A 52,859-nucleotide genomic window follows, 5' to 3' on the forward strand; every position below is an offset into this window, starting at 1 on the left:
CCGGGCAGCTCCAGCACCTGGCCGGATGGGAGGAGCGGCACGCCGCCGTGGCGGCGGCGACCGGCCGGCTGCGCGCCGCCATCGCCGCGCTGGCCGAGGCCGGTCTGCCCCCCGCCATCGTCAGCGGCGGCGGGACGGGCAGCCACGCCCTCGACCTGGACGAGGGCGTGTTCACCGAGCTCCAGGTCGGCTCCTACGCGGTGATGGACAACGACTATGGCGCGGTCGACCTGGACGGCGCCGGGACCGCGCCGTTCGCCACCGCGCTGTTCGTGCACACGACGGTGCTGTCCCACACCGCCGACGGGGCGGCCACCACCGACGCCGGGACCAAGGCCTTCGGCATCGACGGGCCGGCGCCGACCCCGGTGCGCGGCGCCCCGGCGGGGTCGGCCTACGGCTTCTCCGGCGACGAGTTCGGCCGGCTGACGGTGCCGCCGGGCACCGCCCGGCCGGCCATCGGCACGGCGGTCGTCTGCACCGTCCCCCATTGCGACCCGACGGTGAACCTCTACGATCTCTTCCACACCGTGCGCGGCGACCGGCTGGTCGGCTTCTGGCCCATCGAGGCGCGCGGGCGCGCCGATTGAACTCTCACGGCGCGCGGGCGCGCCGATTGAACTCTCACGGCGCGCGGGCGCGCCGATTGAACTCTCACGGCGCGCGGGACGACAGGGGGGCGGGATCATGACGGAGTTGGAGGGCAAGGTGGCCCTGGTCACCGGGGCGTCGCGCGGCATCGGCCTGTCCGCCGCGGCGGAGCTGGCGGCGGCCGGCGCGACGGTGGTGGCGCTGGCCCGCGGGGTCGACGGGGCGGACGCGCTGCGCGAGCGACTGGCGGCGGCCGGCCGGCCGCACCGTCTGGTGCCCTGCGACGTGGCCGACTGGGCGGCGGTCGAGGCGGCGGTGGCGGACGTGGTGGCGGCGTTCGGCGGGGTCGACGTGCTGGTCAACAACGCCGGGGTGATCGCCCCCATCGGCCGGCTCGGCGACGGTGCGCCCGGGGAGTGGACGCGCAACGTCGCCATCAATCTCGGCGGCGCCTACCACGCGGTGCGGGCCGCCCTGCCCAGCCTGCTGGCGCGCCGCGGCACGGTGATCGCCATCAGTTCCGGCGCGGCGCACCGGGCCATCGAGGGATGGTCGGCCTACTGCAGCGCCAAGGCCGGGCTGGCCATGCTCACCCAGGCGCTGGCGCTGGAGTACGGCGCCGCCGGGCTGCGGGTGTTCGGCCTGCAGCCGGGGGTCGTGGACACGGCGATGCAAGGGGCGATCCGCGCCTCGGGGATCAACGAGATCAGCCGGCTGCGCCGCGAGGACCTGGCGAGCCCGGACGACCCGGCGCGCGCCATCCGCTATCTCTGCACCGCGGCGGCGGACGATCTCGCCGGGCGCGAACTGACGATCCGCGATCCCGACCTGCGCCGCCGCGTCGGCCTCGCCTGACGGCCGCAGACGGGGAAACCGCTGGGAAAGCAAAGGCGCCCGGGTATACTGCGGCCATGGTACGCATGCTCTTTCTCCGCGACATCGACGGCGACGTCCGCATCGGCTGCCGTGCCTGCGGCCATGAGGGGCGACTGGCGCGCGGCGATCTTCTCCGGCGCTTCGGGCCGAGCTATCCGGTGCTCTCCCTGGCGCCGCACTTCCGCTGCTCGCGCTGCAACTCCAGGGACACGGAGAGCCGGGCCATCGTCGAGGCCGAGGCCGGCGCGCCGGTGGCGCCCGCCGACGGCATGAGCGCCGCGTTGGCCGCCCTGCGCGGTTTCGCCAGCGCCGCGCGGGACGCTGCCGCTGGCGGCGGGGGGGAGGCCGGCGGCGGGGCGGGCGGGGGCGGCATGGCGCGACCGGCCGCGGCGCCGGCGCCGGAGGCCGAGCCGTGGACCGCCGACGCGATGCTCAAGAGCATGATGGCCAGCCTGGACGAACCCGAACCGGCGCGCACCGCGGAATCCGCCAGCGACGAGGACGCCGATACCGACGCCGATGCCGCCGAGTCCACGGCGCAGGCGCTGGCCGCCCTGCGCGGCCTGATGGGCGACGCCGCGGCCCCCGGCGACGCCGGGGACCCGGGGACGGCAACGGACGGGACGGCAACGGACGGGACGGCGACCGACGGGGCGGCGACCGGCTGGACAACGACCGGCTGGACAACGGCGGACGACGACGCGGACGACGACGCCCCGGCCCGGGACGCCGACACGCCGGAAGCGTTCTTCCGTGGCCTCGGCCGCGGGGCCGGCGAGTCCGGCGCCCCGGGCCCCGGGTGGGACGGGACCGACGATGCCGGCGGCGGCGCCGAGGAAACGATGGCCGCCCCGGACGACGGCGAGGAGACGGAGGCCGCCGGACGGAACGGCGACGATCGGCCGGATGACGGGACGCCCGATGACGGGGTGTCCGATGCCGACGACTTCGACGACTCCGACGGCGACGGGGGCCCGGCCTTTGCGATCCGCGACCGCGAGGCGCTCCCTCCCGTCGACGAGGACGAGGACGAGGACGAGGAGGTGCCCCTCGACCTCGTCGACCGCGTCCCCGACGCGACACCCGAACCGACAACCGCCGGCCCGATCACCGCGGGCGGGGGGGATGACGGGGGGGATGACGGAGCGGACGAGGACGACTTCTCCGACGAGGAGATCCTCGACTTCGCCCTGGGCGACGGTGCGGCGGCGCGCGGCGGCGCGTCCGACCTGTTCGAGGAGACCCTGGCGAACCTGCGCAACCTGGTGGCCGAAGATCGCGCCCCGCCGCCGGCCCCCCCGGAGGCGGTGACGGAGCAGGCCCCGGAGAGGGCCCCGGAGAGGGCCCCGGAGCAGGCCCCGGAGAGGGCCCCGGAGAGGGATTGGCCCGGCGGCCCGGCGACCAGTCCGGCAGACGACCCGGCGGACGACCCGGATGAGGCCCCCTGGGAGGACACCGCCGCGGACGCGGGCGACGACCCGGAGCAGCCGGACCGCGCCGAGCCGGCCCCCGCCCGCGATCCCGCCCGCACCGCCGCCCCGGCGCCGCGCGTGGCCGCGGGGTCGATGCAGGCCAGCCTCGCCGCCCTGCGCGAGGCGGTGGAGAAGGCGGCGGCGGAGGACGAGGCGGCGCCCCGCCCGCGCCGCGCCGCCGCCAAGCCGCGGGCGCCGGAGCGGCCGTTCAGCGAGACGCTGGCGGCGCTGCGCGGCATGCTCGATCTCGACCGGGAGGCGGGCGACAAGGACGAGGGCAAGGAGCGCGGCAAGGACGGCGGCGGGCCGAAGCGGTAAGGGGCCCGATCAAAGACCGCGGGCCCACGGGGCCCGATCAAAGACCGCGGGGAGCCCCAATGTCGACGGCCCCGCCGTCGCCGGCGGGGCCGTTCGCCCGGCGCGCGGCCGGGATCAGGGGCGGCGGGTCACGCCACCGCTCACGTCACGCCACCGCTCACAAGGAGCCCTGAACCCACTCCTGAAGCTGCTTCTTGCCCAGCGCACCGATCTTGGTGGCGGCGACGTTGCCGTCCTTGAACAGCATCAGCGTCGGGATGCCACGCACGCCGTACTTGTTCGGGGTGTTGGGGTTGTCGTCGATGTTGAGCTTCGCGACCGTCACCTTGCCATCGAACTCCGCCGCGATGTCGTCCAGCGCCGGCGCGATCATCCGGCACGGGCCGCACCATTCGGCCCAGAAGTCGACCAGGACCGGGCCGGGCGCGTTCAGCACGTCCTGGTCGAAGCTGTCGTCGGTGACCTTGATGGGGTTGCTCATGGGACCTCTTCATGGTTCAGGGGCGTGGTGCCGGCGGCCGTCGGCCGGCACGTCCCGTCCCTGACGTGATACAGAACGCAAAACTTATGGCGTCTTTTGCGCGCCGGTCAAGCCACCCGCGCGCAAGGCACCGTCCAGCAGGGCGGCCGGCAGTTCCATGGGAAAGGGCCCGTCGGTCCACACCAGCACGCAGCGCACCGTCCGGCCCGAGTAGATCGCCGCCAGGGCCGCCCGGTAGGCGGCCATCTGGCGAAGGTAGACCGCCGGCACCCCGTCGATGCTGCGCGGCGGCGGGCGGTTGGTCTTGAAGTCGGCGATCCACACGGTGTCGCCGGTCACGGCCAGCCGGTCGATCTGTCCCGACAGGGCGCGCCCGCCGACCACGCCGACCACCGGCACCTCCGCCCGGCTTCCCGGCCCGAACAGGTGGGCGAACACGGGGTCGGCCAGCACCGCCAGGGTCTCCGCGGCGATCGCCTCCTGCTGCGCCGTGTCCAGCCCGTGGCCGGCCCCGGCGAGGTAGCGGCGGCAGGCCGGCCCGCGGGCCTCGGCCGGAAGATCGGGGAGCGTCTGCAGCAGGCGGTGCACCAGCGTGCCACGGCGGAAGCGCAGCCCGTCGTCGTCCCCGGCCAGGGGGGAGCGGACGGCGGGCTCCGCCGCGTCGGGACGCGACGGGGTGAGCGGGCGCGACGGCTCCGGTTCCTGGGGGGCGGGGGCGGCCGCCCAGGGGGGGAACGGATGGCCGCCCGCGCCGCCGCCGGCGGTGGCGCCGTCGTCGTGCGGCGCCACAGTCTGCTGGTCGGCCAGGCGCCAGCCCTCGCCGGCCCAGCCGTCGGGACAGGCGGTGGAGAAATCGAACGGCTGCGGCGCGCCGATCTCGCGCAGCGCCGCCTCGACCAGGCGGTACCAGCTTCCCGGCGCCGGGTCCTTGCGGCCCTGCCAGCCGCAGACGTAGAGCCGGTCCTCGGCCCGGGTCAGCGCGACGTAGAGGAGGCGGCGGTACTCCTGGTCGCGGCGGCGGTTGGCCCGGGCGCGGGCCGCGGCGCACAGCGCGTTCTCCTGGCTGCGGCGCGGCGTGAACAGCGGCACCGACTCCCCTCCGTCGCCGTCGGGCCAGAGGATCGGCGGGCTCTGGACCGGCGTGCCGCAGGTGTCCGGCAGGAAGACGACGGGCGCCTGCAGGCCTTTCGAGCCGTGCACGGTCATGATGCGGACGTGGCCGCCGCCCTGGTCCAGCTCGCGCTTGATCTCGGCCTCGCTGGCCGCCAGCCAGGCCAGGAAGCGCTGCAGCGACGGCGCCTCGGTGCGTTCGTAGGCCAGGCACACGGCGAGGAACTCGTCCAGCGGGTCCAGGGCGTCGGGGCCGAGCCGGCGCAGCACCGCCCGCCGCCCCGATCCGGCGTCCGCCGGGCACGGCGCGCTCAACACGCCCGCGAACAGTTCGTAGGGCGGAACGAAGTCGGTCCGGGCCAGCAGGTCGCCCAGGAAGCGCCGTGCCGGCCGGAACGCGGGGGTGTGCTCGGCGTGGGCCAGCAGGGCCGCCCACACGGTGCCGCGGCGGCCATGGGCCAGGGTGAACAGCTCGTCCTCGGTCAGGCCGATGAGCGGCCCCTTGAGCACCGTGGCCAGCGTCAGGTCGTCCTCGGGCAGCAGCAGGAAGTCGGCCAGCGCCATCAGGTCCATGACGGCGAGCTGCGCGGTCAGCGCCATGCGGTCGACGCCGGCCACCGGCACGCCGCGCTCCTTCAGCGCCCGCACCAGCTCGCCCACGAAGGCGGTGCGCCGGCGCACCAGCACCATGATGTCGCCCGGCTGCACCGGCCGGCCGCGGGCCGCAAGGGTCTCGCCGCGCGCCAGCCAGCCGTGCACCGTCCCGGCGATCACCGCCGCCAGGCGGGCGGAGGGCGAATCGGCCGATTCCCGCGCCACCGGGGGCGCCCAGGGCGGCGGGTCCGGCCGGTCCTGCGGCGTCACCGGCGGCCACAGCTCCACCAGCCCGGCGTGGCCGCGGCGGAAGGCGCGGTGGCGGATGGACGGATGGGCGTCGGACACCACCCCGTCACCGGCCTCCGGGCGGGCGAAGACGGCGTCCACCGCGCGCAGCACCGCGGCGGTCGACCGGAAGGAAATGTCGAGGTCGACCTGGGCCCACGGGCGTTCCGCATCGCGCACGCGGGTCTCGAAATGCCGGCGCATGCGCGCGAACTCGGCGGGGTCGGCGCGCTGGAAGCTGAAGATCGACTGCTTCTCGTCGCCCACCGCGAAGACCGTGCGCCGCACGCCGCGGGCGTCGGCGGCGCCGGCACCGGCGAAGAAGTCCTCGGCGAGGGCGGCCACCGCCTGCCACTGCTCGGGGTTGGTGTCCTGGGCCTCGTCGATGAGGATGTGGTCGAGGCCGCCGTCCAGCTTGTAGAGCACCCACGCCACCGCCGGCCGGCCGTCCCGGCCGCGCAGCAGGCGGTTGGCGTGCAGGATGAGGTCGTCGTAGTCGAGCAGGGCGCGCGCCCGCTTGCGCGCGGCATAGGCCGCCACCAGCGCGTCGGCCAGGGTGAGGAGGGCCGCGGTGGACGCCGCGACACCGGCCGCCTTCACCCGCTCCTGGACGGCGACGAGCCGTTCGGCCTCGGCCTCCAGGGCCTGCAGGGCGGCGGGGAAGGCGGTGGCCGGCTTCTTGGTCAGCAGGGTCTTGCGCGGCTCGCCCTTGTCGGTGAGGAACCACGCGGTGTAGGCGGCGAAGCCGGCGGCGCGGCGCGCCGCGGCGTCGAGCCAGCCCTGCACCCCGATGCCGCGCTCCTGGTCCTTGGCCGAGCCGCCGGCCAGCGCGGCGCAGGCCGCGCGCAACCCCGGCGCGTCGAAGGCGTCGTCCCGGCAGGCCGCGGCGAGCAGCTCGGCCACGGCGATCCCGGGTCGCACGCCCAGCGCCCGGTGCACCGCGGCGACGGTGCCGTCCAGCCCGCCATGGGCCGCGAACAGGCGCTCCAGCCGGCCGCGCTCGCCCGCCAGCTCGGTCATGATGGCGGCGAAATCGTCGGCGGCGAGGTCCGCGGTGAGGCGGGCGAAGGCGGCGCCCAGCGGCGTGCCCGGGGCACGGCGCGCGTCCAGCAGCATGGCGTCGCGGGCGTCGTTCAGCAGGCCCGCGGCGGCGCGCTCGTCCATCACCTCGAAATGCGGCGCCAACCCCGACTCCAGCGGAAAGCGGCGCAGCAGCGACTGGCAGAAGGCGTGGATGGTCTGGATCTTCATGCCGCCCGGGCAGTCGACGACGCGGGCGAACAGACGGCGCGCCGCGGTCATCGTCCCGGCCGAAGGACGGACGCCGCACAGCGCCGCCAGGCGGTCCTCCAGTGCTGCGTCCGGCACCGTCGCCCAGTCGCCGAGCGTGCGGTTGATGCGGTTCGCCATCTCCGCCGCCGCCGCCTTGGTGAAGGTCAGGCACAGGATGCGCGCCGGCGCCGTGCCGGCCAGCATCAGGCGCAGCACGCGGTCGGTCAGGACCTTGGTCTTGCCCGACCCGGCCGAGGCGCCGACCCACACCGAGGCGTCCGGGTCCGACGCGCGGCGCTGCGCCACGTTGGGATCGAGCGGCCGCTCGCGCGCCGGCGTCGTGGGGTCGCTCATTCGCCCCCCCCGGCAGCGCCGGCCGACCATTCCTGGACGCGGGCGAGGTGCGCGTAGTCGGTGTAGCGCGGCGCCATGTCGGGCCGCGGGCAGGAGCGGTAGGGGGTCGCGGGGTCGTCGAAGGCGCGGATCAGCGCCTCCAGCCCGGCCCGGGCATCGGCCGCCAGCGCCGCCAGGTCGCCGTCGACCGGGCGCACCTCGCCCGGCGGGTCGCCACCGGCGAGGCGCCAGAAGGCGATCTCGGCGACCGCGCCGGCCGGCACGCCGGCGAATCCGCCGGCGGCGGCGATGGCCGCCTCCAGGGGAAGCTGGGGCGCGAAGCCCAGCGCGATGTCCCGCGCCGGCGGCGGCTGCCCGGTCTTGTAGTCGATGATCACCAGCCCTCCGGCACCGTCCCGGTCGATGCGGTCGGCCTTGGCGGTCAGGGTGAAGGGGCCGCCGGGCCCGGCCAGGGCCAGGGTGCCCGAGCACTCGGTCGCCAGCGTCGCCACGGTGCGGCGGCGTTCGGTCTCCAGCGCGACGAACCAGGCGGCGACCCGCTCGAAGCGGGGCCACCAGAACGCCCAGACGTCGGGATGGGTGTGCAGCAGGTCGCCGAACGACGCCCGCCCGCAAGCCAGCAGGCGCTCCATCGCGTCGGGCGGCAGGGCGTCGGGGTGGGCCCGGACGAACGCGTCCAGCGCGGCGTGGATGACCTGGCCACGCTCCGCGGCGCCGGGGTCGGCGGCGATCGGGTCGAGCCGGCGCAGCCCGAGGATGCGCTCGGCGTAGATGGCGTAGGGATCGCGCATCCAGGTCTCGACCCGGGTGACCGACAGCTTGCGCGGGCGCGCGGCCACCGGCGGGCGCGGTTCGGGCGGCGCGACCGAGCGCACCCGGTCGGGCTCGTCCAGGGCACGGGCGTAGGCCAGCCAGGGCCGGCCCGCCGCCTCGATCCGGTCCTCCAGCCCCAGGGCCTTCAGCACCGTCTCCAGCCGCAGCAGCCAGCGCGACGGCACGGTGGGCGTGCCCTCGACCCGCCCGGCCCGGGTCAGCACCACCTCCGGCGCACCGCAGGCCTGGGCGAAGTCGTGGGCCGACAGGCCGATCATGCGCTCGGGGCTGGGCAGGCCGAAGGCGCGGCGCATGGGCCGCGACATCCAGGGGTCGGCGGCCGGCTCGGGCGGCCAGGTCCCTTCGTTGAGGCCACCGAGGATGGTCAGATCGTGGTGCTGGAGGCGCGCCTCCAGCGGCCCCAGGATGTCGAGGCGGGGGTGGCGGCCGTAGCGCGGGCGCACCGGGCGGCCGGCCATCAACGCCTCCAGCAGCGCCGGGTAGTCGGCCCCCGGGATGGCGGGGAAGCCCGCCGCGGCGCGGCGCAGCTCGTCGACGAACGCGGCCGCGGCCTCGCCGTCGTCGTGGCGCCACAGCCGGTCGGCCCCGGCCTCCCCGGCGCTGCGGGCGAGCTGCTCGGCGAAGCCGACATGGGCGTCGAGCAGCGCGCCGAGGTCGCCCGGCGGCCCCTCCAGCCGGCTGGCGAAGGGCGCCGCCAGGCGCCCCAGCCCCTCCACCCATTCCAGCAGGATGGCGCGCTGCTGCGGATGCTCGAAGCGGTCGTCGTCGGCCGCCGCGAGGGCGGCGGCGAGGCCGGCGAAGCCGTCGCCCGGCCGCGGCCCGCGCAGCATCGTGCGCTCGAGCGCCCGGGCGGCGTGGCGGAAATCGGCGGGATCGCGGCCCCCGGCGGCCAGCGGGTGCTTGGCCAGCGCCAGGACCGCCAGGGGATGGGTGCGGCTCGCCGCGACCTCCGCGGTGAGCCGCAGGTAGGTGCCGACCGCCGTGTCGGCCAGCGGCCGGCCCGCCGAATCGTCGATCTCCACGCCCCAGCGGCGCAGCGCCATGGCGACCCGGCGCGCCAGGTTGCGGTCGGGGGTGATCAGGGCGGCGGTCCGCTCCGGCGTCTCCAGGGCGTGACGCATCAGCAGCGCGATGACCTGCGCCTCCTCCTCCGGGCCGGCCGCGTCGACGCGGGTGAGCCCGGCCAGCGCGCCGCCGTCCACGCCCTCCAGCGCCCGCCAGCCCTCGGTGGTGGCCGCCGGACGCATCGCCTCGGCCACCAGCCGGGCGCGGCCGGACCGGCCGTCGTGCGCGTCGGTCCACGGCCGCACCGACGCCCGCTCGACGCCCAGGCGGTCGAGCAGACGGGACAGCCCGTGCTGGGGGTGGGCCTCGTCGCCCCGGATCGCCTGCCAGGCCGCGTCGTCGCAGCCCTGGTCGAGGCCGGGCAGGATCACGGCGCCCCCGGGCAGCCCGGCGATCGTCGCCAAGAGGTCGGCGGTGGCGGGAATCGACCCGGTGGAGCCGGCGGCGATGACCGGCCCCGCCGGCGGCCGCTCCGTCCACAGCCGGCCCTGGGCCTCCAGCACGCGGTTGCGCCGGGCGGCCGGGTCGACGGTGCCGCTGCCGGCCAGGATCGCCGGCCAGTGGGCGGTGACGATCTCCAGGAAGCGCAGGGTGACCTGCCAATGCTCGGCGTAGTCGTCCGGCACCAGCCGGGCCAGCGCGGCGAAGTCCAGGCGTTCCGTCCAGACCTGGTCGATCAGCCGCCCGAGGTCGCCGCCCAGCCGCACCGCCTGCGCCGTGGTCGCCGCCACCCCCGGCGCGGCAAGCACGGCGCGGGCCAGCAGCAACTGACGGTGCGATCCCGAGACGGACTCCGGCAGGTCCAGGGCTTCGGCAAGGCCGGGCAGCTCCTCGGCGCCCAGCGTCAGGGCCTCGGCGTCGAGGTCGCCGAGCGGGCTGAGGCGGGGCAGCAGGGTCGGCCGGCCGCCGGAGCGGCGCAGGAAGGCCTCGCGCAGGGCGCGGCAGGCGCGCCGGGTCGGCAGCAGCACCGTCGCCTCGGCCAGCGCCAGCGGATCGTCGCCGACGCGCGCCACGATGCCGGCGGCCAGCGCGTCGACGAACGGAACCCCCGCCGGGATGGTGAAGACGCGGGGCGCCGCTTCCGGGGTCACGGCCAGAGCCAGCGGACGCCGGCGGTGTCGAGCAGGGCCTCGGCCTCGCGCAGGCCATCGGGCGTGCCGACGTGGAACCACGCGCCGTCGTGGGCGAGGCCCCACAGCCGTCCGGCCTCGTGCGCCCGGTCCCACACCAGGTTGGTGGAGAACGGGCCGTCGGGGCCGGCGGCGAACAGCTCCGGCTTGACGATCTGCACGCCGGCGAAGACGAACGGGGCGATCTCCGATTCGCCCCGCCGCGCCAGGCGCCCCAGCGGGTCCATGTGGAAGTCGCCGCGGCCCTCGTAGCCCACGGCGCGGGTGGTCGCCATCAGCAGCAGCAGGGCGTCCATGCGCTCGGGGTCCCACACGGTGGCGAGCCGGCCCAGCGCCGGCGTCGGCCCGTCCAGCCACAGGATGTCGGCGTTGACGGCGAACACCGGCGCGGCCCCGAGATGGGGCAGCGCCTTCCTGATGCCGCCCCCGGTCTCCAGCGGCCGCTCCTCCACCGACAGCACGATGGCGGGGGCGGTCCGCCCGGCGAGGTGGGCGGCAATCATCTCGCTTTTGTAATGAGCGTTGACCACGGCGGTTTCGACCCCGGCCGCCGCGAGACGGTCCAGGGCGTGGTCGAGCAGGGGCCGGCCGCCGACCGGGATCAGCGGCTTGGGCCGGTGCAGCGTCAGGGGGCGCATCCGCAGGCCGAGGCCCGCGGCCAGCACCATCGCCGCCCGCGGCGTGTGGGGCGTGTGCGGCGCGTCGTTCATTGTTACGGCTCCGGAACTACGAGGTCCGCGCGCAGATGCGGCGGCAGGTGACGATCGAACCAGCCGGCGACCGGGGCGAGCGCCGGGTCGCCCAGGCGGCGCTCCAGAAGGCGCCAGACCCGCGGCAGGTGGGCAAGGTAGGCGCGTTTGCCGGCCAGCGCCAGACGCACGAAGATCGCAACGATGCGGGCGTGGCGGACCGCCGCCAGCACCGCGTAGGCGCGCTGGAAGGCAGCCGCGTCGACCGCCGGCCGGGCGGCAAGGTAGCGCGCGACCATGCGCGCCGCGCGGTCGTCGGCGACGTCGCGCCGCGCGTCCTCCAGCAGGGACATCAGGTCGTAGGCGATGGGGCCGACCCCGGCCCCCTGGAAGTCGAGCAGGCCGGCGGCGCGCAGCCCCGGCCGCGGCAGCCGCATGAGGTTGTCGACGTGGTAGTCGCGCAGCAGCATCGAGGACGCCCCGCCGCACACCGGTTCGAGCACCGCCTGCCAGGCGGCCTCGAGATCGTTTCGGTGCCGTTCAGCCAAGGGGCGGCCCAGGGCGGCGGCCGGGTACACGTCGGCGAACAGCATGACCTGGTCGAGGAACAGGGCCGAATCGTAGCGCGGCAGCCCCAGCCGCGCCGCCTGCTCCAGCGCGAAACCGTCGTGGAGGGCCACCAGAACGTCGGTGGCGAGCGCGTAGAGCGCCTCCCCGTCGGCCCCCCCGTCGAGCAGGCGGGAAAATGTTTCGTCTCCGAAATCTTCCAGTATGGCCAACCCGGCGACCGCATCGGCGGCGTGGACCTGGGGGGCGGACAGGCCAAGCCCGTCGAGCGCCGCGCCGATGGCCAGGAAGGGCACGAGGTCCTCGTCCGGGTGGGGGGTGGCCACCAGGATCAGCGGCGCCCCCCCGGGCCGCTCCAGCCGCTCGTAGCGGCGTGCCGAGGCGTCGCCGGCCAAGGGTCGGCGCGCGGCGCCGGACAGGCCGTTGCGCTCCAGGAATGTTTCCACCGTGATCGTCGCGCTCACGGCGCGCCCCCGAGCGCCACGAGACGGCCGGCGGCGGCGCCGAACCCGGCGAGGGTGGCGCGCCGGGCGCCGGCGGTCGCGCCGGGGCCGAGGGTGAGCGCGAGGCGGTCAGCCGGCAGCCGTGGCCCCAGGCGGTCCGGCCATTCCACGACGGCGATGCCCGCCGCCGCCTCGTCCCAGCCGAGCTCCTCCACCTCGTCCGGCCCGGACAGCCGGTAGAGGTCGAAATGCCACAGCGGTCCGGCCGCGGTGTCGTAGGTCTGGACCAGGGTGAAGGTGGGGGACGGCACCTCGGCCTCCTCGTCGCCGGCCAGGGCGCGGATCAGGGCGCGCGCGAAGGCCGTCTTGCCGGCCCCGAGGTCGCCGTGCAGCGTCAGCACGTCGCCGCAGCGCAGCAGCGGCGCCAGGCGGCGCGCCAGCGCCACGGTGGCGGCCTCGTCGGCCAGATCGAAGGTGCGGGTGGGGGAAACGGCGGATGACGGCATGATCGCCGATTTTGGAGGAACGGGCCCCGGCGCCGCAAGGACGCGTTGCGCCGCGCCGGCGTGCGATGCGACCGGAGGTCCCCGGAGGTTGGGCGCGGTGTCCGTCAGGCCACCGCCGGCACCAGCCGCGGCGGCTTGCGGAAGTTCATGGTGATCATCAGGGCGAGCGCGCCGCCGATGACGTGCAGGTTCTTGTCCGACTCCGCCGGCAGCGGGATGCGCCGGCCCATGCACCACGACACCAGGGCCGCCGCCACCTCCGTCTCGGGGACCGTGACCGGGGTCACCCCGCCATGGTCGTCGACCACGTCGAACTGCGTGCGGACGCCGTCCTCCTGGATGAACGACACGCCCTGGACCGTGCCGACCGGCAGCGCCTCGCGCCGGGTGCGGCGCCGGTCGAAGACGGCGCGGACCACCTCCTGGTCGGTGAAGACGAGGCAGCGGCATTCCTTCATGGCGGCGGTCCCGGCCGGGGGTGCCGGGCGCCCGTCGGCCCGTCCCATACCCATAACAATTGCCGCGAATTCGATTCAAATCAACAGCGCGGCGCGCATGGCGGTCGCACCCTGGCCGCGGGGACGCTCCCCGCTCCGCGCAGGCTTGATCGGAGGCGCGAAACCGGACATGTAGGACACCATCGCAACCCGTCGTCCCGTTCCGGAGTTCCCCATGTCGACCACCCTCCGCACCGATGTCGCCATCGTCGGCGCCGGCCCGACCGGCCTGTTCGCCGTCTTCGAGTGCGGGATGCTGAAGATGACGTGCCACGTCATCGACGCGCTGGACATGGTGGGCGGCCAATGCGCGGCCCTCTACCCGGAGAAGCCGATCTACGACATTCCCGGCCACCCCGCCATCGACGCCGCCGACCTCGTGGACAGCCTGGCCCGCCAGGCCGCCCCCTTCGCGCCGACCTACCATCTGGGCCAGCAGGTGCGGACGCTGACCCGCACGGCGGAGGACCGCTGGCTGCTGGAGACCAGCGTCGGCACGCGCATCGACGCCAAGGCGGTGGTCGTCGCCGCCGGGGCCGGCGCGTTCGGCCCGAACCGGCCGCCGCTGGACGGGCTGGAGGCGTTCGAAGGGACGTCGGTGTTCTACATGGTGCGCAAGCGCCAGGACTTTGCCGGCAAGCGCGTGGTCATCGCCGGCGGTGGCGATTCCGCGGTGGACTGGACGCTGTCGCTGGCCGACGTGGCGGAGAAGGTCTACGTGGTGCACCGCCGCGCCAAGTTCCGCGCCGCCCCGGAGAGCGTGGCGCGCATGGAGGCCCTGGCCCGCGACGGCCGGGTGGAGATGGTGGTGCCCTACCAGCTCGCCGGGCTCGACGGCGCCGACGGCCAGCTCAGCGCGGTGCGCGTCGCCACCCTCGACGGCGTGGAGAAGGCGCTGCCGGCCGACGCCATGCTGGCCTTCTTCGGACTGTCCATGAACCTGGGGCCGATCGCCGAGTGGGGCCTGGGCCTGGAGCGCAGCCACATCGTGGTGGACCACGCCACCAGCGCCACCGACGCGCCGGGCATCTTCGCCATCGGCGACATCGCCACCTACCCCGGCAAGCTCAAGCTGATCCTGTGCGGCTTCGCCGAGGCGGCGCAGGCCGCCCACGCCATCCACGCCCTGGTCCACCCCGGCGAGGCGCTGCACTTCGAGTATTCCACCAGCAAGGGCGTTCCCGGCGCGTAAGGGGCGCGCGTCAAAGAAAAGGGCCGCTCGATGGAGCGGCCCGAGGTGCGCGGTGACGGGAGGGACGGCGAAGCGCTGGGTCAGCCGTCCTCGTCGTCCGGGGCGCCGGCCGGGCCGCCCGGCGCGCCCGGGCCGCGCTTCGGTCCGTCGCCACGCCCGCCGAAGGGGCCGCGCTGCATCATGCTGTCGACCATCTTCTGCTGGTCGGCAGAGAGCTGGCCGTACATCTCCTTGGCGGCCGGGACCACCGTCTCCATCTGCGTGGCACGGGCCGACATCATGGTCTGCATGCGGTCCAGGCGCTCGGGCAGGGTGGCCGGACGCGGCTGGTCCTTGATCTGGTCGCAGGCCGTGGCCAGCGGCTCCTGGCTCGCCCGCACGGTGTCGGCGAACTTGGTCCAGGCGGCCTCCTGCTGGCTCGTGATGTCCAGCTTTTCCTTGGCGAAGGCGAGCATGCCGGCGACGCGCGCCTCCTGGTCGTCGCACATCCGCATGACGCCGCCGGGGCCGCCGTGACCGAAGCCGCCGGGGCCGAAGCCGCCGTGGTGCATGCCGCCGGGACGGGCGCTGGCCGCCATCGGCACGGCGACGGCGAGGCCGAGGCCGAGAACGGCGGCGGTGAGGGCGAAGCGTTTCATCGTGGGGGTCTCCCTGGTTCTGGAGGGGCGCCGAGGCTCCGGCGGTCCCGATGACCCTGATCCTGGGGTCGCAAGTTTGCCGGTTCATGTCCGCCGGCGGGGCGATTGGTAACAGTGTGTAACCATGCGGCCCGCGGTAACGTCGCGTAACACTTTTCCCCTTAACCCGCCGGCCCGGCCGGCCGATGATCGGAGTGCCGCCGCACGGGACGGGGCCTCGGGGAACGACCATGGACCGCACGCCGCACCTGCTGGTCGTCGACGACGACCGCGACATCCGCAGCCTGACCGCACAGTTCCTGACCCGTCACGGCTACCGCGTGACCGCCGTGCGGGACGGGGCGGAGATGCTGAAGACCCTCGAGGCGGCGCGGGTCGACCTCGTCGTGCTCGACCTGATGCTGCCGGGGGAGGACGGCCTCAGCCTGTGCCGGCGGCTGCGCGCCACCTCCGCCATCCCCATCGTCATGCTGACGGCGATGGGCGAGGAGACCGATCGCATCGTCGGCCTGGAGATGGGCGCCGACGACTACCTGGCCAAGCCGTTCAGCCCGCGCGAGCTGCTGGCCCGCATCAAGGCGGTGCTGCGCCGGGTCAACGCCCCGCCGGTGGCGGCGGCCGATGGCGACCCGGCCAAGGTGCTGCGCTTCGAGGGCTGGACGCTGGATCTCACCCGCCGCGAGCTGCGCTCGCCCGACGGGGTGCTGGTTCAGCTCTCGGCCGGCGAGTACGACCTGCTGGTGGCGTTCGCCGAGCACCCGCAGCGGGTGCTGAACCGCGACCAGCTCCTCGACCTGGCGCGCGGCCGCGCCGCGGTGCCGTTCGACCGATCGGTCGATGTCCAGGTCAGCCGCCTGCGCCGCAAGATCGAGCCCGACCCGGCCGACCCCACGCTGATCAAGACGGTGCGCGGCGGCGGCTACCTGTTCACCCCCGCGGTCAGCGCGGGGCGTGCGTCGTGACCGCCATCCTGCGCCGCATCCTGCCCGACAGCATCGCCGCGCGCACCGCGCTCACCGTCGTGGTGGCGCTGCTGCTGACCCAGCTCATCAGCGCGCTGGTCTACCTGGCCGACCGGCGCGACGGGCCGCCGGCGCACAACCCGCGGGTCCTGGTGCAGCGGGTCGCCGCCATCGTGCAGCTGGTCGAGGCGACGCCGGCCGCGGAGCGGCCGCGGCTGGTGCGGGCGCTGGACGACCCCATCCTCGGCGTGGCGTGGAGCCGCGAGGAGCCGCGGATGCGCGAGCAGCGCCACGGCTTTCCGTTCGAGGCGCTGCGCCGCCGCATCCGCCAGGCGCTGGACGACCCGGACCGCGAGGTGCGGGTGGCCATCCAGCGCCCGCCCGCCGGGCTGCTCGGGGCACCGCCCCTGCAGCGGCGCGACGAACCCCATTGGGTCGGCGACGCCCGCCTGTCGGTGCGCCTCGGCGACGGCTCCTGGCTCACCTTCGTCTCCGGGGACCCCTCGGCGGCGGCGTTCCGGCTGCTGCGCTTCGGCCTGTGGATGGCCGGCATCGTCGCCATGATCGTCGTGCTGTCGCTGCTGGCGGCGCGGCGCCTGACGGCGCCGCTCGGCCGCTTCGCCGGGGCGGCCGAGCGGCTGGGCGTCGACCCCGAGGCGCCGCCGCTGGAGGAGTCCGGCCCGCGCGAGCTGCGGGCGGCGATCCAGGCCTTCAACCGGATGCAGGAGCGCCTGCGCCGCTTCGTCGACGACCGCACCCAGATGCTGGCCGCCATCAGCCACGACCTGCGCACGCCGCTGACCCGCCTGCGCCTGCGCGCCGAGCTGGTCGAGGACGCCGACATGCAGCGCCGCATGCTGGCCGACCTCGACGAGATGCAGGCGATGATCGCCGCCACCCTGGCCTTCGCCCGTGACGACGCCAAGCGGGAGCCGCGCGGCCCGCTCGACCTCGCCGATCTGCTGCAGAGCCTGGTCGAGGACCGCACCGACGCCGGCCACGCCGCCGCCTATGCAGGGCCCGCCCACGCCACCGCCCAGGGGCGGCCGGTGGCGCTGCGCCGGGCCTTCGCCAACCTGATGGACAACGCCATCGCCTATGGCGGCGGCGTGCGCGTGCGGCTGGAGCCGGAAGACGGCCAGGCCCGCATCCTGCTGGACGACGACGGTCCCGGCATCCCGGAGGCCGAGTTCGAGGCGGTGTTCGCCCCCTTCCACCGCCTGGAGCGCTCCCGCTCGCGCGACACCGGCGGGGTCGGCCTGGGCCTGTCGACGGCGCGCACCATCGTGCGCGGCCATGGCGGCGACATCGCCCTGGCCAACCGGCCCGGGGGCGGGCTGCGGGTCAGCGTGGTGCTGCCCCTGTAGGGACCCCTGAAGGACCGTCGGCGGCGGACCGCGCGTTCTGCGGCAGGATCAAGGTGACGGTCGCGCCGCCTCCGTCGCCGTCGTTGCCGCCGCCCAGCACGACGCGGCCGGCCAGCGGGCCGGTCACGACGTTGTAGACGATGGTCAGCCCCAGCCCCTTGTGGCCGCGGCTGCGGGCGGTGGTGAAGAACGCATCGAACAGGCGGCCGCGCAGGTCCGGCGGCACGCCGGGTCCCTCGTCGCGCACCGCGAGCGACCAGGCCGGGCGGCCTTCGAGCGCGGTCGCGGCGACCGCCACGGTGACCGCCCCGCCCGCCACCCCGGGATAGGCGTGGGCGGCGGCGTTGGCGAACAGCTCCAGCAGGGCGCGTTCCAGGTGGACCCGCGGCCCCCGCCACGGGCACGGCCCGGGGCCGGTGACGGCGACCCGCAGCCGGGCCTCGGGGTGGTCCATGGCGAACAGGGCGGCGGCGTGGTCCGCCGCGTCGGCCAGGTCGAGCGTTTCCACGGGTTCGCTGCCGGCCCCCGCGGCGATGGCGGTGAACGCCTCGACCAGCGCCACCGCGCGCACCAGGTTCGCGCGCAGCAGGCGCGCCGGCTCCATCAGGTCGGCGGCCGCGCCGCGGTCCGGGGTGTCCGCCAGCGCCTCGATGTGGCTGGCGGTGGTGACGCAGATGCCGAGCGGTGTGTTCAGCTCGTGGGCCAGCCCGGTCACCGCCTGGACGACGCCGCGGTGGCGCGCCAGCTCGGCCTCGGCGGCGCGCATCCGGCCCTCCAGGTCCTCGCGGGCGAGCCGGTCCGAAGCGTCGCGGACCTTGCGGCTGAGCTCGCGCAGGAGCTTGCCCAGCAAGTCCGGAGAGGGGGCAATCACCTCCAGGAAGGGCGCGCGCTCCAGCACGAACAGGCGCAGCGGGGTCGCCGCGACCACGGTGGCGGAGCGCGGGCCGCCGTCGATCAGCGCCATCTCGCCGAAGCAGTCGCCGGCGCCGCGGCGCGCGACCTCCACGGGATGGCCCGCGGGGTCCCGCCGCAGCACGCTCACCACGCCGTCGAGGAGGACGTACAGGGCGTCGCCGTCGTCGCCCTCGCGCACCAGCACCGTGCCGGCGGTGGCCGTGGCGACGCGGCCGCGCCGCGCCAGGGCGGCGCGCTCGTCCGGCGTGAAGCTGTCGAAGAGGGGAATGCCGTCGAGGGCGCTCGACGGCGCCGGCGTGTCCAACAGGCGGCCTCCGGTGCGGAACCGCGGCAGCATACCCCATCGCGGCGCCGGCTGTCGCGCCGGGCGCGGCGCCCCGGCTCAGCCGCCGGCGAAGCGGCGCACCGGTTCAGCCGCCGGCGAAGCGGCGCACCGTGCGCCGGACCGCGTCAACGTACGTGCCGCCGAACAGCCGCACATGGACCAGCAGCGGATAGAGGTTGTAGACGTCGCACCGCACCTCGAAGAAGCCGGGGCGCAGCGGCCGGATCTCGCCGTAGCGGCGGAAGAACGGCTCGCCGAAGCTGGCGAACAGGGTGGCGAAGGCCAGTTCGATCTCCGGGTCGGCGTGGTAGAGCGCGGGGTCGATGACCCCGGCGATGCGCCCGCCGCGGGCCAGCACGTTGCCGGCCCAGAGATCGCCGTGGATCAGCGCCGGGGCCGCCGGCGGACCGATCAGCTCGGGCAGGCGCGCGGCCAGCCGGTCCAGTCCGGCCATCAGGGCGCTGTCGATGCGGCCCTCGTCCAGCGCCGCGCGCGCCATGTACAGCAGGCGGCGGTCGCGCAGGAAGGCAATCCAGTCCCCGTCCTCGCCGTTGGGCTGGGGCAGCGGCCCGATCACCGTGTCGCGGGGGAAGCCGTAGCGCGGGGCGGCGATGCCGTGCAGGGCGGCGACCAGCTCCGCCGCGTGCTCCTGGGCGGCCGGGCCCAGGGCGTCGCCACCCTCCACCAGGTCCATCAGCAGCATCCGGTCGTCGCCGTGATGGACCGCCGGCACCGGCAGCCGGCTGTGCGCCGCGAGGTGGCGCAGCATGAACGCCTCCGGCTCCAGCCCGCGCCCGACCTTGGCCGCCAGCACACGCCCGTCGGCCAGCCGCAGGCGCAGCAGGACGGCGTTGTGGCCCCCCGACAGCGGGGCCACGGCGGCGACGGCGCTGCCGGTGGCGCGCGCCACCGCGGCGCGGAGGTCGCTGGGGAATCCGGGGTCTCCGGCGGTCACCGACGGTGTCCCTTCCCCATCAGTCCAGGGTGCGGCGGATGTGGTCGAGAAGGCCGCGGGCGCCCCGCTCGACCAGGTCGAGCACCTCCGTGAAATGGTCGCCCTCGCCGTAGTACGGATCGGGCACCTCGCGCCGCGGCGCCGACGGGGCGTGGTCGAGGAACAGCCCGACCGCGGCGGTGGCGTCGGCCGGCGCCATCCGGCGCAGCTGGGCGAGGTGGCCGCCGTCCATGGCCAGGACGTAATCGAAGGCGCGGAAATCGCCGGGGGTCACCTGGCGCGCCCGCAGCCCGGACAGGTCGACGCCGCGCCGCCGCGCCGCCGCCACGCTGCGCGGGTCCGGCGCCTCCCCGACGTGGTAGCCGCTGGTGCCGGCGGAGTCCGCGGCGATCGCACCGTCGAGACCGGCGTCGCGCACGGCGTGGCGGAACACCCCCTCGGCGGTCGGCGAGCGGCATATGTTGCCGGTGCACACGAACAGCACCCTGATCATCGTCTCCCTCCGTCTGCGGTGGCCTCTGCGGCGGCCTCTGCGCCGCGCCCGTCCCCGCCCCCGTTCCCGCCGCCCGGGGGGCTTCCTTGCGCGGCGGGCGCGTGCCATGCTCGGCCGCCACCGCAGGTCTACCATACCGGCCCCGAGGTGCCCATGCTCCAGCGCGACGCCTCCATCCTCGTCCTCACCGGCGCCGGGATCTCGCGCGAGTCCGGCCTCCACACGTTCCGCGACGCCGACGGGGTGTGGGCGACGGTGCGGCTGGAGGACGTCGCCACCCCCGAGGCGTTCTCCCGCGATCCCCGCGGGGTGCACGCCTTCTACAACGCGCGGCGGCGCCAGCTGGCGGCACCGGAGGTGCGGCCCAACCCCGCCCACCTCGCCCTGGCCGAGCTGGAACGGCGGTGGGCCGGTCGCGTGCTGGTGGTCACCCAGAACATCGACGACCTGCACGCACGCGCCGGCAGCCGCAACCTGCTGCCCATGCACGGCGAACTGCTGAAGGCCGTCTGCGTCCACTGCCGCACCGTGGCCGGCTGGGCGGGCGACCTGTCGGTCGGCGACGTCTGCCCCGCCTGCGCCCGGGCCGGCGGCCTGCGACCCGACGTGGTGTGGTTCGGCGAGATGCCCTACGGCATGGAGCGCATCCAGGAGACCCTGGCCGACTGTGACCTTTTCGTGTCCATCGGCACCTCGGGCAACGTCTATCCCGCCGCCGGCTTCGTGGCGGAGGCCAGCCACCACGGCGCCCATACGGTGGAACTGAACCTGGAGCCCTCGGCCGGTGCAACGCGCTTCGCCGAACGCATCCATGGCCCGGCGTCGGCGGTGGTTCCCGCCTTCGTGCACCGCCTGCTCGCCGCCGTGTGACGCCCCGCCCCGCCCCACCGCCCGCGCGAATTTCCGGAACCCATCGGCGCCCGCCCTGTTGCTGGCCAACGTCGACGGAACAACGCGAAGGAGCGAATGCGATGCTCAAGCAGACCATGACCGCCACCGCCGCCCTGATGCTGGCCCTCGGCTTGGCCGCCGCCCCCGCCACCGCGGAAGGCATGAACGACGAGGCCGCCGGCGTGGAGACCAACACCACCATGGGCGCCGACGAGGGCATCCTGGACAGCAACGAAGGCTATGCCGAGGACGAGGGGCTGATCGAGAACGACGGCTACGCCGAGGACGACAGCCTGATCAGCGACGAGGCGGAAGCCGAGATGGGCGATTCCGGCCTGTTCGACGACGAGACCGAGGTCGAGGTCGAGGAATAATCCGCCGCCCGGTCACTCGGGGACGGCAAGACGAAGGCCAGGGGCGCCGCCCCTGGCCTTTTTTGCGTTTTAAACGAGCCGGGGAACACGGAAGCGTCCGCTGGCGTTTATTGCGCGGATCTCTTGCGACACACCCTCACAAAAGGAGCCCTTTCCATGCGGAAGGCTTTCCCGACCCTGCTCGCCGCCACGGCTCTGACGTTCGCCTTCGGGATTCTGCCGGTGTCCGCCGGCACCGCGACCGGTTCGGCGGACGCCGCGACAGCGACCGAGAACCCGGCACCCGTCCAGGAATCCTGGATGGCCGGCCCCGCGAAGGCGCCCCCCTCCACCGCCGAGGACCCGTCGAGCGCCGAGGCGGTCGACGAGGCCGACGTGGAGGACGACGCGGCCGAAGAGGCCCCCGACCCTGAGGTCATCGCCCCCGACCAGATGACCGAGCTGCGCGACGAGACCTGGATCGATCCGGACGCCATCATCGCCACCGCGGCGCCTGAGGATCTCGGCGTCCAGGAGCACAAGGTCGAGATCTTCAAGCCGCTGGGCAGCGTCCAGCAGTCGTCGCCGGCGCTCGACGCGAAGTGACGCGCCGGGGGCCTTCGCCGGCCCGGCGCGAGCGCCGGGGCACCGCCCCCGGGGCCCCGCGTGGCAGCGCCCCCGGGGGTCGTCCCGGGGGCGGCCCCGGCGGCGGTCCCGGAGGGTGGCCGGTGCCCCCGGGGCCGCCGCCGCGGGTCAGCCGCGGTTCATGCGGTTGTCGACCAGTTCGTTGACCACGCCGGGATCGGCCAGGGTCGACGTGTCGCCCAGGGCCTCGTGCTCGTTGGCGGCGATCTTGCGCAGGATGCGCCGCATGATCTTGCCCGACCGGGTCTTGGGCAGGCCCGGCGCCCACTGGATCAGGTCCGGCGAGGCGATCGGGCCGATCTCCTTGCGCACCCACGCCACCAGCTCCTTGCGCAGCGCCTCCGACGGCTCCTCGCCGGCGTTCAGGGTGACGTAGGCGTAGATGCCCTGGCCCTTGAGGTCGTGCGGATAGCCGACCACCGCGGCCTCGGCGACCTTGGGGTGGGCCACCAGTGCGCTCTCCACCTCGGCGGTGCCCATGCGGTGGCCGGAGACGTTGATGACGTCGTCGACCCGCCCGGTGATCCAGTAGTAGCCGTCGGCGTCGCGCCGGCAGCCATCGCCGGTGAAGTACTTGCCGGCGAAGGTCGAGAAGTAGGTCTGGACGAAGCGTTCGTGGTCGCCGTAGACGGTGCGCATCTGCCCCGGCCAGGAATCGCCGATGCAGAGGTTGCCCTCGGTGGCCCCCTCCAGGAGCGCGCCGTCGTTGTCGACCACCTCCGGCTTGACGCCGAAGAACGGCTTGGTCGCCGAGCCCGGTTTCTGGCCGATGGCGCCGATCAGCGGCGAGATCAGGATGCCACCGGTCTCGGTCTGCCACCAGGTGTCGACGATCGGGCAGCGGCCGTCGCCGACCACGTTGTGGTACCACAGCCAGGCTTCGGGGTTGATGGGCTCGCCCACCGACCCCAGCACCCGCAGGCTGGCCCGCGAGGTCGCCTTGACCGGCCCTTCGCCCTCGCGCATCAGCGAGCGGATGGCGGTGGGGGCGGTGTAGAAGATGCTGACCTTGTGCTTGTCGATGACCTGCCAGAAGCGCGACACGTCGGGGTAGGTCGGCACGCCCTCGAACATCAAGGTGGTGGCGCCGTTGGCCAGCGGCCCGTAGATGATGTAGCTGTGCCCGGTGACCCAGCCGACGTCGGCGGTGCACCAGTAGACCTCGCCGTCCTTGTAGTCGAAGACGTGCTGGTGGGTCAGCGAGGTGTAGACGAGGTAGCCGCCGGTGGTGTGCAGCACGCCCTTGGGCTTGCCGGTGGAGCCGGAGGTGTAGAGGATGAACAGGGGGTCTTCGGCGCTCATCTCCTCGGGCGGGCAGTCGGCGGAGACGCTCGCCGCCTCCTCGTGCAGCCAGACGTCGCGGCCGGGGGTGACGGCGACGTCGCCGCCGGTGTGCTTGACCACCAGCACGGTCTTCACCCCGGGGGCGCCGGCCACCGCCTTGTCGGCGTTGGCCTTCAGCGGCACCTTGCGGCCGCCGCGCAGGCCCTCGTCGGCGGTGATCAGGAAATGGCTGTCGCAGTCGACGATGCGGTCCTTCAGGCTGTCCGGCGAAAACCCGCCGAACACGACCGAGTGGATGGCGCCGATGCGCGTGCAGGCCAGCATGGCGTAGGCCGCCTCGGGGATCATCGGCAGGTAGATGGTGACACGGTCGCCCTTCTTGACCCCGTGCTTCTTCATCACGTTGGCCAGCCGGCAGACCTGCTCGTGCAGCTCCTTGTAGGTGATCGACTTGGACACCGAGGGGTCGTCGCCCTCGAAGATGATCGCGACCTGGTCGCCGCGCGTCGCCAGATGACGGTCGATGCAGTTGGCGGAGACGTTCAGCGTACCGTCGTAGAACCAGCGGATGTGAACATCCCCGGTGAAGTCCACGTCCTTGACCTTGGTGAACGGCTTGATCCAGTCGACGCGCTTGCCCTGCTCCGCCCAGAAGGATTCGGGGTCCGAGATCGACTGCTCGTAAAGGCGGGCGTAGGCGGCCTCGTCCACCCACGCGGCCTTGGCGACGTCGGGATGGACCGGGAAGAAACTGTTGGTGTCGGTCATTGGAACGCGTATCCCCCGCTTGACTTCTGGTTGGGCCTCTCGGGCGCTCGGGCTCGGCCGTGCGCCGCCCCGTTTGGCCGGCATTATCCACACAACCCACAGCCGCCACAAGTCGCTCGGGATGCCGCGATGGGGGGTGCGAGCGGTTGCCGGAGCGGATTTTGCTGCAGCGCACAGTGCGCAGGGCGGATGGGGCGCGGGTGCGGTGCGGCCGGCACTGCGGCAACGTGCCGCGGGGGCGGGGCGGTGGCCAGCGCCCCCGCCTCCCCCTACCACGACGGAGCCACACTCACTTAACACACCCTTAACCGAGCGGGCGTAGCGTGACCGTCGTTCGATGTCCTCTCAGCACGGCGTTCCATGACCACCAGCACCACCGCGGACGGCACCACCGGCGGGACCGACCTGGCCAGCCGGCTGACCCAGATGACCAACCGCACCAATTTGATGGTGATCGACGCGACGTTGAACGCGCTGCCGCCGGGCGGCCCGCTCAACGCGGCGGGCCGGTGCGACACCGCCGCCGCCGAGGTGCGGGCGCTGGCCAGGCGCATGCTGCGGGCCACCGCGGACCTGGCGGAGACCATCGAGGCCGGGGCCGAGCCCGCCTGACACGCCCGGGCGGAGCCGGCTATACACCCCGCGGGCGGAGCCCGTTAGAAACCGACGCGGGCGGAGCCCGCCAGACTCCGGCGAAGGCGGAGCCCGCCGGGCGAGGCCGCGCGGCGCGGCGGCCGGTCACCCGCCGGTGGGGCCACCGTCGAGCCCGGCCAGGGCGCAGATGTGGGACCATTCGGCGTCGCTGACCGGGCACACCGACAGCCGCGACTGGCGGACCAGCGCCATCCCTTGCAGCCGCGGATCGGCCTTGATCTGCTTCAGGGTCACCGGGGTCGCCACCGGCCGCACCGCCCTCACGTCGACCATGCCGAACCGCCCCGCCGCATCGGCGGGATCGGGGTAAAACTCCCGCACCACCTCGACCACCCCGACGATCTCGAGCCCCTCGTTCGAGTGGTAGAAGAACGCCTGGTCGCCGACCCTCATCGCCTTCAGGTTGTTGGCAGCCTGGTGGTTGCGCACGCCGTCCCAATGGGTGGTGCCGTCGGCGACCATGCGCTGCCAGGAATACTTGAACGGCTCCGACTTCACCAGCCAGCGCGCCATGCCACCGCTCCTCAGTCCTTGGGGTAGACGCGGCGCCACGCGCGGATCTCGACGCGCTCGAACAGTCCGGCCTTGGCGTAGGGATCGGCGGCAGCGAAGGCCTCGGCGGCGGCGCGGTCGGCGCACTCGACGATCAGCAGGCTGCCGACCATGCCGGTGGCGTCGTCGGACAGCAGCGGGCCGGCGACGCGGATGCGCTCGCGATGGGCCTCCAGGAACTCCAGATGGGCGGCGCGGTTGGTGGCGCGCACGTCGGCCGACCCGGCCTTGTCCGTGCAATGGAACATGAACAGCATGGGACCTCCCTCCCCTTTCGGATGGGTGACCCTAGCGCATGCCCCGGCGGCGGGGAAGCGGCGAGGACCGCCGCCCGGGTCAGCGCGTCAGCATGGCGCTGTCCTTGCCGCACATCACGAAGACCTTGGCGTAGACCTTGAGCAGCGCCTGGATCAGCCCGTCGACCGGGGCGCTGCGCAGCGCCCCGGGATGGGCCGGGTCGACGTGCAGCACGGCGCTGTCGGGGGTGTCGTTGAACCAGGCGAGCGCGTGGATGCGGTCGGGGCGGAGCGCGTCGGGAAACGCCGCGTCCATCAGCCAGAAGCACTCGAAGTTGCGGCAGGACGGCGGGCGCTCGTCGTAGATGGTGCAGCCCGTGCCGCGGTCGCAGGCCTCGCACCAGCGCGCCGCCGGCTTCTTGCGCTCGGGCACCCCCATCAGCTTGCAGCACAGGGTGCAACTGCCGCAGGTCCGCTCCGCCGCCGGTCGGGCGGCGGTGGCGGCGGTGATCTCGGTCCCGGCGCCGGGTTTCGTGTCGGTCATGATGTCCTTATCCCTCCTCCTCGCGGAACGGCCGCGAGAGCAGGCCACGGATGGTGTCGTCGAGGCTGGCGCCGTGGTTCAGGATGGCGTCCACGGCCCGGCAGATCGGCATGTCGACGCCCCGCCGCCCGGCGAGCGCCACCACCGCCCGGGCGGTGTAGACGCCTTCGGCCACCGACCGGCGCTCCTCCAGGATGGCGTCGAGCGCCCGCCCCTGCCCCAGCGCCGCCCCCAGCGACATGTTGCGCGACTGCAGACTGGAGCAGGTCAGCGTGAGGTCGCCGAGGCCGGACAGCCCCATCAGCGTCTCGGCCCGGCCCCCCAGGGCCACGGCCAGCCGGGTGATCTCGGCCAGGCCGCGGGTGATCAGGGCGGCGCGCGCGTTGTCGCCAAGGCGCCGCCCCTCCACCACCCCGCAGGCGATGGCCAGCACGTTCTTGACCGCGCCGCCGATCTGCGCGCCGACCAGGTCGTCGGTCAGGTAGGGGCGGAAGGTCAGGCTGCCCAGGGCGTCGAGCAGCCGGGCCCCCAGCGCGGCGTCGGCGCAGGCGAGCGTCACCGCCGTGGGCAGGCCGCGCGCCACCTCCCCGGCGAAGGTGGGGCCGGACAGCACGGCCAGCGGGGTGCCGGCCGGCAGGGCGGTGCCGACCGCCTCGGTCATCAGCGCGCCGCTGGCGATCTCGATCCCCTTGGCGCAGACCACCGCCGGCGCGCCGCCCTTCAGGTGCGGCGCCAGGGCGGCGGCGGCGGCGCGCAGGTGCTGCGCCGGCGCGACCAGCAGCACGGCGTCGCAGGTGGCGAGGTCCGCCAGATCGGCGGTCGCCCGGAGCGCGTCGGGAAGCGGCACGCCGGGCAGGTAGTCGGGGTTCTCGCGGCGCTGCGCGACGGCGTCGACCACCGCCGCCTCGCGGGCCCACAGCACCGTTTCCCGGCCGGCGCGCAGCGCCGCCAGCGCCAGGGCCGTGCCCCAGGCGCCGGCGCCGACGACGCCGACCCGCCGAACGCACTCCGTCATGGCCGTCCCTCCCCTTGTCCTCGCAGCCCCGGGCCGCCGTCCCGCCGGCTATGGATAGGCGAGCCGCCCGGGCTCCGCAAAACAAACCGGCGTCTCATGCGTTGTACCTCACAGTCCGCCGATCGTCCCGGGCGGACCGAAAGAACGGAGACACACATGCTGCACCGCAAAACCCTCACCGCCACCCTGGTCGCCGGCGCCCTGGCCACCGCGCTCGCCGGCTGCACCCAGACGGGCTCAGGCCAGCAGCAGGGCGGCTTCGGCAACACCGGCGGCGGCGCGCTGCTGGGGGCCCTGGGCGGCGCCGCGCTGGGCGCCCTGTCGGGCGACGACGCCGTCGACCAGCGCCAGCGCGCCCTCATCGGCGCCGGCATCGGTGCGCTGGCCGGCGGTGCGGCCGGCTACTATATGGACAGCCAGGAGCAGCAGCTCCGCCAGGAGCTGGCCGGCACGCCGGTCGCCGTGCAGCGCCAGCAGGAGACGATCGTCCTGACGGTGCCCAGCGGCGTCACCTTCGCCCACGATTCCGCGACCCTGTTGCCCCAGGCGCAGCAGTCGCTGAACGAGGTGGCGCGGGTGCTGTCCGCCAACCCGAAGACCACCATCGACATCATCGGCTTCACCGACGCCAGCGGCGCCGACACCTACAACAAGACCCTGTCGCAGCAGCGCGCCAGCGCCGTCGCCGACTTCCTGATCAGCCGCGGCGTGCAGCCCGCCCGCATCCTCACCGCCGGCATGGGCGAGGCCAACCCGGTCGCCGACAACACCACCGACGAAGGCCGGGCCATGAACCGCCGGGTCGAGATCCGGGTGAACCCCTTCGAGCAGCCGACGGCGTAGGCTCCGGGTCAGGCCTTGACCCCCGCCCCCACGTCGGGCCGGCCGAGGGCCGGTCGCGCCGTGGGGTCGAGGGGCCAGCGCGGGCGCGGCGCGAAGTCGAGCGGGTCGGTCTGGCCGAGGCGCAGCCGCTCGACACCGGCCCACGCGATCATCGCCGCGTTGTCGGTGCACAGCCGCAGCGGCGGCGCCACGAAGGGCAGGCCCTCCGCCGCCGCCAGCTCCGCCAGTCGGGCCCGCAGGGCACGGTTGGCGGCGACGCCGCCGGCCACCACCAGGACCCCGCCCTGGGGATGCGCCTCGCGGAACAGGCGGATGGCGCGGCGGCAGCGGTCGGCCATCACGTCGGTCACCGCCGCCTGGAAGCCGGCCGCGAGATCGCCGCGGTCGGCATCGCTCAGCGGGCCGGGCAGCTCCTCCACCGTGCGGCGCACCGCCGCCTTGAGGCCGGAGAACGAGAAGTCGCAGCCCGGCCGGCCGAGCATCGGCCTGGGGAAGGCGAAGCGGCCGGGATCGCCGGCGGCGGCGGCGGCCTCGACCCGCGGCCCGCCGGGGTAGCCGAGGCCGATCAGCTTGGCGGTCTTGTCGAACGCCTCGCCCACCGCGTCGTCGATGGTGGTGCCGAGGCGGCGGTAGCGCCCCACCCCCTCGACCATCAGCAGCTGGCAGTGCCCGCCCGACACCAGCAGCAGGAGGTAGGGGAACGCCACCCCGTCGGTGAGCCGGGCCGTGAGGGCGTGGCCCTCCAGGTGGTTGACGGCGATGAAGGGGAGATCGCGGGCGGCGCAGATGGCCTTGGCGGTCAGCACGCCGACGATGACCCCGCCGATCAGCCCGGGCCCGCCGGTCGCCGCCACCGCGTCCAGGTCGCCCAGCCCGACCCCGGCCTCGTCCAGGGCGCGGCGGATCAGCCCGTCCAGGTGGTCGAGGTGGGCGCGCGCCGCCACCTCCGGCACGACGCCGCCATAGGGCGTGTGGTCGGCGATCTGCGACAGAACCACGTCGGCGCGGATGGCGCGGGCGTCGGTGACCACCGCCGCGGCGGTCTCGTCGCAGCTGGTTTCGATGCCGAGAACGATCATGGCGGCACACTAGCGGTTTTCCGGAGGGCTGGTATAGGGTCTTGCCGGCGGCCGCGGAGGGCAGGAGACGATGAACAAGGGGGTTCCGGCCAGCGACGCCGCGATCCGCTATTACGACGCCGAGTTCCCGTCCCTGGAGGACGGCGAGGTCCGGGCCGAGGTGGTGGCCCGCCTCGCCCGCCTCACCGTCCTCGGCGACATCGCCTTCTACAAGGACGCGGCCCGCACCGAGGTGGCCCGGCGGGCGGCCGTGGCGGCGCGCCCCGGACCGGTGGTGGAGGTCGGTTGCGGCACCGGCCGGCTCGCCATCCCGTTGGCCCGGGCGGGGCTGGAGGTCTACGCCGTCGACGTGTCGCCGGCCATGCTGGACCAACTCCGCGCCAAGCTGGCCCGCGAGGACGCGGCGGTTCGGGCGCGCGTCCACGTGGTGTGCCAGGACGCCGCCGCCCTCGACCTGCCGCGCCGCGACCTCGTCTTCGCGGCCATGCCGTTCAACGTCCTGATGCTGATCCCGGAGGCCGACGCCCAGCGGCGCACCCTGGCGGCGCTGGGCGCCCACATGGCGCCCGGCGGGGTGCTCGCGCTGGATCTGATGAACCCGCTGCTGCTGCCGGCCGCGGCGCAGACCCGGCCGGCGATCTCCGAGCCGCGGCGCAACCCGGTCACCGGCAACAGCTACGTCCGGCACTCCATGCACGGCGCCGTGGACGCCGACCAGCGCCAGCGGATCTACGGCGTGTACGAGGAGATGCTCGAGGACGGGCGCATCGTCGTGGCCGAGTACGGGTTCCACTGGCGGATGGTGTTCCGCGACGACATCGCCACGATGCTGGCCGACGCCGGATTCACGGTCGAGCGCATCGCCGGCGATTTCGAGGATTCCGACTGGTCGACGGCCAGCCGCCGCATCGTCGTCACCGCGCGCCGGGCCTGACCGCGGGCCACACGCCACACGCCACCGGCGCGGCCCTATCCGAAGACGCCGTACACGCGCAGGATATAGGCCAAGGCGGCGACAAGGGCGAGCAACCCACCCACCGTCGCCACCGCCAGGACGGCTTCGGCCGAGGCCGCGGTCCGGTCCGGGCGGTCCGTCTCCCCTTGCCGGGGCGCGTCGTCCCGGTCCGCACCGCGCCGCGCCGGGCCGGGCCAGTCCGCCGTCGGCCGGTCGCGATGCGGTGGCGGGTCCGCGGTCATGCCGGCATGTCCCGCAGCGCCTGGGCCAGGAAGAGCAGGCCGGACAGCAGGGCGAACAGCCCGGCCAGGGTCGCGAACTCCAGCACCACCTCGGCCAGCCACAGGTCGGCACCCCCGTCCTCGGCCAGCATCCTGTGGACGTCCTGTCTCCCCTCGCCCATCGGCGTCCCCCTCCGGCTGGCCGGACGCGGGGTCCGGGCGATGTGACGTAATTTCATAAAATTGTATACATCTCCTGGGTCGCGGGCTGTGACGGCGGTCACACGGGCACCGATTTTTCCGCCGCGCGGACCGGGCGCTCACCGCGGCCCCCACCGCGCCGCGCTCCGCCCCTGACGAGGCGATCTTTTTTCACGCCTTATCAATATGTTGTCTGTTTTCGAGGCAGGCTGGCGCGGCACCGGCGCGGATTTCGGCACACGACGCCCTTGAATCCGCCTCGGTACTCCATTAGCTGTCTGGCACTCACCGGGGCAGAGTGCTAACACCACCCGCCACCCGGCTCTGCATTCCTTAAAGCGCCTTAGTTCACCCAGGAGGCAAGCATCATGAAGTTCCGTCCGCTGCACGACCGCGTCGTCGTCAAGCGTCTGGAGTCCGACACCAAGACCAAGGGCGGGATCATCATCCCCGACACCGCCAAGGAGAAGCCGCAGGAAGGCGAGATCGTCGCCGTCGGCCCGGGCGCCCGCGACGAGAGCGGCAAGGTGGTCGCGCTCGACGTCAAGGCTGGCGACCGCATCCTGTTCGGCAAGTGGTCCGGTACCGAGGTGAAGATCGACGGCGAGGATTTCCTGATCATGAAGGAATCCGACGTCATGGGCATCATCGAGGCCTGAGTCGCCTCTGCTGTTCCTGACCGTCCAACCGACTGAAGAATTCAAAGGAATCGAGCAATGGCTGCCAAGGACGTCAAGTTCTCCACCGCCGCCCGTGACAAGATGCTGCGCGGCGTGGACATCCTGGCCGACGCTGTGAAGGTGACGCTGGGCCCGAAGGGCCGCAACGTGGTCATCGAGAAGTCGTTCGGCGCCCCGCGCATCACCAAGGACGGCGTCACCGTCGCCAAGGAGATCGAGCTCGCCGACAAGTTCGAGAACATGGGCGCCCAGATGGTGCGTGAGGTCGCGTCGAAGACGAACGACCTGGCCGGCGACGGCACCACCACGGCGACCGTTCTCGCCCAGGCCATCGTCCGCGAGGGCGTCAAGGCGGTGGCCGCCGGCATGAACCCGATGGACCTGAAGCGCGGCGTCGACATGGCGGTCGAGGCCGTGGTCAACGACATCAAGGCGCGCGCCAAGAAGGTCACCACCAACGCCGAGATCGCCCAGGTGGGCACCATCTCCGCCAACGGCGAGGCCGACATCGGCGCGATGATCGCCCAGGCCATGGAGAAGGTCGGCAACGAGGGCGTCATCACGGTCGAGGAGGCCAAGTCGCTCGAGACCGAGCTCGAGGTCGTCGAGGGCATGCAGTTCGACCGCGGCTACCTCAGCCCGTACTTCATCACCAACGCCGACAAGATGATCGCGGATCTCGAGAACCCGTTCATCCTGCTGCACGAGAAGAAGCTGTCGGGCCTGCAGGCGCTGCTGCCGGTGCTGGAGACGGTGGTGCAGTCGTCGCGTCCGCTGCTGATCATCGCCGAGGACGTCGAGGGCGAGGCCCTGGCCACCCTGGTGGTCAACAAGCTGCGCGGCGGCCTCAAGGTCGCGGCCGTGAAGGCGCCGGGCTTCGGTGACCGCCGCAAGGCGATGCTCGAGGACATGGCCATCCTGACCGGCGGCCAGGTCATCAGCGAAGACCTCGGCATCAAGCTCGAGAACGTCACCATCGACATGCTGGGCACCGCCAAGAAGGTCGTGATCTCCAAGGAGAACACCACCGTCGTCGACGGCGCCGGCGCCAAGGAGGACATCCAGGCCCGCTGCACCCAGATCCGGGCGCAGGTCGAGGAGACCACCTCGGACTACGACCGCGAGAAGCTGCAGGAGCGTCTGGCGAAGCTGGCCGGCGGTGTCGCCGTGATCCGCGTCGGCGGCGCCACCGAGGTCGAGGTGAAGGAGCGCAAGGACCGCGTCGACGACGCCATGCACGCCACCCGTGCGGCCGTCGAGGAGGGCATCGTCGCCGGCGGCGGCACCGCGCTGCTGTACGCCGCCAAGTCGCTGGACTCCCTGAAGCCGGCCGACGACGACCAGCGCGTCGGTGTCGACATCGTGCGCCGCGCCCTGCAGTCGCCGATCCGTCAGATCGCCTACAACGCCGGCACCGACGGCTCGATCATCGTCGGCAAGCTGCTGGAGCAGGGTGACCCGAACTACGGCTACGACGCCCAGAAGGGTGTCTACTGCGACATGGTCGCCGAAGGCATCATCGACCCGGTCAAGGTGGTGCGCACCGCCCTGCAGGACGCCGCCTCGGTGGCCGGCCTGCTGATCACGACCGAGGCGATGATCGCCGAGAAGCCCGAGAAGAAGTCCGCCCCGATGCCGGGCGGCGACATGGGCGGCATGGGTGGCATGGGCGACATGGGCTTCTAAGCCCATCCGTCCGCAACACCGGCCGCGAGGAAGGGGGCGCTCCCGCAGGGGGGCGCCCCTTTTCCGTTGGCGCGGTCAGCCGGCCGGGCCCGCCACTCCAGGCGCCGCTCCGGCCGCCGCCGCACGGGGGGCTGCCGCACGGGCTGCCGCACGGGCTGCCTGAGTCGTGCCGTCGAAGCCCCAGTCGGCCGCCGCGATCTCCTGCACCACCACATAGGTGGCCGGGGCCAGGCCGTCGGCGTGGCGGCGCAGCATCGCCATCGCCTCGGCCACGAAGGCGGCCTTCTCGGCCCCCGTGTTGGTGCCCGCGGTGATCCACACCTCGGCGTGGGCGGCCACCGCCACCGGCACGGCGCCGATGCTCCACACCGCCCGGGGGCGTTCGACCAGCACCGACGTCACCTCGGGCCGCTTGCCCAGCGTCCGGGCGACCAGGCCGGTCGCCTCGGCGGCGAGGCGCGCGTCGGCGTCGGGGCCCGCCGGCGCGCCGTGTAGGGTGATGCGGAGAAACGGCATCGGAACCTCCTGTCCTGTGGGTGTCGGACCACCCTGGCGCGCCGCTCCTCCAATGAAAATTTAATAGTTCTGATATTTCCCATATGCCATCCTTATGGATGGCATCCGACATCCCCCTCGACCTCATCCGCTCCTTCGTCGCCGTGGCCGAGACCGGGACCGTGACCCGGGCCGCCGACCGGATCGGCCGCACCCAGCCGGCGGTCAGCCTCCAGCTCCGCCGCCTTCAGGAGGGGCTCGGGCGGACGCTGCTGGCGCGCGACGGGCGCACCCTGAAGCTCACGGCGGCGGGCGACCTGTTCCTGGCGCACGCCCGCCGCATGCTCGACGCCCATGGCGATCTGGTCGCGGCCATGATGGCCGAACCCGTCGCCGGACCGGTCCGCATCGGCGTGGTCCAGGACGTCGCCGACACCCTGCTGCCCGGCGCGCTCGCCCGCTTCGCGCGCGCCCATCCGGAGGCGACCCTGGACGTCCGGGTGGCCGGTTCGCGAAGCCTGGACGAGGCGTTGTCCCAGGGCCGGCTGGACGTGGCGGTGACCGTCGGCGGCGGCGCCGCGGGATCGGCGCACCGTCTTGCCATGATGTGGCTGGGCGACCCGGCGCTGGCGGCGCGGCCGACGCTGCCGCTGGCCCTGCTCGACCCGCCCTGTCGCTTCCGCGACGCCGCGCTGGCGGCGTTGGAGGCCGCCGGCCGGCCCTGGCGGATCGCGGTGACGACGCCCAGCCTGTCGGGGATGACGGCCGCGGTGCGCGGCGGGCTGGGCCTCACCTGCCGCACCGCGGCGATCGTCGGCGAGGGGGTGGCGGCCCTCGGTGCCGGCGCGGGCCTGCCGCCGCTGCCCGCCGTGACGTACCGGGTTGCGACCGCGCACCGCGGCCCTGCGGCGACGGCCCTCGCCGCCCTGGTCGACGATGCCTTGGCGAGGGCCCCCTTCGCCCCTTGACACCACGGCGCCGCGGCGCTGCCCTGTCGGCCGCGCCCGTTCCGTCGCGACCGATGCAAAGGACCCGTCCCGTGCCCCCACTTCTCGAATGCGACGTCGCGGTGATCGGCGCCGGCCCGGCGGGCCTGATGGCGGCGGAGCGTCTGGCCGGCCAGGGGCGGACGGTGCGGGTGTTCGACCGCATGCCCACGCCGGCGCGCAAGCTGCTGCTGGCCGGGCGCGGCGGGCTGAACCTCACCCACGGCGAGCCGCACGACGCCTTCGTCCGGCGCTACGGCGCCGCCGCCCCGGTGATCGCCGGCTGGCTGGCGGATTTTTCCCCGGCGGACCTGCGCGGCTGGGCGGCGGGTCTGGGGGTGGAGACCTTCGTCGGCACGTCCGGCCGCATCTTCCCGGTGCAGATGAAGGCCTCGACCCTGGTCCGGGCGTGGCTGGGCCGGCTCGACGCCCTGGGCGTGGTGCGCCATGCCCGCCACCGCTGGACCGGCTGGGACGAGTCCGGCGCCCTGCGCCTGGAGAGCGGGGCCGGCACGGTGACGGTGCGGGCGCGGGCGGTGGTTCTGGCGCTGGGCGGCGCGAGCTGGCCGCGCACCGGGTCCGACGGCGCGTGGACCGGCCTGCTGGAGGCGCACGGCGTGGCCGTCGCCCCGTTGCGGCCGGCCAATGTCGGCGTCGAGGTGCCGTGGTCGGACCACCTGCGCGCGCGCTTCGAGGGGCAGCCGGTCAAGCCGGTGGCGCTGACGCTGGACGGGCGGCGGGTCAAGGGCGAGTTCGTGGTCACCGCCACCGGGATCGAGGGCGGTGCCGTCTACGCCCTGGGCGCGCCGCTGCGCGACGCGGTGGCGCGGGAGGGGTGGGCGACGCTCACCCTCGACCTGCTGCCGGACCTGCCGGCCGAGACCGTGCGCCGCCGCGCGGCGCGGCGTGGCGCCGAGTCCCTCGCCACCTTCCTGCGGAAGGCGTTCTCCCTGACCGGGGTGCGCGCGGCCCTGCTGCGCGAGTGCGCGCCGCGGGACGCGCTGGGCGATGCCGCGGCCCTGGCCGAACAGCTGAAGTCCCTGTCCGTGGTGGTCACCGGGGTGCGGCCGATCGAACGAGCGATCTCCAGCGCCGGCGGCGTGCCCTTCGACGCGGTCGACGACGGGCTGATGGTGACGGCGCGGCCCGGCCTGTTCGTCGCCGGCGAGATGCTGGACTGGGAGGCACCGACCGGCGGCTACCTGCTGCAGGCGTGCTTCGCCAGCGGGGTGCGCGCCGCCGCGGGGGTGGCCGGCTGGTTGGCGGACCGCATGCCGGACGCGCCCTGACGCATTGACACACCGCACCCGCGTCCGATCGTCCGTTTCTCCACAGGACCCTGGACGCTGGTCCCGCCAGCAGAAGGAGCCGGCATGTCCGACGACATCAACCGCAAGCTGATCGACACCAAGGAGGCCTGGGCCCGCGACCGGCGCGGCCTGACCGGCGGCACCGGCGATCCGGCGCAGGACCGCCTGCCCCCGGGCCAGCGCGAGGTGACGACCTGGCCGGTCCTCGACCTCGGCGTCCAGCCCCGCATCGATCCCCGGCTGTGGCGCCTCACGGTCGACGGGCTGGTCGAGAACCCGGTGGTGTGGAAGGCGGAGGACGTCTCCGCCCAGCCCCAGGTCGATCGCGTCTCCGACATCCATTGCGTCACCACCTGGTCGCGCTACGACAACCGCTGGCGCGGCATTTCCGCGCACCACCTTCTGGCGGCGGTGCGGCCGATGGCCGACGCGCGGTTCGTGCTGTTCCAGTCCTACGACACCTACACCACCAACCTGCCGTTGACGGCGTTCGCCGACGACGGCGTGCTGCTGGCCACCGCGTGGAACGACGCGCCGCTGACCCTCGACCACGGCGGGCCGCTGCGCGTCGTGGTTCCCAAGCTGTATTTCTGGAAAAGCGCGAAGTGGGTGAAGCGCATCACCTTCGTTGCGGAGGACCAGCCCGGCTATTGGGAGGAACGCGGCTACCACAACCACGGCGACCCGTGGCGTGAGGAGCGCTACGCCGAGGGCATCGATCCCCTGCTGTGACGGGCGCCGGCGCCGCGTCGCAAAGTCCAAGCGCGTTGCTCCAGATCATTCCCCGCCCCCGGCGGCGTCGCGTACCACCGGATCGGTCACGCGACATCACGGCACGGGGGATGGGGAAGCGGCGATGACAGTGGATTCGGTCACGATTGCCCTGGTGGGCAGCGGCGGCGCCGGGGTGATGACCGCCGGCCAGATGCTGCTCGACGCGGCGGCCGCCGTCGGCTGGTACGGCCTGATGTCGCGCTCCTCGGGGCCACAGATCCGCGGTGGCGAGGCCGCGGCCTTCGTCCGCCTGTCGCCGCGGCCAGTCGACGGGCCGGGGGACCGGTTCGACCTGGTGGTCGCCTTCGACTGGCAGAACGTGGAGCGCTTCACCGCCGAGCTGCCGATGACGGCGGCCAGCGTGATCGTCGCCGACCCCGCCCAGGGCGCGATTCCCGCGGCCCTGGCCGCCAGCGGCGCCCGGCGGATCGACCTGCCGATCAAGGAGTGGGCCGGCACCATCCCCGGCGGCCGGGTCAACATGGTGGGGCTGGGCGCCATCGCCGCCATCGTCGGGCTGCCGGCGCACGGCCTGGAAGCGGTGGTCGGCCGGGCGCTGGGCAAGAAGGGCGCCGCGGCGGTGGAGGCCTCGCTCGCCGGCGCCGCGGCCGGGGCCAGGGCGGTGGCCGGCTGGGACCTCGGCCTGGAGCTGGCGGCGCCGCAGCCGGCCACGGGCACGCGCTGGAACATCTCGGGGAACGAGGCCGCCGGCTTCGGCGCGCTCAAGGCCGGGGTGCGCTTCTGTGCGGCCTACCCCATCACCCCGGCGACCGAGATCCTGGAGTGGCTGGCGCCCAACCTGGCGCGCACCGGCGGCGCGCTGATCCAGGCCGAGGACGAGCTGGCCTCCATCAACATGTGCGTCGGCGCGTCGTTCGGCGGCGTGCCCTCGATCACCGCCACCGCCGGGCCCGGCCTGTCCCTGATGATCGAGGCGCTGGGCCTGTCCCAGGCGTCGGAGACGCCGGTGGTGGTGGTGGACGTGATGCGCGGCGGCCCGTCCACCGGCATCCCCACCAAGTCGGAGCAGTCCGATCTCAACATCGCCGTCTACGGCCTGCACGGCGACGCCCCGCACCTGGTGGTCGCCCCCAACTCCATCGCCGACTGCCTGACCGCCACCCAGTGGGCGGTGCACCTGGCGGAGGCGCTGCAGAGCCCCTGCATCGTCCTCTCGGACCAGGCGATGGGGCAGAGCCGCGCCGTGGTCGACAAGCCCGCCGAGATCCCCCACCGGGCCGAGCGCCTGCTGGCCGACGACCTGGCGGCGGGCTTCAAGCGCTACGCCGTCACCGCCAGCGGCGTGTCGCCGACCGCCATCCCCGGCATGGCCGGCGGGCAGCACACCGCCGACGGGCTGGAGCACGCCGAAACCGCCCTGCCCTCCAGCCAGGCCTCCGACCACCACGCCCAGCTCGACAAGCGCCTGCGCAAGCTGACCGTCCACGACTACGGGCCCCTGTGGGCCGACCTCGAGGGCGAGGGCCCGGTGGCGGTCGTGACCTGGGGCTCGGCCACCGGCCCGGTCCGCGAGGCGGTCGCCGGCCTGCGCGCCGAGGGCAGGAGGGTGCGCGTCCTGTCGCTGCGCCTGCTGGCGCCGCTGCGCGCCGAGGCCGTCGCCGAGGCGCTGGCCGGCGTCACCACGGTGCTGGTGGTCGAGCAGACCCATGGCGCGCAGTTCCACAAGTACCTGCGCGCCCACATGGACCTGCCGGGCACGGTGGCGGTGCTGAGCCAGCCGGGCCCGCTGCCGATCCGCGCCCACGAGGTGCGGGCCAAACTCGCTTCCCTGATCTGACCCGCCCGGGAGCACGGACATGGACACCCATCACGACAATGCGGCCGCCGGCGCCGCCCCCGCGGCGCCAACCGCCCACGACTTCAAGTCGGCGGTGAAACCGATCTGGTGCCCGGGCTGCGGCGATTATTCGGTGCTGGCCGCGGTCACCCGCGCCTTCGCCACCCTGGGCCTGGACCGGGAGACCACGGCGGTTGTCTCGGGCATCGGCTGCTCGTCGCGCATCCCCGCCTACACCTCGGTCTACGGCTTCCACGGCGTGCACGGCCGGGCACTGGCGGCCGCCTCGGGCCTGAAGCTGGCCCGCCCCGACCTGACCGTGGTCGTCTTCGGCGGCGACGGCGACGGCTTCTCGATCGGCGGCAACCACTTCCTGCACGCCTGCCGGCGCAACATCGACATGACCTATGTGGTCATGGACAACCAGGTCTACGGCATGACCAAGGGGCAGGCGTCGCCCACCACCGAAGCCGACTGGTGCGAGAGCAAGCTGACGCCCACCGGCACCGGCGTGTCGCCGATCCAGCCGGTGCCGCTCGCCCTGGCCTGCGGCGCCAATTTCGTCGCCCGCGGCTTCGCCGGCGACCCCAACGGGGTCGCCCGGCTGATCGTCGAGGCGGTCCGCCATCCCGGCTTCTCGGTGGTGCAGGTGCTGAGCCCGTGCGTCACCTTCCGGCCGGAGCAGCGGGCATGGAAGGCCGCGGTGCGACCGTACGGGCGGGAGCCGGCCAGCGATCCGGCCGATGCCATGCGCGCCGTCCTGGAGGACGACGGCTTCGGGCTGGGGGTCTTCCTTGCCGGCCACCGCCCGCCGTTCCGGCCGGAGCGCGCCGCCGCCGCGGCCATCGCCGAGATCGAAGGGGAGTTCGTGGTATGACCGCCAAGGTGAGACGCGGCGCGACCGACGTCGGCCTGTTCCTCGCCCACGCCGTCGAACTCGAGACGGAGGCGGCGGACCGCTACGAGGAGCTGGCGGACAGCATGGAGGCGCACAACAACGCCGACGTCGCCGCCCTGTTCCGCCAGATGGCGGGCTTTTCCCGCAAGCACCGGGACGAGGTGCTGGAGATCGCCCGGGCCTCCGGCCCCATTCCCACCGTGGCGCCCTGGGAGTTCGAGTGGGACGCCACCAGCGAATCCCCGGAGGCCGCGGCGTTCGAGCACACCCACTACCTGATGACCGCGCACCACGCGTTGAGGATGGCGCTGCAGTGCGAGACCCAGGGCAGCAAGTACTACGCCGCGGTCGCGTCGGAGACCAGGGACCCCAGGGTGGCCGAGCTGGCCCGGGGGTTCGCCGACGAAGAGGCCGGCCACGTCGAGCTGGTGAAGCAGTGGCTGCAGCGCTACCCCACCCCGCCGGAAGGATGGGACGACGACCCCGATCCGCCCAACATGGCCGGCTGAGTCATGGCGCCGCCGGCGTCGTCGCGGCGCTGCGGCGGGACGGAACGAGACGCCGCAGGGCGACCGCCAGACCGGCCGCCGCCAGCAGCAGCCCGCCGGCGAGAAGGGGCCGGAAGGCCAGCCAGGACAGGGCGATGGTGGCCAGCGCCAGGGGGACGGCCACGATCAGCGCGACGCCCAGCGCGGCGGCGTTCACCAGCCCCTCCAGCACCGGCAGCACGCTGGCCAGCCACGCCAGCGGAGCGGACAGCAGCAGGACGCCGATCAGGATGGCGGCGAAGCCGGCGGCGCGCAGCACCCAGGTGAGCAGCGCCTCGTCCGCCTTGGCGTGGCGGAACATGCCCTCGGCGTCGTGGAGCCCGGGGCGCACCAGGTCGATCTCGTAGCCGCCGGCGGCGCGGAAGGCGGAGAATCCGTCGCCGGTCTGGCGCGCCACCACACTGACGGGCTGGACCGGAACCGCCTCGAACGCGACGCGCAGGTCGCCGACCCGGGGCTCGTCGGGTGCCGCGCCGCGGTAGAGCCAGCCGTCGACGCGGCGGAAGCCGTCGGGAGGCGGCCCCGCATCGGCCGCCGCCGTCGGCTCCAGCGGCTCGAACGCATCGATCCGCCGCAACTGGGCGGTGCCCAGCGCGAACGCCCCGAGCCGGGCGCCGCGGGCGTCGAAGGTGGCGCTCTCGTACGGCATGGACGGGTTGCGGTGCCCGCCCGGCTGGGCGAAGCCGCCGGACTCGATGGGGGTCGCCGACCATTCCCGCACGTAGCGGTACGTCGTGGTCGTCGTCTCCCGCCCGCCCACCGCCGTCTCGGTGCGGCTCTCCTCGACCTCCCGCCACTGGTGCATCTCGACCCGGCGGTGCAGGCGCAGAAGGCCGCCGCCGCCCGCGCGGAACACCGGGTCGACCAGCCGGCCGGCCACCGCGACGGCGCCGGCGACATGGACCAGCCGCCCCTCGTTGCCGGCGTCGACCGCCCCCGCCGCCACGCTGACCACGGCGCGCCCGCCGGCGTCGAGGGCGGTGACGGCCTCCACCGCCCGCCCCTCGTTCCACGCGAGCAGGACCACCCCGGCGACCACCAGCACCGCGCCGATCACCGCCCCCGCCAGCGCCCCGCCGAGCCGGCCGAGCCAGCTCCGCTCGCTCACCACCGTGTGGACATCGCCGTCGGTGGTCTGACGTCCGCTCATGACACCTCTCGCGCTCGGGGGCGGGGTCCGGGGGATCAGCGCAGCACGCGCAGCCGGGACAGGGGAAGGGTCTCGTCCTTGTAGTCGGTGTCGTCATAGCGCACCACGCAGCCCTTGGCCCGCTCCCTGGCGACGGTGCCCGGGTACCAGGCTCCGTCCTCCTCGACGACCACCGCGACGCCCGGGCGGCAGGCCTCCAGCGGGGCGCCCGGCCCGTCGCCCGACCACCGGACCATGCGGTCGGCGGGGACGCTCGCATCCTCCTCCGCCCCATAGCCGTCGAAGCCGACCCGGCACGCGCCGGCCCGCCGCCCCGGTCCGCGAACCCGGGCGGGGTACCACGCGCCGTCGGAGAACACGTAGAACCGCTCCCGCTCGGGGCACCCGCCGGGCGCCGGGTCGACCGCGGCACCCGGCGCCGTCGCCACGCCCTCCCCCGCGAACCGGGCGGCGGGGAACACCGAGCCGATCCACGCCCGCAGCCCGGACACCCGGACGAACCAGGAATGGTCGCCGTAGCGGGCCTCCCCGTCGCCGGAGGTGTTGATGCCCACCACCACCCAGCCGTCGCCCAGCGGCATCCAGGCCGAGCCGCCGCTGTCGCCCGACCCGAGAAGCCCGGCCAGCCGCGACACCGGCCGCCGTGGACCGCCGAAGGGGTTGTCGAGGCCGCCGTCCTCGCGGGGCAGGAACACGGCGAGGTAGTTGCCCGGCTCGTCGACCTTGGCCGAGAGGCGGCGCAGCGGGGCCGCCTCCTCCACCAGGCCCTGGGCCGCCGCCTTGCCGGTGTCGGCCAGGAAGCGGTCGTCCTCGCCGACCGAGGCGATGCCGCGCATGCCGAATCCCACGAAGGTGATGGTGCGGCCGGCCTCGCCGCCGCCCCCGTAGAGGACCGGGGGCGCCCCCGCGTCCTCCACCGGGCCGGCGAGGCGGACGATGGCCGCGTCGACGCCCGTGCGGTCCTCCTCGGGATCGTAGTCGGGATGGATCCAGGCACGCTCGCCGCGCACCGTCGTGCCGTCGCCGGTGCGGAACAGCATCTCCCCGGCCTCCGACTCGTCGAGCAGATGCGCCGAGGTCAGCACGTAGGCCCGTCCGCCCTCGTTGCCGATCCAGGTGGCCGACCCGTGACCCCAGGACTCGCCGTCGTCGTAGGAGACCGAGAGGAGCGAACGGAACTGGGGCTCCCCGGCGAGACGCACATGGGCCGCGAAGCCCTCGGCCTCGCGCCCGGGCCGGCCCCCTTCCTCGCGCCACGTGGTGTCGAGGATCACGACCGCCGGCGCCGGCAGCGCCGCCAACACCCCGGCGGCGACGAGAAGGCCGCCAACAATGCGCCGCGCACCAGCGAACACGGTCACCGCCCCCCACGTCCTGCCAGGGCGCGCAACCGCCGGTGCCGCCACGACACCACATCACCAGGGCCATCGGCCGTTGGCAAGTGCCGCAGCGGCGCCCCTAGCGTGCCGGGCCCGGCCCGCGCGCCCCCCGGCGTTCCGCCCCCATGACCTCGACGGCCTGCACCGCCTCCGCCAGGGTGAAGGCGAAGGTGCCGACGTGCATCACCGCGTCGGTCACGCCGTACGGACACCAGGCCCGGTCGACCTTCGGCATGGTGTGGAAGAGGTACCGGGCCGCCACCGTCGCCCGGCGCAGCGCCAGCGCCGGCCCGCGCCCGCGCTGGACCCGCCGGCGCAGGTCCCGCGGCGTCAGCGACCCGGCAAACGAGCGGTGAACGGACTGCTTCACATCGGTCATCGGGTGCCTCCGCGCGGATCTCGATCCCCTGGCAACAGGAGCCCCCGGCAGAGGTCACGCCGCCCGTCGAGCGCATTCCCAAAGACCGGCGCAGCGTCTATGCTCGGCCGGCGTCGCAGCCAGGGAGGAGAGCGGGTGGCGAGCAGTCCGCACGGCGCGCAGGACGCGGGCCGGCGCCCGGAGGGGAAGCCCCCCGTCCACCGTCGCAAGCCGCACCTGGAGACCGTCGCGGTGGTCGCGGCGCTGGCCATGGCCTTCCTCGTGGTCGGCCTGAGCTGGAGCATCGGCGGCGCCTTCGAGCGGGTGTTGAGCGTCGCCCGCGAGGCCGAGACCACCCTGATCCCGCGCGTCAACCGGCAGCAGGAATACGCGGTGTTCGCCGCCCGCATGGGGCAGCTGGCCGAGGTCGTGCTCAACGCCCGCTCGCCCCTGGCCCGCCAGCAGGCCCTGGGCGAGGTGGGCGCCCTGGCCGGGCGCTTCGCCGCAGACGTCGCCCCCGACCTCCGGGCCCGCCTCGACCAGGCGGTGGACGCGGTGCGGCGCACCGCACGGCGCGCCGACTCCATCGACCGCCTGGCCGCCACCATGGCCGCGATCCGTGCCCGCGCCGAGGGCGGCTTCGTCCGCGAACTCGGGGCCACCGGGTCGCCCGACGCCCAGGTGCCGTACTTCCGCCTGCTCGCGGTGCTGGACCAGGCGGTCACGGCGCCGGCGCCGCATCTCGACGCGCTTGAGGACCGGTACCGGAGCCTCGCCGCGGGGCTGGCGCCCGTGCTGTCGGCGACGGCGGGAGCGGATCCGCAGGAGAACCCGGCCGACCTCGCCGGCTTCGCGGCCCTGTTCGCCCACCGCCGGGCGATGCTGGAGCACGAGGCGGCGATGGCCGCGGAGACCGACAAGGCGCACGCGCTGCTGCGGGCCCTCACCGAAAACCTGCACGCCGACGCCGCCTGGGGCACCGACCGCATCGCCGAACTGCTGACCGACTACGGCCGCCATGGCATCCTGGTCGTCGCCGTCGGGCTGGCGGCGGCAGCGGCGGTGCAGCTGGTGCTCTTCGTCCTGCTGCGGGCCCACGTGGTGCGGCCGATCCGGAGGGCCAGCGAAGCCCTGTCCGACGTCCAACGCTCGCGCCGGGTGGTGCGTCTGCCGCCGGCCCTGTTCGCCGAGATCGACGCCATCACCACGGCGGTGGAACGGTTTGGTGCGGCGCTGGTCGACACCCACGAATACGCCGACGCCCTCAAGGCCGGCGAGACGCGGCTGCGCACGATCCTGTCGGCGTCGCCCTTCCCCGTGGTCATCGCCCGGGTGTCCGACGGGTCGGTGCTGTTCTTCAACCGGCAATCGGAAACGCTGTTCGGCACCGATGGCGCGCGTCTGACGCTGACCCGCGACGCCCGCTTCTTCGCCGACGCCCGGGACGCCCACGGCCTGCTGACGCGGCTGGAGGAGGAAGGCACCGTGCGCGACCTGGAGATGCGGCTGGTCGGCGCGGACGGCCGGCCGTTCTGGGCGCTGCTGTCGGCGGTGGAAATGCGCGACGGCGACGAGCCGGCGTTCCTCGTCGCCATCAACGACATCTCCCAGCAGAAGCGGTCCGAGGAGGAGGCTCACGCCGCCAAGCAGCGCGCCGAACAGGCGTTGAGCGATCTGCGGCTGGCCCAGGAAACCCTGATCCAGTCGGAAAAGATGGCGTCGCTGGGCGCCCTGGTGGCCGGTGTCGCCCACGAGGTCAACACCCCGGTCGGCGTCGCCGTCACCGGCATCACCCATCTGGCCGACGCGACCCGGCAGTTCCGGCACCGGGTCGCGGACGGCGCGGTGCGGCGGACCGAGCTCAACGAGTACCTCGACACCGCCGGTGAGGTGTGCGCCCTGATCGAGACCAACCTGCACCGGGCCAGCGACCTGATCCAGAGCTTCAAGCAGACCGCCGTCGACCAGACCAGCGAGGAGCGGCGGCATTTCGACCTCAAGGCCTACCTCGACGACGTGCTGACCAGCCTTCACCCGCGCCTCAAGAAGATGCAGCACGGGGTGACCGTCGACTGCCCTCCCGGGCTGGTGGTCGACGGCTATCCCGGCGCCCTGTTCCAGGTGCTGACCAACCTCACCATCAACGCCCTGACCCACGCCTTCCCCGAGGGCCACGCCGGGCGCATCGACATCGCCGTGACGCGCGTCGGAACCGGCGAGGCCGAACTGCGGTTTGCCGACAACGGCTGCGGCATCCCCGCCGCGCACCGCAAGCGCATCTTCGATCCGTTCTTCACCACGCGGCGCGGTGCCGGCGGCAGCGGGCTCGGCCTGCACATCGTCTACAACATCGTGACCAAGCGCCTGCGCGGGGCGATCCGGGTGGAAAGCGAGGAGGGCCAGGGCACCACCTTCGTCCTGCGCTTCCCGCTCCACATGGCGCCGCCCGCCGGCGGCGAGCGGCAGGAGCAGGCGCCGGCGGCCTGAGCCGCGAACCCCGAGCCCCAGGGGCGGAGACGCGAACGCGCGGGAGACGGCGTGTCTCCCGCGCGTGGGCGTCCGCAGCGATGGCCGTGGCCGGGATGAGGTTACCGACCGCTGCCCCGGTTGTTGTCGGAGCCGCCGGAGATGCCGGTGGTGGTGCCGCCGGCGATGTCACCCGGCGCGCAGTTCTCCCGGCCCGGCGGGCAGTTGACGCCGACCCCCGGCTCGTCGAACAACGGCGACACGTCGGAGCTGGTGGCGGTGTTGCTGTCCAAGGACCCCGTGTCGCGGTCGATGGTGGCGGAATCGCTCCACCCCGTCGCGCCGGCGGCCGCGTTGTGATCCTTGTCCATGGCGTCTCCCGCCAGGGCCGTTCCGGCGGTGAACGCCAGGGCCGACACGGAGGCGATGATCAGGCTGCGCATGGTGTTCTCCCAGGTCGATGCTGTCGGTTGCGATGCCGTCCCCGGGCCTGCCGGGCGGGACGCCGGACGCCGTGCGTCCACCCCGCGGCTCGGGACTCCCATCACCCAACACCCGGGGCGCCGATCCGTCACCGGCACGAAAAAGGGGGGCCTGGTCCGGCCCCCCTCGGGTCGATCGTCGGTTTGGTCCACCGCTCGATCGCCGGCCACGGGTCGGCGGCCGGCGGGCAGGCCGCGCCGGCCGTCAGCGGGTTTCCGCCACCAGGCCGTCGTCGGGGATGACGATCTCGACGCGGCGGTTGGCCTGGCGGCCGGCGTCGGAGCGGTTGTCCGCCACCGGCTGCGCGGCGCCGTAGCCCACCGCGACGACCCGGGACGGGCTGACGCCGCGCGCCAGCAGGGCCTGCTGCACCGCCTCGGCCCGGCGCTCTGACAGGCGCAGGTTGGTGGCGGAGCCGCCGGTGCTGTCGGTGTGGCCCTCGATCCGCACGGTGCGCTGGGGATAGCGCTGCAGGAAGGCGGCCAGCCGGTCGACGCGGTCCAGCGCGCCCGCGGTGAGATCGGCGCGGCCGGTGGCGAACAGCACGTCGCCCAGGGTCATCACCAGGCCGCGCTCGGTCTGCTCGGCCTGCAGGTCGCGGATCTGGCGCTCCAGTTCGGCGTTGCGCACCTGCAGCCGCGCCGTCTCGGCGCCGGCGACCGTCTCCCGCGCCGCCTTGAGCGACGCCGTCTCGCGGGCGACCGCGACCTGCTGGGTGGCGACGTAGGCCTTGTGGGTCACCTCCTCGGCATCCTCGCCGGCGTCCTGCGCGGCCTGGGCGGCGCGCAGCGCCTCCTCCGCCTTGCGCAGCTCCAGCGGGGCCGCACGGGCCACGGCGGGATCGGTCGCGGCCGCGGTGTAGGCCTCCCGCGCCTGCATCACCGCGGTCGGATTGCCGGCGTCCGAGGCGCAGCCGGCGACCAGGGCCGCCGCCAGGGTCGCGGCCGCCAGGGCACCGCCCCGGCGGACGGCGCGTCGATGGGTCACTGCCATGACGAGGCTCCCAGCCCGGACGGAGCGGCCGGCGGGTAGGTCGAGCCGCCGGGGATGGCCGGCGCCGTCGACGCGCCGCTCAACGCACCGACGTCGCGACCGACCGCCACCGCCGCCTCGCGCGCGGCGGCCTCCTCGGCCCGCACCGTCGCCAGCTCCGCGTCGGCGCGGGCCTGCTCGGCGAGGCGGCGCGCCTCGACGCGCTCGTCGTCCCGCATGGCATCGTCGGCGGCGGCCAGCTTGTCGCGGGCGCTCTGCAGCTCGACCGGGGCGTGTTCGAGCGCGCCGGCACGCTCGGCCGTGCCGATGGCCTGTTCGGCGGCGCCCATCTCGGCGGTGGGCGGCGGTGGCCCGCCGGCGCAGGCGGCGACGCCCAGGGACAGCAGGGCGGCGGCGAGCAGGCTTCGTCCGCCCGTGGAAGGACTCCAGGTCATGATCCGTGTTCCTCTTCGGTGTTGTCGGGCCGAAACGGTGTTGCGGCGAGCAACGTGGCAATCGCAGGAAAGTTCCGGCCCCGACGCGCCGCTTGATGCCCGTCAAGACGCGGGACGGCGATCTCGTGTTCAAAGGACGCACCCTTCGATGCCGTGACACGCGCCATGCCCGTTTCTCTGTACCTCGCCGCTGCCGCCGCCCTGTTCGCCAGCCACGCCGTGCCCTCCTGGCCGGGGGTGCGGCCGGCGCTGATCGCGCGCATCGGCCGCGCCGGCTTCATGGTCCTGCATTCGCTGCTGTCGCTGGCGGCGCTCGCCCTCTTCGCCCACGCGTACGCCGGCGTCGAGGTCTGGGGCCGGGTCTTCGTCCCGGCGTCCTGGGCGCCGGTGCTGGTGGCCGCGCTGATGCCGCTCGCCCTGCTGCTGGTGGTCGCCCGCCTGGCCCGGCGCGCCGGCGACCCGCGGGCGCCGCGGCCGGCCGCCGGGATCTACCGCGTCACCCGCTGCCCCGGCAGCGTCGGTATCCTGCTGTGGGCGCTGCTGCACCTCCAGGCCACCGGCGACCTGCGCCGGGTCATCCTGTTCGCCACCATGGCGGCCATCGCGCTGTTCGCCATCGCCAAGAACGACTGGGTGCTCCGCCACGCTGGCACCGCCGAGGCCCGGCACGCCCGCGCCACCACCTCGGTGGTCCCGTTCGCCGCCATCCTGGCCGGGCGGCAGCGCCTGGCGCTGGGCGAGATCGGGGCGCTGCCGGTGCTGGCGGCGCTGGCCGCGTACGGCGCGCTGCTCCACGCCCATCCCTGGCTGTTCGGGGTGGATCCCCTCTACTGGCTGCCGTGAGACACCGACGATGACTTCCCACACCGACTGGTTCGTCCAGGCCGAACGCTGCGGCGGCGCCCCCCTCGACGTCCGCCCCCTGCTGGCCGATGGCCGGGACCCCTTCGGCGCCGTCATGGCCGCCGCCGCCGCGGTGGCCCCCGGCGGCTTCCTGGTGCTCGACGCGCCTTTCGATCCGTCGCCGCTGCGCCGGGTCATGGCGGCCCGGGGCTTCACCTCGCTGGGGCGCGCCCAGGGTCCCGGCCATTGGCGGATCTGCTTCCGCCGCGAGGGCGGCGCCGAGACGGCGGACGCCGACGGCGCGGCCGACGGCGGGCCCGACGCCGGCCCGGCCCCCCGGCTGCCCGGCGAAACCTGGCGGGAGGGCCACGTCACCCACATCGAGCTGCGCGGTCTCGCCCCGCCGGGTCCGATCACCGCGGTGGTGCGGCTGATCGAGGGCGGCGCGGCGGAGATGATCATGGTGCACCACGACCGCGACCCCGTGCTGCTCTATCCGGAGCTGGAGGCGCGCGGCTGGACCTGCGTCGGCCGCCAGACCCACGGTGCCGAGGTCCGGGTGATCCTCCGGCGCGCCGACGGAGAGGGGGCGCGGGCCGAGGGGATTTGACGCCGCACCACCGATCCCCCATGTTGCGGGTGTGTCCGTGCCCCACCCATCGGGATTGCCTCGTCCGTGACCGCCTTCGCCGCTCCCGCCGCCCGCCACGCCGCGCCGCACCACGCCACCGCGCCGCGCCCCGTCGCCATGTGGCTGCTCGCCTGCTGCGCCATGGTGTTCGCCATGGCGGTGATCGGCGCCATCACCCGCCTGACCGAATCCGGCCTGTCGATGGTCGAGTGGAAGCCGCTGATCGGCATCCTGCCGCCGCTGTCGGACGCGGAATGGAACCGCGTGTTCGGCCTCTATCAGGCCACGCCGGAATACCGGGTCTACAACGCGTGGATGGACCTCGACGGGTTCAAGCAGATCTTCTTCTGGGAGTGGTTCCACCGCCTGTGGGGGCAGCTGATCGGCTTCGTGTTCCTGGCCGGCTTCGTCGGCTTCCTGGCCGTCGGCGCGATCCCCAGGGCGATCCGGCCGCGGCTGTGGGGCCTGTTCGCCCTGGGCGGCCTGCAGGGGGTGATCGGCTGGTACATGGTGCAAAGCGGCCTGGTCGACCGTCCCGACGTCAGCCACTATCGTCTCGCCCTGCACCTCTCCATCGCCATCGTGATCTACGGCCTGATGCTGCGGCTGGCGCTCGGCCTGCTCGACCCGGCGCCGCTGTCGGGCTGGCGCGACGGCACCGCGCCGCTGCGCCGGCACGCCGGGGTCGCCCTGGCCATGGTCGCGGTCACCATCGTCTGGGGCGCCTTCGTCGCCGGCCTCGACGCCGGCCATGCCTACAACACCTTCCCGACCATGGCCGGGGCGTGGATCCCGCCGGAAATCGCCACCCTCGAACCGTGGTGGCTCAATCCCTTCGAGAACACGGCGGCGGTGCAGTTCATCCACCGCTGGCTGGCGCTGGCGACGGCGCTGGTGGTGCTGGCCCTGGCGTGGCGGGTGCGCGCCGCCTCCCTGCCCGGGCGCGCCGGCCGGATCGCCGGCCTGCTCGCGCTGATGGTGCTGGCCCAGGTCGGCCTGGGCGTCGCGACCTTGCTGACGGTGGTGTGGATTCCCGTGGCGGCGGCGCACCAGGCCGGGGCGCTGCTGGTGGTCACGTTGCTGGTGTGGCTGCTGCACGAGACGCAGCCGCTGGGAACCGGGCGCCCCGCGGCGGGTTGACTCCCCCCGGGTCCGCGCACCGGACCCTCGGCCGGGCAACGGGGGTGACCACCATGTCGATGGACGATGTTCAGCCGCCGGGCGACCCGCGCCGCCCGGAGAACCAAGGCACCCGCCCCACCCCCGGCGAGGCGGCCGAGCGGGTGCGCCGCGGCGCCGTCGGCGGGCGCCCGCGGGAGCGGGCCCTGGCCTGGGGCGCGGTCGCGGCCGGGCTGGGCCTGCTTGTCATCCTTCTCGCAACGATGCTCTGAAAACAAGCGTCGTCACGCCACCGAAACGAGGGCTTTCACGGGAAGATGGTCGGACGCGCGGCGGGTGACGGCGGTGCGGACCACCTCGAACGCCCGCAGCTGCAGGCCGCCGCGCACGTAGATCCGGTCGAGTCGCAGGGTCGGCATGCGGGCGTGGAAGCTGCGCGGGCTGGCCCAGTCGTCGAAGAACGCGCCCAGCCGGCGCAGCCGGGCGGAGTTCGGCGTCCATTCGTTGAGGTCACCCATGAACAGCGTCGGCAGCTCCGGCGTGTCGGCGATCATCGCCAGGATGCGGGCGACCTGGTTGGCCCGCTCCCACGGGTCCAGGCCGAGATGGGCGACGACGATGCGCACCGGCCGCCCCGCCACGTCCACCGTCATGTCGATGCCGCCGCGCGGCTCGCGCCGCGGCACCCGCAGGTCGATCGGGCCGAAGGAGCGGACCGGAAGCCGGGTGAGGATGCAGTTGCCGTAGTGGGCCCGGGCGTTGTGCTTGGTCGGCCCGGGATAAGCGGTGAGGCCGGTCTCCCGGGCCAGGTAGGCGAACTGGTCCACTCCGGTCTCGCCCCGGTGGTGCCAGCCGACCTCCTGCAGACCGACGAGGTCGACGTCGAGCCCGCGGATCACCTCGGCCACCCGGTCGGGCGCGAAGCGGGCGTCCAGGCCGACGCAGGAATGGATGTTCCAGGTCGCGGTGCTGAACGCCGCCATTCCCTCGGGCACCGCCCCGTCGCGCCGTTCCGGGGGACGGACGCGCCGGCGCAGGCGACCAGCCCGCAACGCCGCGGCCAGTTCGGCGACGCGCTCTGGGTTCACTCGGATCACGGTTGCTTCGCCTCCCTCTTACGGATCGGCCAGACGGCCAGGAGCCGGCCCACCAGCCAGCCGGTGGCGATGACCAGCGCGCCCACCCCGGCCAGCAGCGCCACGTCGGCCACCGTCGGATCGGTGAGCGTGCGCTCGAACTGGTGGCCGAGCAGGCTGAGGGCCAGTATGCCCGGCGTGAGACCGATCGCGGTGCCAAGCACGAAATCGCGGAACCGGACCCGCGTCGCCCCCGCCACGAGATTGATTACGGTGTAGGGGGCGACCGGCACAACCCGGATTGTCGCCGCCGCCAGGATTCCCCGCGTCGCCAGGCCCCGGCTGGCGCGGATGAGGCGCCGTCCGCCGAGCCGCTCCAGCGGCCGCCGGCCGAGCCACCGCCCCACCCAGAACGCGCAGACCGCCGAGGCCAGCGCGCCGGCCATGGCGGTCGCGAAGCCGGGCAGCGGACCCAGGGCGATGGCCGTCGCCGCGACCAGCACCGACAGCGGGAACAGAACCAGCCCGCCGGCCACGAAGGCGGCGACCAGCCACAGCGGCGCCAGCGTCGACCCGCCCAGCGCCTGCACCGCCGCCAGCACGCTGGCCGGCGAGGCCCAGTCGGCCAGGCCGCCCCACCGCCAGGCCGCGGCCAGGCCGAGCAGGAGCAGCGCGGCGGCGGCGGCGGCGGCCCACCTCCCCCAGCGCCGCGGAATGGTCGACGGCAGGGCACGCCCGATCAGGGCCAGCGTCGGACGCGGCCGGTCCGGATCGAACAGCCGGCTCTGCGCCACCAGGTCGGCGAAGGCGCCGACCTCCGTCCCGGCCATCGCCCGCAGCGGAACCAGGCGACGCCCGGCGGCGGGACACAGCGACTCAACGGTGGCGATCAGCGACCCGGTGGCCGCGAACCTCGCCGCCACCCGGGCCGGCACGGTGCCGAGATGCTCGGCGATCAGGTCATCGCGGGCCGCGGCCACGGCGCGGCGCGCCTCCGCGTCGCCCGGCCCCGCCTCCACCGCGAGGTCGCATTCGGTGTCCAGCCCCATCGAGCGGTTGGCCAGGTTGGCCGAGCCGATGCGCAGCAGCCGGTCGTCCACCACCAGCACCTTGGCGTGGACGGTGATGCAGCGATCGCCGTCGGTGACGGCGGCGTAGAGGCGGAAGCGGTCGTGGCGGTCGGCGGCGCGCAACCGCTCTTCCAGCCGGGCGCGCGCCGCCGACATCAGCGCGTTCTCCATGCCGTTGGGGGTACGGACCGGGTTGACCACGACGATCTCCGGGCCATCCGGCTCGGCCAGCCGCGCCGCGATGGCGTCGGCCACCGCGTCGCTGGCGAAATACTGGCTCTCCATGTAGACGCAGTGGCGGGCGGCGGCGATGGCGGCGCGATGCAGCGCTTCGATCTCGCTGACCTGGGGCCGTCCGTTGTGGGCGGGGTCGGTGCGGGCGATGCCGACCCGGCGGTCGCGCAGCAGCGGGCGCAGGCGGACCGGCCAGGGATCGGGGCCGCGGGCGCCGACCGGCACCGCGGCCGGGGCCACCCCGGTGGCGCGCCGCCAGCGCTCGCGCACGAGGTCGCCGAGAGCCCGTGCGGCCTCGCCGTCGACCGCCATCATGGTGTCGTGGAACGGCTCGTAGGGGGTGCCGTCGGGCTGGCGGCGCAGACGCTCGTCGGCGCGGTGCGCCCGGGTGTCCCAGCGGTTGGCGGTGATGTCGATTCCGCCGCAGAACGCCACACGGTCGTCGATCACCAGGATCTTCTGGTGATGGCAGCCGTCGGCGGGATGGTCGCCGTCAATGCGGTACTGCAGGCGCGGGTGCGTGAACCAGCGCTTCCACGACAGCGGCTTCTGCCAGCGCGTGACCGCGAACAGCTCGGCGTAGTCCCATTTCAGCACGCGGATCTCCAGCCCCGGCCGGGTCGCCGCGAGCCAGTTCAGGAACGTGCCGAGCCGGTCGGGCCGGCCGCGGTGGCGCACCTGGGGCATCAGACGGGTGCGGGTGTCGACGTCCCACGCCGCCAGCAGGATGGAATGGCGGGCCCGGCGCATCGCCTCCTTGGCCAGGGCGAAGTACTCGGCCGCGTCGACGACCACGGCGATGCGGTCGGCGTGCGCGAGGCGCCAGCAGGTCTCACCCGGCACCAGAAGCGGCGCGATCTCCGGGGTGGTTTCGGCGGGAAGGGCGGTCATGGGCGGCTGCGTGTGGTGATCGCTACCGCAGGATAACACCGCGACGGGGCCGCGGCTCCACGGCGCCCCGCCCGCGACGCGGATTTCCTTGCCGGGCCGCCCGTGCTGCGCTTACCGTCGCCGGATCGCCGTTCCGTCCGCCCCCGCCCGCGCCGCCATGCCCCTTGCCGTCCGCCACTGCCCCCGGTCCCGCCTCGGCGGGGCGCGATGCTGAACGCCGCGGTCCGCCGGCTGGTCATGCGGACGGCCGTCCTGTCGCTGTTCGTCGCCGTCGCCCGCGCCGCCGCGCCGCCGGGACTCGCCGCCGCCATCGACGCCGCCGCGTCCGGCCTGCCCGTCACGGCCGCGCTGGTCGGCGCCGCCCTGGCCGGCGGCCTCGCGG

At 74.3% G+C, this 52,859-nt stretch carries 53 protein-coding genes (1 of these 53 cut by a window edge); 25 read left to right on the forward strand and 28 right to left on the reverse strand.

Going from position 1 to position 52,859, the window contains the following annotated elements; all coding sequences use genetic code 11:
• The 3 genes from AC6H2I_RS20360 to AC6H2I_RS20370 form a co-directional block, all read left to right on the forward strand.
• Positions 1-590, forward strand: the 3' portion of a protein-coding gene (locus AC6H2I_RS20360; RefSeq protein WP_497502528.1) for an alanine racemase. 562 nt of this gene lie to the left of the window's left edge; only the last 590 of its 1,152 coding nucleotides appear in the window; its start codon lies off the left edge, out of view; its stop codon occupies positions 588-590.
• Between the two features lie 97 nt (positions 591-687).
• Positions 688-1,446 (forward strand): SDR family NAD(P)-dependent oxidoreductase, encoded by a 759-nt coding sequence (locus tag AC6H2I_RS20365; RefSeq protein ID WP_497502529.1) that lies wholly within the window; start codon positions 688-690, stop codon positions 1,444-1,446.
• A gap of 56 nt (positions 1,447-1,502) precedes the next feature.
• Positions 1,503-3,257 (forward strand): hypothetical protein, encoded by a 1,755-nt coding sequence (locus AC6H2I_RS20370; RefSeq protein ID WP_497502530.1) that lies wholly within the window; start codon positions 1,503-1,505, stop codon positions 3,255-3,257.
• A 157-nt stretch (positions 3,258-3,414) separates the two neighbouring features.
• Here AC6H2I_RS20370 and trxA read toward each other — a convergent pair whose 3' ends face one another.
• The 7 genes from trxA to AC6H2I_RS20405 form a co-directional block, all read right to left on the reverse strand.
• Positions 3,415-3,738, reverse strand: coding sequence for a thioredoxin TrxA (trxA, locus tag AC6H2I_RS20375; protein WP_497502531.1), 324 nt, complete (start codon positions 3,736-3,738; stop codon positions 3,415-3,417).
• An 84-nt stretch (positions 3,739-3,822) separates the two neighbouring features.
• On the reverse strand, positions 3,823-7,356 hold the full coding sequence (gene addA, locus AC6H2I_RS20380; protein WP_497502532.1) for a double-strand break repair helicase AddA: 3,534 nt from the start codon (positions 7,354-7,356) through the stop codon (positions 3,823-3,825).
• Positions 7,353-10,346, reverse strand: a complete 2,994-nt coding sequence (gene addB / locus AC6H2I_RS20385; protein WP_497502533.1) for a double-strand break repair protein AddB — start codon at positions 10,344-10,346, stop codon at positions 7,353-7,355. Before addB ends, addA begins: the two co-directional genes overlap by 4 nt.
• On the reverse strand, positions 10,343-11,095 hold the full coding sequence (locus tag AC6H2I_RS20390) for a nucleotidyltransferase family protein (protein ID WP_497502534.1): 753 nt from the start codon (positions 11,093-11,095) through the stop codon (positions 10,343-10,345). The genes addB and AC6H2I_RS20390 overlap by 4 nt, the downstream gene beginning before the upstream one ends.
• Before the next feature lie 2 nt (positions 11,096-11,097).
• Positions 11,098-12,105: an aminoglycoside phosphotransferase family protein gene (locus tag AC6H2I_RS20395; RefSeq protein WP_497502535.1), complete on the reverse strand. Its 1,008-nt coding sequence runs from the start codon at positions 12,103-12,105 to the stop codon at positions 11,098-11,100.
• On the reverse strand, positions 12,102-12,590 hold the full coding sequence (gene tsaE / locus AC6H2I_RS20400; RefSeq protein ID WP_497502536.1) for a tRNA (adenosine(37)-N6)-threonylcarbamoyltransferase complex ATPase subunit type 1 TsaE: 489 nt from the start codon (positions 12,588-12,590) through the stop codon (positions 12,102-12,104). The genes AC6H2I_RS20395 and tsaE overlap by 4 nt, the downstream gene beginning before the upstream one ends.
• A gap of 104 nt (positions 12,591-12,694) precedes the next feature.
• Complete coding sequence (locus tag AC6H2I_RS20405; RefSeq protein WP_497502537.1) at positions 12,695-13,048, reverse strand: hypothetical protein; 354 nt, start codon at positions 13,046-13,048, stop codon at positions 12,695-12,697.
• 214 nt (positions 13,049-13,262) lie between these two features.
• On the opposite strand from AC6H2I_RS20405, the gene AC6H2I_RS20410 reads away from it, so the two are divergent.
• A complete protein-coding gene (locus AC6H2I_RS20410) occupies positions 13,263-14,279 on the forward strand; it encodes an NAD(P)/FAD-dependent oxidoreductase (RefSeq protein ID WP_497502538.1) in 1,017 nt (338 codons plus the stop codon).
• A gap of 80 nt (positions 14,280-14,359) precedes the next feature.
• On the opposite strand, the gene AC6H2I_RS20415 is transcribed toward AC6H2I_RS20410, so the two are convergent.
• Positions 14,360-14,917, reverse strand: a complete 558-nt coding sequence (locus AC6H2I_RS20415) for a Spy/CpxP family protein refolding chaperone (RefSeq protein ID WP_497502539.1) — start codon at positions 14,915-14,917, stop codon at positions 14,360-14,362.
• Between the two features lie 230 nt (positions 14,918-15,147).
• Here AC6H2I_RS20415 and AC6H2I_RS20420 point away from each other — a divergent pair, with 230 nt between their 5' ends.
• Complete coding sequence (locus AC6H2I_RS20420; RefSeq protein ID WP_497502540.1) at positions 15,148-15,879, forward strand: response regulator; 732 nt, start codon at positions 15,148-15,150, stop codon at positions 15,877-15,879.
• Positions 15,876-17,246, forward strand: coding sequence for an ATP-binding protein (locus tag AC6H2I_RS20425; RefSeq protein ID WP_497502541.1), 1,371 nt, complete (start codon positions 15,876-15,878; stop codon positions 17,244-17,246). Before AC6H2I_RS20420 ends, AC6H2I_RS20425 begins: the two co-directional genes overlap by 4 nt.
• Here AC6H2I_RS20425 and AC6H2I_RS20430 read toward each other — a convergent pair.
• The 3 genes from AC6H2I_RS20430 to AC6H2I_RS20440 form a co-directional block, all read right to left on the reverse strand.
• The gene (locus AC6H2I_RS20430; protein ID WP_497502542.1) at positions 17,224-18,465 is read right to left on the reverse strand and encodes a cyclic nucleotide-binding domain-containing protein; all 1,242 of its coding nucleotides are present in this window, start codon (positions 18,463-18,465) and stop codon (positions 17,224-17,226) included. The genes AC6H2I_RS20425 and AC6H2I_RS20430 overlap by 23 nt on opposite strands.
• A 106-nt stretch (positions 18,466-18,571) precedes the next feature.
• On the reverse strand, positions 18,572-19,441 hold the full coding sequence (locus AC6H2I_RS20435; RefSeq protein ID WP_497502543.1) for a fructosamine kinase family protein: 870 nt from the start codon (positions 19,439-19,441) through the stop codon (positions 18,572-18,574).
• Between the two features lie 19 nt (positions 19,442-19,460).
• Positions 19,461-19,934 (reverse strand): low molecular weight protein-tyrosine-phosphatase, encoded by a 474-nt coding sequence (locus tag AC6H2I_RS20440; protein ID WP_497502544.1) that lies wholly within the window; start codon positions 19,932-19,934, stop codon positions 19,461-19,463.
• An 18-nt stretch (positions 19,935-19,952) separates the two neighbouring features.
• Here AC6H2I_RS20440 and cobB point away from each other — a divergent pair, with 18 nt between their 5' ends.
• The 3 genes from cobB (at position 19,953) to AC6H2I_RS20455 (ending at position 21,784) form a co-directional block, all read left to right on the forward strand.
• Positions 19,953-20,804 (forward strand): Sir2 family NAD+-dependent deacetylase, encoded by an 852-nt coding sequence (gene cobB / locus AC6H2I_RS20445; RefSeq protein ID WP_497502545.1) that lies wholly within the window; start codon positions 19,953-19,955, stop codon positions 20,802-20,804.
• A 101-nt stretch (positions 20,805-20,905) separates the two neighbouring features.
• Positions 20,906-21,199 (forward strand): hypothetical protein, encoded by a 294-nt coding sequence (locus AC6H2I_RS20450; RefSeq protein WP_497502546.1) that lies wholly within the window; start codon positions 20,906-20,908, stop codon positions 21,197-21,199.
• Between the two features lie 156 nt (positions 21,200-21,355).
• The gene (locus AC6H2I_RS20455; RefSeq protein ID WP_497502548.1) at positions 21,356-21,784 is read left to right on the forward strand and encodes a hypothetical protein; all 429 of its coding nucleotides are present in this window, start codon (positions 21,356-21,358) and stop codon (positions 21,782-21,784) included.
• Positions 21,785-21,931: 147 nt separating this feature from the next.
• On the opposite strand, the gene acs is transcribed toward AC6H2I_RS20455, so the two are convergent.
• A complete protein-coding gene (gene acs, locus AC6H2I_RS20460) occupies positions 21,932-23,875 on the reverse strand; it encodes an acetate--CoA ligase (RefSeq protein WP_497502549.1) in 1,944 nt (647 codons plus the stop codon).
• 360 nt (positions 23,876-24,235) lie between these two features.
• On the opposite strand from acs, the gene AC6H2I_RS20465 reads away from it, so the two are divergent.
• On the forward strand, positions 24,236-24,487 hold the full coding sequence (locus AC6H2I_RS20465) for a hypothetical protein (RefSeq protein WP_497502550.1): 252 nt from the start codon (positions 24,236-24,238) through the stop codon (positions 24,485-24,487).
• A 126-nt stretch (positions 24,488-24,613) separates the two neighbouring features.
• On the opposite strand, the gene AC6H2I_RS20470 is transcribed toward AC6H2I_RS20465, so the two are convergent.
• The 4 genes from AC6H2I_RS20470 to AC6H2I_RS20485 form a co-directional block, all read right to left on the reverse strand.
• A complete protein-coding gene (locus AC6H2I_RS20470; RefSeq protein WP_497502551.1) occupies positions 24,614-25,042 on the reverse strand; it encodes an EVE domain-containing protein in 429 nt (142 codons plus the stop codon).
• An 11-nt stretch (positions 25,043-25,053) separates the two neighbouring features.
• Positions 25,054-25,338 carry a YciI family protein gene (locus AC6H2I_RS20475; RefSeq protein WP_497502552.1) on the reverse strand — a complete coding sequence of 95 codons (285 nt, stop codon included), beginning with the start codon at positions 25,336-25,338 and terminating at the stop codon, positions 25,054-25,056.
• 79 nt (positions 25,339-25,417) lie between these two features.
• A complete protein-coding gene (locus AC6H2I_RS20480; protein WP_497502553.1) occupies positions 25,418-25,861 on the reverse strand; it encodes a hypothetical protein in 444 nt (147 codons plus the stop codon).
• Positions 25,862-25,868: 7 nt separating this feature from the next.
• On the reverse strand, positions 25,869-26,876 hold the full coding sequence (locus tag AC6H2I_RS20485; RefSeq protein WP_497502554.1) for an NAD(P)H-dependent glycerol-3-phosphate dehydrogenase: 1,008 nt from the start codon (positions 26,874-26,876) through the stop codon (positions 25,869-25,871).
• A 156-nt stretch (positions 26,877-27,032) separates the two neighbouring features.
• Between AC6H2I_RS20485 and AC6H2I_RS20490 the strand changes: the two genes are divergently transcribed.
• Positions 27,033-27,719 carry a YiaD family glycine zipper/OmpA-like lipoprotein gene (locus AC6H2I_RS20490; protein ID WP_497502555.1) on the forward strand — a complete coding sequence of 229 codons (687 nt, stop codon included), beginning with the start codon at positions 27,033-27,035 and terminating at the stop codon, positions 27,717-27,719.
• 8 nt (positions 27,720-27,727) lie between these two features.
• Here the strand turns inward: AC6H2I_RS20490 and tsaD are convergent, their stop codons facing one another.
• Positions 27,728-28,798 carry a tRNA (adenosine(37)-N6)-threonylcarbamoyltransferase complex transferase subunit TsaD gene (gene tsaD, locus AC6H2I_RS20495; RefSeq protein ID WP_497502556.1) on the reverse strand — a complete coding sequence of 357 codons (1,071 nt, stop codon included), beginning with the start codon at positions 28,796-28,798 and terminating at the stop codon, positions 27,728-27,730.
• Between the two features lie 70 nt (positions 28,799-28,868).
• On the opposite strand from tsaD, the gene AC6H2I_RS20500 reads away from it, so the two are divergent.
• Positions 28,869-29,732, forward strand: a complete 864-nt coding sequence (locus AC6H2I_RS20500; protein ID WP_497502557.1) for a class I SAM-dependent methyltransferase — start codon at positions 28,869-28,871, stop codon at positions 29,730-29,732.
• Positions 29,733-29,767: 35 nt separating this feature from the next.
• Here AC6H2I_RS20500 and AC6H2I_RS20505 read toward each other — a convergent pair whose 3' ends face one another.
• Positions 29,768-29,995 carry a hypothetical protein gene (locus tag AC6H2I_RS20505; RefSeq protein ID WP_497502558.1) on the reverse strand — a complete coding sequence of 76 codons (228 nt, stop codon included), beginning with the start codon at positions 29,993-29,995 and terminating at the stop codon, positions 29,768-29,770.
• Complete coding sequence (locus AC6H2I_RS20510; protein ID WP_497502559.1) at positions 29,992-30,156, reverse strand: hypothetical protein; 165 nt, start codon at positions 30,154-30,156, stop codon at positions 29,992-29,994. Before AC6H2I_RS20510 ends, AC6H2I_RS20505 begins: the two co-directional genes overlap by 4 nt.
• Positions 30,157-30,543: 387 nt before the next feature.
• Here AC6H2I_RS20510 and groES point away from each other — a divergent pair, with 387 nt between their 5' ends.
• Both groES and groL read left to right on the forward strand, forming a co-directional pair.
• Entirely contained in the window at positions 30,544-30,834 is a 291-nt protein-coding gene (gene groES, locus AC6H2I_RS20515; RefSeq protein WP_497502560.1) for a co-chaperone GroES, read from the forward strand.
• 57 nt (positions 30,835-30,891) lie between these two features.
• Complete coding sequence (gene groL, locus AC6H2I_RS20520; protein ID WP_497502561.1) at positions 30,892-32,541, forward strand: chaperonin GroEL; 1,650 nt, start codon at positions 30,892-30,894, stop codon at positions 32,539-32,541.
• 75 nt (positions 32,542-32,616) lie between these two features.
• Here groL and AC6H2I_RS20525 read toward each other — a convergent pair whose 3' ends face one another.
• A complete protein-coding gene (locus tag AC6H2I_RS20525) occupies positions 32,617-33,057 on the reverse strand; it encodes a tautomerase family protein (RefSeq protein WP_497502562.1) in 441 nt (146 codons plus the stop codon).
• 98 nt (positions 33,058-33,155) lie between these two features.
• On the opposite strand from AC6H2I_RS20525, the gene AC6H2I_RS20530 reads away from it, so the two are divergent.
• From AC6H2I_RS20530 to AC6H2I_RS20555, 6 genes are all read left to right on the forward strand, one after another.
• Positions 33,156-34,004: a LysR substrate-binding domain-containing protein gene (locus AC6H2I_RS20530; RefSeq protein WP_497502563.1), complete on the forward strand. Its 849-nt coding sequence runs from the start codon at positions 33,156-33,158 to the stop codon at positions 34,002-34,004.
• 71 nt (positions 34,005-34,075) lie between these two features.
• Positions 34,076-35,311 carry a BaiN/RdsA family NAD(P)/FAD-dependent oxidoreductase gene (locus AC6H2I_RS20535; RefSeq protein WP_497502564.1) on the forward strand — a complete coding sequence of 412 codons (1,236 nt, stop codon included), beginning with the start codon at positions 34,076-34,078 and terminating at the stop codon, positions 35,309-35,311.
• 84 nt (positions 35,312-35,395) lie between these two features.
• Positions 35,396-36,064, forward strand: a complete 669-nt coding sequence (locus AC6H2I_RS20540) for a sulfite oxidase-like oxidoreductase (RefSeq protein ID WP_497502565.1) — start codon at positions 35,396-35,398, stop codon at positions 36,062-36,064.
• Positions 36,065-36,188: 124 nt separating this feature from the next.
• On the forward strand, positions 36,189-37,904 hold the full coding sequence (locus tag AC6H2I_RS20545) for a 2-oxoacid:acceptor oxidoreductase subunit alpha (protein WP_497502566.1): 1,716 nt from the start codon (positions 36,189-36,191) through the stop codon (positions 37,902-37,904).
• Between the two features lie 19 nt (positions 37,905-37,923).
• Positions 37,924-38,781 (forward strand): 2-oxoacid:ferredoxin oxidoreductase subunit beta, encoded by an 858-nt coding sequence (locus AC6H2I_RS20550; RefSeq protein ID WP_497502567.1) that lies wholly within the window; start codon positions 37,924-37,926, stop codon positions 38,779-38,781.
• Entirely contained in the window at positions 38,778-39,311 is a 534-nt protein-coding gene (locus AC6H2I_RS20555; protein ID WP_497502568.1) for a ferritin-like domain-containing protein, read from the forward strand. Before AC6H2I_RS20550 ends, AC6H2I_RS20555 begins: the two co-directional genes overlap by 4 nt.
• Position 39,312: 1 nt before the next feature.
• On the opposite strand, the gene AC6H2I_RS20560 is transcribed toward AC6H2I_RS20555, so the two are convergent.
• From AC6H2I_RS20560 to AC6H2I_RS20570, 3 genes are all read right to left on the reverse strand, one after another.
• Positions 39,313-40,500 (reverse strand): TMEM43 family protein, encoded by a 1,188-nt coding sequence (locus AC6H2I_RS20560; RefSeq protein ID WP_497502569.1) that lies wholly within the window; start codon positions 40,498-40,500, stop codon positions 39,313-39,315.
• 35 nt (positions 40,501-40,535) lie between these two features.
• The gene (locus AC6H2I_RS20565) at positions 40,536-41,861 is read right to left on the reverse strand and encodes an agenet domain-containing protein (RefSeq protein WP_497502570.1); all 1,326 of its coding nucleotides are present in this window, start codon (positions 41,859-41,861) and stop codon (positions 40,536-40,538) included.
• 97 nt (positions 41,862-41,958) lie between these two features.
• Positions 41,959-42,258, reverse strand: a complete 300-nt coding sequence (locus AC6H2I_RS20570) for a hypothetical protein (protein WP_497502571.1) — start codon at positions 42,256-42,258, stop codon at positions 41,959-41,961.
• A 135-nt stretch (positions 42,259-42,393) separates the two neighbouring features.
• Here AC6H2I_RS20570 and AC6H2I_RS20575 point away from each other — a divergent pair, with 135 nt between their 5' ends.
• Complete coding sequence (locus AC6H2I_RS20575) at positions 42,394-44,724, forward strand: ATP-binding protein (protein WP_497502572.1); 2,331 nt, start codon at positions 42,394-42,396, stop codon at positions 44,722-44,724.
• A 101-nt stretch (positions 44,725-44,825) separates the two neighbouring features.
• On the opposite strand, the gene AC6H2I_RS20580 is transcribed toward AC6H2I_RS20575, so the two are convergent.
• The 3 genes from AC6H2I_RS20580 to AC6H2I_RS20590 all read right to left on the reverse strand — a co-directional run bounded on the left by AC6H2I_RS20580 (position 44,826) and on the right by AC6H2I_RS20590 (position 46,613).
• Complete coding sequence (locus AC6H2I_RS20580) at positions 44,826-45,146, reverse strand: hypothetical protein (RefSeq protein ID WP_497502573.1); 321 nt, start codon at positions 45,144-45,146, stop codon at positions 44,826-44,828.
• A 244-nt stretch (positions 45,147-45,390) separates the two neighbouring features.
• Positions 45,391-46,179, reverse strand: coding sequence for an OmpA family protein (locus tag AC6H2I_RS20585; protein WP_497502574.1), 789 nt, complete (start codon positions 46,177-46,179; stop codon positions 45,391-45,393).
• The gene (locus tag AC6H2I_RS20590; protein ID WP_497502576.1) at positions 46,170-46,613 is read right to left on the reverse strand and encodes a DUF4398 domain-containing protein; all 444 of its coding nucleotides are present in this window, start codon (positions 46,611-46,613) and stop codon (positions 46,170-46,172) included. Before AC6H2I_RS20590 ends, AC6H2I_RS20585 begins: the two co-directional genes overlap by 10 nt.
• 165 nt (positions 46,614-46,778) lie before the next feature.
• Here AC6H2I_RS20590 and AC6H2I_RS20595 point away from each other — a divergent pair, with 165 nt between their 5' ends.
• From AC6H2I_RS20595 to AC6H2I_RS20610, 4 genes are all read left to right on the forward strand, one after another.
• Entirely contained in the window at positions 46,779-47,456 is a 678-nt protein-coding gene (locus AC6H2I_RS20595) for an NnrU family protein (protein WP_497502577.1), read from the forward strand.
• A 10-nt stretch (positions 47,457-47,466) separates the two neighbouring features.
• Positions 47,467-48,066, forward strand: a complete 600-nt coding sequence (locus tag AC6H2I_RS20600; RefSeq protein ID WP_497502578.1) for a DUF2249 domain-containing protein — start codon at positions 47,467-47,469, stop codon at positions 48,064-48,066.
• 66 nt (positions 48,067-48,132) lie between these two features.
• The gene (locus AC6H2I_RS20605) at positions 48,133-49,227 is read left to right on the forward strand and encodes a COX15/CtaA family protein (protein ID WP_497502579.1); all 1,095 of its coding nucleotides are present in this window, start codon (positions 48,133-48,135) and stop codon (positions 49,225-49,227) included.
• 53 nt (positions 49,228-49,280) lie between these two features.
• The gene (locus tag AC6H2I_RS20610; RefSeq protein WP_497502580.1) at positions 49,281-49,478 is read left to right on the forward strand and encodes a hypothetical protein; all 198 of its coding nucleotides are present in this window, start codon (positions 49,281-49,283) and stop codon (positions 49,476-49,478) included.
• Between the two features lie 12 nt (positions 49,479-49,490).
• Here the strand turns inward: AC6H2I_RS20610 and AC6H2I_RS20615 are convergent, their stop codons facing one another.
• Positions 49,491-50,303, reverse strand: a complete 813-nt coding sequence (locus AC6H2I_RS20615; RefSeq protein ID WP_497502581.1) for an endonuclease/exonuclease/phosphatase family protein — start codon at positions 50,301-50,303, stop codon at positions 49,491-49,493.
• Entirely contained in the window at positions 50,300-52,477 is a 2,178-nt protein-coding gene (locus AC6H2I_RS20620) for a VTT domain-containing protein (RefSeq protein ID WP_497502582.1), read from the reverse strand. Before AC6H2I_RS20620 ends, AC6H2I_RS20615 begins: the two co-directional genes overlap by 4 nt.
• Positions 52,478-52,859: the final 382 nt, after the last annotated feature.

The organism is Azospirillum sp. NS33 (assembly GCF_059703765.1).

Coding starts and splice junctions, on each gene's coding strand:
- AC6H2I_RS20365 (WP_497502529.1), top strand. CDS start 688: ATGACGGAGTTGGAGGGCAAGGTGGCCCTGGTCACCGGGGCGTCGCGC.
- AC6H2I_RS20370 (WP_497502530.1), top strand. CDS start 1,503: ATGGTACGCATGCTCTTTCTCCGCGACATCGACGGCGACGTCCGCATC.
- trxA (WP_497502531.1), bottom strand. CDS start 3,738: ATGAGCAACCCCATCAAGGTCACCGACGACAGCTTCGACCAGGACGTG.
- addA (WP_497502532.1), bottom strand. CDS start 7,356: ATGAGCGACCCCACGACGCCGGCGCGCGAGCGGCCGCTCGATCCCAAC.
- AC6H2I_RS20390 (WP_497502534.1), bottom strand. CDS start 11,095: ATGAACGACGCGCCGCACACGCCCCACACGCCGCGGGCGGCGATGGTG.
- tsaE (WP_497502536.1), bottom strand. CDS start 12,590: ATGCCGTCATCCGCCGTTTCCCCCACCCGCACCTTCGATCTGGCCGAC.
- AC6H2I_RS20405 (WP_497502537.1), bottom strand. CDS start 13,048: ATGAAGGAATGCCGCTGCCTCGTCTTCACCGACCAGGAGGTGGTCCGC.
- AC6H2I_RS20410 (WP_497502538.1), top strand. CDS start 13,263: ATGTCGACCACCCTCCGCACCGATGTCGCCATCGTCGGCGCCGGCCCG.
- AC6H2I_RS20415 (WP_497502539.1), bottom strand. CDS start 14,917: ATGAAACGCTTCGCCCTCACCGCCGCCGTTCTCGGCCTCGGCCTCGCC.
- AC6H2I_RS20420 (WP_497502540.1), top strand. CDS start 15,148: ATGGACCGCACGCCGCACCTGCTGGTCGTCGACGACGACCGCGACATC.
- AC6H2I_RS20440 (WP_497502544.1), bottom strand. CDS start 19,934: ATGATCAGGGTGCTGTTCGTGTGCACCGGCAACATATGCCGCTCGCCG.
- AC6H2I_RS20450 (WP_497502546.1), top strand. CDS start 20,906: ATGCTCAAGCAGACCATGACCGCCACCGCCGCCCTGATGCTGGCCCTC.
- AC6H2I_RS20455 (WP_497502548.1), top strand. CDS start 21,356: ATGCGGAAGGCTTTCCCGACCCTGCTCGCCGCCACGGCTCTGACGTTC.
- acs (WP_497502549.1), bottom strand. CDS start 23,875: ATGACCGACACCAACAGTTTCTTCCCGGTCCATCCCGACGTCGCCAAG.
- AC6H2I_RS20465 (WP_497502550.1), top strand. CDS start 24,236: ATGACCACCAGCACCACCGCGGACGGCACCACCGGCGGGACCGACCTG.
- AC6H2I_RS20470 (WP_497502551.1), bottom strand. CDS start 25,042: ATGGCGCGCTGGCTGGTGAAGTCGGAGCCGTTCAAGTATTCCTGGCAG.
- AC6H2I_RS20475 (WP_497502552.1), bottom strand. CDS start 25,338: ATGCTGTTCATGTTCCATTGCACGGACAAGGCCGGGTCGGCCGACGTG.
- AC6H2I_RS20480 (WP_497502553.1), bottom strand. CDS start 25,861: ATGACCGACACGAAACCCGGCGCCGGGACCGAGATCACCGCCGCCACC.
- AC6H2I_RS20485 (WP_497502554.1), bottom strand. CDS start 26,876: ATGACGGAGTGCGTTCGGCGGGTCGGCGTCGTCGGCGCCGGCGCCTGG.
- AC6H2I_RS20490 (WP_497502555.1), top strand. CDS start 27,033: ATGCTGCACCGCAAAACCCTCACCGCCACCCTGGTCGCCGGCGCCCTG.
- tsaD (WP_497502556.1), bottom strand. CDS start 28,798: ATGATCGTTCTCGGCATCGAAACCAGCTGCGACGAGACCGCCGCGGCG.
- AC6H2I_RS20500 (WP_497502557.1), top strand. CDS start 28,869: ATGAACAAGGGGGTTCCGGCCAGCGACGCCGCGATCCGCTATTACGAC.
- AC6H2I_RS20505 (WP_497502558.1), bottom strand. CDS start 29,995: ATGACCGCGGACCCGCCACCGCATCGCGACCGGCCGACGGCGGACTGG.
- AC6H2I_RS20510 (WP_497502559.1), bottom strand. CDS start 30,156: ATGGGCGAGGGGAGACAGGACGTCCACAGGATGCTGGCCGAGGACGGG.
- groES (WP_497502560.1), top strand. CDS start 30,544: ATGAAGTTCCGTCCGCTGCACGACCGCGTCGTCGTCAAGCGTCTGGAG.
- groL (WP_497502561.1), top strand. CDS start 30,892: ATGGCTGCCAAGGACGTCAAGTTCTCCACCGCCGCCCGTGACAAGATG.
- AC6H2I_RS20525 (WP_497502562.1), bottom strand. CDS start 33,057: ATGCCGTTTCTCCGCATCACCCTACACGGCGCGCCGGCGGGCCCCGAC.
- AC6H2I_RS20530 (WP_497502563.1), top strand. CDS start 33,156: ATGGCATCCGACATCCCCCTCGACCTCATCCGCTCCTTCGTCGCCGTG.
- AC6H2I_RS20540 (WP_497502565.1), top strand. CDS start 35,396: ATGTCCGACGACATCAACCGCAAGCTGATCGACACCAAGGAGGCCTGG.
- AC6H2I_RS20545 (WP_497502566.1), top strand. CDS start 36,189: ATGACAGTGGATTCGGTCACGATTGCCCTGGTGGGCAGCGGCGGCGCC.
- AC6H2I_RS20550 (WP_497502567.1), top strand. CDS start 37,924: ATGGACACCCATCACGACAATGCGGCCGCCGGCGCCGCCCCCGCGGCG.
- AC6H2I_RS20555 (WP_497502568.1), top strand. CDS start 38,778: ATGACCGCCAAGGTGAGACGCGGCGCGACCGACGTCGGCCTGTTCCTC.
- AC6H2I_RS20560 (WP_497502569.1), bottom strand. CDS start 40,500: ATGAGCGGACGTCAGACCACCGACGGCGATGTCCACACGGTGGTGAGC.
- AC6H2I_RS20570 (WP_497502571.1), bottom strand. CDS start 42,258: ATGACCGATGTGAAGCAGTCCGTTCACCGCTCGTTTGCCGGGTCGCTG.
- AC6H2I_RS20580 (WP_497502573.1), bottom strand. CDS start 45,146: ATGCGCAGCCTGATCATCGCCTCCGTGTCGGCCCTGGCGTTCACCGCC.
- AC6H2I_RS20585 (WP_497502574.1), bottom strand. CDS start 46,179: ATGGCAGTGACCCATCGACGCGCCGTCCGCCGGGGCGGTGCCCTGGCG.
- AC6H2I_RS20590 (WP_497502576.1), bottom strand. CDS start 46,613: ATGACCTGGAGTCCTTCCACGGGCGGACGAAGCCTGCTCGCCGCCGCC.
- AC6H2I_RS20595 (WP_497502577.1), top strand. CDS start 46,779: ATGCCCGTTTCTCTGTACCTCGCCGCTGCCGCCGCCCTGTTCGCCAGC.
- AC6H2I_RS20600 (WP_497502578.1), top strand. CDS start 47,467: ATGACTTCCCACACCGACTGGTTCGTCCAGGCCGAACGCTGCGGCGGC.
- AC6H2I_RS20610 (WP_497502580.1), top strand. CDS start 49,281: ATGTCGATGGACGATGTTCAGCCGCCGGGCGACCCGCGCCGCCCGGAG.
- AC6H2I_RS20620 (WP_497502582.1), bottom strand. CDS start 52,477: ATGACCGCCCTTCCCGCCGAAACCACCCCGGAGATCGCGCCGCTTCTG.